The organism is Gilliamella sp. wkB195 (assembly GCF_001690445.1).
Taxonomy (GTDB): Bacteria; Pseudomonadota; Gammaproteobacteria; order Enterobacterales; family Orbaceae; genus Gilliamella; species Gilliamella apicola_E.
Window position 1 is genome coordinate 57672 of the sequence record NZ_LZGP01000034.1, and the last position, 43680, is coordinate 101351.

At 36.8% G+C, this 43680-nt stretch carries 37 protein-coding genes (1 of these 37 cut by a window edge); 10 read left to right on the forward strand and 27 right to left on the reverse strand.

Annotated elements, in window-relative coordinates; all coding sequences use genetic code 11:
• Window positions 1-690: the 5' portion of a manganese/iron ABC transporter ATP-binding protein gene (locus A9G08_RS09075; RefSeq protein ID WP_081299552.1), read on the reverse strand. The gene continues 207 nt to the left of window position 1, outside the view; only the first 690 of its 897 coding nucleotides appear in the window; it begins with the start codon at window positions 688-690; its stop codon lies off the left edge, out of view.
• Entirely contained in the window at window positions 690-1610 is a 921-nt protein-coding gene (locus A9G08_RS09080) for a metal ABC transporter substrate-binding protein (protein WP_065563387.1), read from the reverse strand. Before A9G08_RS09080 ends, A9G08_RS09075 begins: the two co-directional genes overlap by 1 nt.
• Before the next feature lie 330 nt (window positions 1611-1940).
• Here A9G08_RS09080 and A9G08_RS09085 point away from each other — a divergent pair, with 330 nt between their 5' ends.
• Complete coding sequence (locus A9G08_RS09085; protein ID WP_065563388.1) at window positions 1941-2861, forward strand: L-lactate dehydrogenase; 921 nt, start codon at window positions 1941-1943, stop codon at window positions 2859-2861.
• Between the two features lie 249 nt (window positions 2862-3110).
• Here the strand turns inward: A9G08_RS09085 and A9G08_RS09090 are convergent, their stop codons facing one another.
• Both A9G08_RS09090 and A9G08_RS09095 read right to left on the reverse strand, forming a co-directional pair.
• Window positions 3111-3971 carry a hypothetical protein gene (locus tag A9G08_RS09090; RefSeq protein WP_065563389.1) on the reverse strand — a complete coding sequence of 287 codons (861 nt, stop codon included), beginning with the start codon at window positions 3969-3971 and terminating at the stop codon, window positions 3111-3113.
• A gap of 399 nt (window positions 3972-4370) precedes the next feature.
• Window positions 4371-6734, reverse strand: a complete 2364-nt coding sequence (locus tag A9G08_RS09095) for a membrane-bound PQQ-dependent dehydrogenase, glucose/quinate/shikimate family (protein WP_065563390.1) — start codon at window positions 6732-6734, stop codon at window positions 4371-4373.
• Window positions 6735-7796: 1062 nt separating this feature from the next.
• Between A9G08_RS09095 and A9G08_RS09100 the strand changes: the two genes are divergently transcribed.
• Window positions 7797-9098, forward strand: coding sequence for a hypothetical protein (locus tag A9G08_RS09100; protein WP_065563391.1), 1302 nt, complete (start codon window positions 7797-7799; stop codon window positions 9096-9098).
• Window positions 9099-9397: 299 nt separating this feature from the next.
• On the opposite strand, the gene ilvA is transcribed toward A9G08_RS09100, so the two are convergent.
• The 5 genes from ilvA to ilvG all read right to left on the reverse strand — a co-directional run bounded on the left by ilvA (window position 9398) and on the right by ilvG (window position 15878).
• Window positions 9398-10930, reverse strand: a complete 1533-nt coding sequence (gene ilvA, locus A9G08_RS09105) for a threonine ammonia-lyase, biosynthetic (RefSeq protein WP_255305745.1) — start codon at window positions 10928-10930, stop codon at window positions 9398-9400.
• A gap of 1 nt (window position 10931) precedes the next feature.
• Window positions 10932-12782, reverse strand: coding sequence for a dihydroxy-acid dehydratase (ilvD, locus tag A9G08_RS09110; RefSeq protein WP_065563393.1), 1851 nt, complete (start codon window positions 12780-12782; stop codon window positions 10932-10934).
• A gap of 114 nt (window positions 12783-12896) precedes the next feature.
• Entirely contained in the window at window positions 12897-13826 is a 930-nt protein-coding gene (locus A9G08_RS09115) for a branched-chain amino acid transaminase (protein ID WP_065563394.1), read from the reverse strand.
• A gap of 141 nt (window positions 13827-13967) precedes the next feature.
• On the reverse strand, window positions 13968-14198 hold the full coding sequence (ilvM, locus tag A9G08_RS09120) for an acetolactate synthase 2 small subunit (protein WP_065563395.1): 231 nt from the start codon (window positions 14196-14198) through the stop codon (window positions 13968-13970).
• A 3-nt stretch (window positions 14199-14201) separates the two neighbouring features.
• Complete coding sequence (gene ilvG / locus A9G08_RS09125) at window positions 14202-15878, reverse strand: acetolactate synthase 2 catalytic subunit (protein WP_065563396.1); 1677 nt, start codon at window positions 15876-15878, stop codon at window positions 14202-14204.
• 449 nt (window positions 15879-16327) lie between these two features.
• On the opposite strand from ilvG, the gene A9G08_RS09130 reads away from it, so the two are divergent.
• The 3 genes from A9G08_RS09130 to A9G08_RS09140 all read left to right on the forward strand — a co-directional run bounded on the left by A9G08_RS09130 (window position 16328) and on the right by A9G08_RS09140 (window position 18470).
• Entirely contained in the window at window positions 16328-16771 is a 444-nt protein-coding gene (locus tag A9G08_RS09130) for a hypothetical protein (protein ID WP_065563397.1), read from the forward strand.
• A 27-nt stretch (window positions 16772-16798) separates the two neighbouring features.
• Window positions 16799-17305 carry a hypothetical protein gene (locus tag A9G08_RS09135; protein WP_065563398.1) on the forward strand — a complete coding sequence of 169 codons (507 nt, stop codon included), beginning with the start codon at window positions 16799-16801 and terminating at the stop codon, window positions 17303-17305.
• 295 nt (window positions 17306-17600) lie between these two features.
• The gene (locus tag A9G08_RS09140; RefSeq protein ID WP_065563399.1) at window positions 17601-18470 is read left to right on the forward strand and encodes an SDR family oxidoreductase; all 870 of its coding nucleotides are present in this window, start codon (window positions 17601-17603) and stop codon (window positions 18468-18470) included.
• 54 nt (window positions 18471-18524) lie between these two features.
• Here A9G08_RS09140 and A9G08_RS09145 read toward each other — a convergent pair whose 3' ends face one another.
• From A9G08_RS09145 to A9G08_RS09170, 6 genes are all read right to left on the reverse strand, one after another.
• On the reverse strand, window positions 18525-19760 hold the full coding sequence (locus tag A9G08_RS09145; protein WP_065563400.1) for an MFS transporter: 1236 nt from the start codon (window positions 19758-19760) through the stop codon (window positions 18525-18527).
• Window positions 19761-20025: 265 nt separating this feature from the next.
• A complete protein-coding gene (locus A9G08_RS09150) occupies window positions 20026-21138 on the reverse strand; it encodes a ribosomal protein uL16 3-hydroxylase (RefSeq protein ID WP_065563401.1) in 1113 nt (370 codons plus the stop codon).
• Window positions 21131-21913, reverse strand: a complete 783-nt coding sequence (locus tag A9G08_RS09155; protein WP_065563402.1) for a YchF/TatD family DNA exonuclease — start codon at window positions 21911-21913, stop codon at window positions 21131-21133. Before A9G08_RS09155 ends, A9G08_RS09150 begins: the two co-directional genes overlap by 8 nt.
• 12 nt (window positions 21914-21925) lie before the next feature.
• Window positions 21926-23104, reverse strand: a complete 1179-nt coding sequence (gene lapB, locus A9G08_RS09160) for a lipopolysaccharide assembly protein LapB (RefSeq protein ID WP_065563403.1) — start codon at window positions 23102-23104, stop codon at window positions 21926-21928.
• A gap of 6 nt (window positions 23105-23110) precedes the next feature.
• Window positions 23111-23407 (reverse strand): LapA family protein, encoded by a 297-nt coding sequence (locus A9G08_RS09165; RefSeq protein WP_065563404.1) that lies wholly within the window; start codon window positions 23405-23407, stop codon window positions 23111-23113.
• A gap of 74 nt (window positions 23408-23481) precedes the next feature.
• Window positions 23482-24195 (reverse strand): phosphatase PAP2 family protein, encoded by a 714-nt coding sequence (locus A9G08_RS09170; protein ID WP_065563405.1) that lies wholly within the window; start codon window positions 24193-24195, stop codon window positions 23482-23484.
• Window positions 24196-24297: 102 nt separating this feature from the next.
• Between A9G08_RS09170 and ribA the strand changes: the two genes are divergently transcribed.
• Window positions 24298-24897 (forward strand): GTP cyclohydrolase II, encoded by a 600-nt coding sequence (ribA, locus tag A9G08_RS09175; protein ID WP_065563406.1) that lies wholly within the window; start codon window positions 24298-24300, stop codon window positions 24895-24897.
• A gap of 80 nt (window positions 24898-24977) precedes the next feature.
• On the opposite strand, the gene A9G08_RS11910 is transcribed toward ribA, so the two are convergent.
• The 4 genes from A9G08_RS11910 to zipA form a co-directional block, all read right to left on the reverse strand.
• Window positions 24978-25109, reverse strand: coding sequence for a tautomerase family protein (locus A9G08_RS11910; RefSeq protein ID WP_218058461.1), 132 nt, complete (start codon window positions 25107-25109; stop codon window positions 24978-24980).
• A gap of 66 nt (window positions 25110-25175) precedes the next feature.
• The gene (luxS, locus tag A9G08_RS09185; protein ID WP_065563407.1) at window positions 25176-25691 is read right to left on the reverse strand and encodes an S-ribosylhomocysteine lyase; all 516 of its coding nucleotides are present in this window, start codon (window positions 25689-25691) and stop codon (window positions 25176-25178) included.
• 67 nt (window positions 25692-25758) lie between these two features.
• Complete coding sequence (ligA, locus tag A9G08_RS09190; RefSeq protein ID WP_065563408.1) at window positions 25759-27825, reverse strand: NAD-dependent DNA ligase LigA; 2067 nt, start codon at window positions 27823-27825, stop codon at window positions 25759-25761.
• A 168-nt stretch (window positions 27826-27993) separates the two neighbouring features.
• The gene (zipA, locus tag A9G08_RS09195; protein ID WP_218058462.1) at window positions 27994-28902 is read right to left on the reverse strand and encodes a cell division protein ZipA; all 909 of its coding nucleotides are present in this window, start codon (window positions 28900-28902) and stop codon (window positions 27994-27996) included.
• A gap of 378 nt (window positions 28903-29280) precedes the next feature.
• On the opposite strand from zipA, the gene A9G08_RS09200 reads away from it, so the two are divergent.
• Complete coding sequence (locus A9G08_RS09200) at window positions 29281-30471, forward strand: efflux RND transporter periplasmic adaptor subunit (protein WP_065563409.1); 1191 nt, start codon at window positions 29281-29283, stop codon at window positions 30469-30471.
• Window positions 30472-30484: 13 nt separating this feature from the next.
• Entirely contained in the window at window positions 30485-33697 is a 3213-nt protein-coding gene (locus tag A9G08_RS09205; RefSeq protein WP_065563410.1) for an efflux RND transporter permease subunit, read from the forward strand.
• Window positions 33698-33870: 173 nt separating this feature from the next.
• Here A9G08_RS09205 and ruvC read toward each other — a convergent pair whose 3' ends face one another.
• The 7 genes from ruvC to A9G08_RS09240 all read right to left on the reverse strand — a co-directional run bounded on the left by ruvC (window position 33871) and on the right by A9G08_RS09240 (window position 39350).
• On the reverse strand, window positions 33871-34359 hold the full coding sequence (gene ruvC, locus A9G08_RS09210) for a crossover junction endodeoxyribonuclease RuvC (protein WP_065563411.1): 489 nt from the start codon (window positions 34357-34359) through the stop codon (window positions 33871-33873).
• Window positions 34359-35102 (reverse strand): YebC/PmpR family DNA-binding transcriptional regulator, encoded by a 744-nt coding sequence (locus A9G08_RS09215; protein ID WP_065563412.1) that lies wholly within the window; start codon window positions 35100-35102, stop codon window positions 34359-34361. Before A9G08_RS09215 ends, ruvC begins: the two co-directional genes overlap by 1 nt.
• A gap of 369 nt (window positions 35103-35471) precedes the next feature.
• Window positions 35472-35768, reverse strand: a complete 297-nt coding sequence (gene fis / locus A9G08_RS09220) for a DNA-binding transcriptional regulator Fis (protein WP_034883623.1) — start codon at window positions 35766-35768, stop codon at window positions 35472-35474.
• 16 nt (window positions 35769-35784) lie between these two features.
• Window positions 35785-36783, reverse strand: a complete 999-nt coding sequence (gene dusB / locus A9G08_RS09225; RefSeq protein WP_065563413.1) for a tRNA dihydrouridine synthase DusB — start codon at window positions 36781-36783, stop codon at window positions 35785-35787.
• A gap of 36 nt (window positions 36784-36819) precedes the next feature.
• Window positions 36820-37686 (reverse strand): 50S ribosomal protein L11 methyltransferase, encoded by an 867-nt coding sequence (prmA, locus tag A9G08_RS09230; RefSeq protein ID WP_065563414.1) that lies wholly within the window; start codon window positions 37684-37686, stop codon window positions 36820-36822.
• A complete protein-coding gene (gene panF, locus A9G08_RS09235; protein WP_065563415.1) occupies window positions 37661-39112 on the reverse strand; it encodes a sodium/pantothenate symporter in 1452 nt (483 codons plus the stop codon). Before panF ends, prmA begins: the two co-directional genes overlap by 26 nt.
• Before the next feature lie 10 nt (window positions 39113-39122).
• Window positions 39123-39350, reverse strand: a complete 228-nt coding sequence (locus A9G08_RS09240) for a YhdT family protein (RefSeq protein WP_065563416.1) — start codon at window positions 39348-39350, stop codon at window positions 39123-39125.
• A gap of 171 nt (window positions 39351-39521) precedes the next feature.
• On the opposite strand from A9G08_RS09240, the gene ilvC reads away from it, so the two are divergent.
• Window positions 39522-41000, forward strand: coding sequence for a ketol-acid reductoisomerase (ilvC, locus tag A9G08_RS09245; RefSeq protein WP_065563417.1), 1479 nt, complete (start codon window positions 39522-39524; stop codon window positions 40998-41000).
• A 295-nt stretch (window positions 41001-41295) separates the two neighbouring features.
• The gene (locus A9G08_RS09250; protein ID WP_218058463.1) at window positions 41296-41877 is read left to right on the forward strand and encodes a cell division protein ZapC; all 582 of its coding nucleotides are present in this window, start codon (window positions 41296-41298) and stop codon (window positions 41875-41877) included.
• 63 nt (window positions 41878-41940) lie between these two features.
• Here A9G08_RS09250 and A9G08_RS09255 read toward each other — a convergent pair whose 3' ends face one another.
• Window positions 41941-43602 (reverse strand): tetratricopeptide repeat protein, encoded by a 1662-nt coding sequence (locus tag A9G08_RS09255; RefSeq protein ID WP_065563418.1) that lies wholly within the window; start codon window positions 43600-43602, stop codon window positions 41941-41943.
• Window positions 43603-43680 lie beyond the last annotated feature (78 nt).

Sequence of the window (43680 nt, forward strand, 5' to 3'; positions counted from 1 at the left end):
TGGGGTAAATGTTGTTTTAGTTTCACCAAAAGCCAACACGGTTTGATTAATCAACACTACCTGATCACAAAACTCTGGCACACTACCTAAATTGTGGGTAGAAACTAAAATCAAATGGCCTTCATCACGAAGATCTTTAAGCAGATCGATAATGGCATTTTCGGTTTTCACATCAACGCCCGTAAATGGCTCGTCTAATAATAACACCTTACCTTGTTGAGCCAAAGCTCTAGCTAAAAAGACACGTTTTTTTTGACCGCCAGAAAGTTGACCAATCTGGCGATGCTTAAAATCCAACATATTGACTCGTTCTAGTGCCAGATCGACTTGTCTTTTATCTTCCTTACTTGGTATTCGTAAAAAAGACATATGACCATAACGCCCCATCATCACCACATCCGATACCAAAACCGGAAAATCCCAATCGACTTCTTCAGTTTGAGGAACATAGGCAATAATATTTTGCTTTAATGTTTGTTTTACCGAAATATCATTAAACGTCACTTGTCCTTTAGTGGGTTTTATCATCCCCATAATGCTTTTAAATAGTGTCGATTTCCCACTACCATTAACGCCGACAAGTGCACAGATAGTGCCACCATTCAAACGAAAACTCGCATCATGAATTGCTGTATGACCATTATTATAGGTCACGGTAATATCATCAACATTTAAGCAAATTTGAGTCATTATTTTTCGAATCCTTTAGCGATTGTTTCAACCGTCACTTTTAATAAATCGATATAAGTAGGAACAGGGCCATCTTTAGTAGAAAGTGAATCAACATACAACACACCACCATAAGTAGCGCCAGTTTCTTTACTTACCTGCTTAGCAGGTTTATCAGAAATCGTACTCTCACTAAATAAAACAGGTATATTATTAGCACGCACTAAATCAATAAGATGCTTAACTTGTTTAGGTGTACCTTGTTGCTCGGCATTAATCGGCCAGAGATACGCCTCTTTAAGATTATAATCACGTGCTAAATAACTAAAAGCGCCTTCACTGGTCACTAACCAACGCTGTGATTCAGGGATCTTAGCTAAACGCTCACGAAGTGGTGCATCAAGCGCCTTAATTTTTGCCACATATTCTGCGGCATTCTTATTATATATTTCGGCGTTTTTCGGATCATATTTAACCAAAGCCGCACGAATATTTTCGACATAAGTTAAAGCAAGTGTTGGTGACATCCAAGCATGAGGATTTGGATTACCTTTATAGCTACCTTCTTGAATCGGCATTGGCTCAATGCCTTCTGTTACGACAACTGAAGGCACATCTTTAATATCTTCAAAAAAGCGCTCAAACCAAAGTTCTAAGTTTAAACCATTCCACAACACCAAATCGGCAGACAGTGCTTTATTAATATCTTGTGGTGTAGGATCGTATTCATGAATTTCGGCGCCAACTTTAGTGATTGACTCCACAACCGCGGCATCACCAGCCACGTTTTGGGCAATATCTTGTATAACAGTAAATGTGGTAACAACTTTAAATTTTTTCTCATCAGCTGATGATGAATTGGTCAGACCGGTCAAAACCAACAGCGATGCTAAAATCGCATTTAATAATGTCTTACGGCTTTTAAAAAAATTGAATTTCATTGATTAATCCTTATTGTATACTATCTGTTCGAACTCAATCAAGTACAGAAAATAAGCTGTAGATAAACGATCAGAAATGTACGAAATCCTTTTCTAGATCACTCCCTATTACTTTAAAAATGCAAAAATGATACTTTAAATGTTAATGAGAATTATTATCATTAATAAAATAAAAGTCAAATTTTTTATTACTCAATATTAAACAAAAATACAAAAAAAGCGTAGCCAACTACATCTATTAGAACGATAGATAATGTAGTGTTAAACTGGAGATGATATTGCACCCCATCAAAAAAGTAGAATGACAACTTATAAATAACGAGGCTAAATATGAAACTACGTAAAGTAATGATTATTGGTGTAGGAAATGTCGGTTCAACCACCGCTTATACATTAGTCAATCGTGGATTTTGTGAAGAGATCGCACTAGTCGACCTTAATAAAGACTTAGCTTACGGTCACGCACAAGATCTACTTGATGCTGCCGCTTATCGCCAAAACATGATAAAAGTCAGTTTACGTGAATCGACGGACTGTGCTGATATCGATATAGCCATTATTACTGTCACCTCAGGGCTGGCACAAAAAAGCAGGGCAGAAGAGCTGTCAGGCACATCTAAAATCATGGCTAATCTTATTCCCAACATGATGAAAAGCGGATTCAAAGGCATATTCCTAATTGCCACAAACCCGTGTGATGCAATTACTTATCAAGTCTGGAAACTATCTGATTTACCTCGTCATCGCGTCATTGGTACAGGTGTTTGGCTCGATACAGTTCGCCTGCGACGATTACTCGGCGAACAAATGGATATCGGACCACAAAGTATTGATGCTTTTATTGTGGGAGAACATGGTGACTCACAATTTCCAGTATGGTCACACTCTTCAATTTATGGCATAAATCTTAATCAACTTGAAAAAAATAAAATTAATTTTGCGGACATTGGTACTAAAGCTAAAAATAAAGGCTTTGAAATCGTCAAATACAAACACTGCACCGAATACGGCATTGCCAGCACGATTGCTGAAATTTGCCAACACATCTTCACCAACAGCCATCGAGCATTAGCATTAAGTTGTATTTTAGATGGTGAATATGGGTATAAAGATGTCGCTATAGGGGTACCGGCAATTTTAGATCAGCATGGTATTAAAAAAGTGATACAACTTGATTTTAACGATCAGGAAAAACAGCTATTTGATACAAGCATTAATATTGTGAAAGGTTATATTCAACATATTAATTAATCTTATTAAAGTTAAAACTTATGTCATACTTTTATCAGCTAATAGCGATAAGTATTTTATCTGATTCTATTTAAAGCCGATTAATAAATCGGCTTCTTGTACAATTTGATTTTTGATGATTGGGTAAATTAACATCATAAAAATGGCGTATAGTCATTTTGTTGCAATTAATATGCAATCTTTTCTTACCACATTGAACACACTCAAAGAGATAACCAGTCAGTGCGCCATCTTTGGATAATGACGTTCTTACTCCTCAATAAGATGAATTGTTTCCTGCAATTTTTTCAATTCAGCAGTACTTAGAAAATAATTAATAGAATTTTTAATATAATCAGCTATTTGTTTATATGTTTGTAAATTATCGGATATAGGATAACAGTCAATATAATGACTAAATGACACGATATCATCAATATCGGCAAACTGTTGCTTGGTAAGTTTATTCAAATATTGCTTTAAATTTTTAGTTTGACAGTTTACCGGAGAGGCTTGTAACCAAAACTGATTGTCATGAAACTGATAAGTTAAATCAATAGCTTTTTTATATTGATAGATATCGTCTTTTACCTCCGCTACATAGCCGAGTTCATAAACAGCGTCTAGTTTAATATGAAATAGTTGATCTTTAATCGTGGATGAAAAGTAAAATATGTGATCTTCATGTCCAGTTTTTCCCGCTACCATTAATTCATCTAGATATTTTCCACTTTTGTCAAAAGCATTAACTAATTTGATATCTTCGTTGAAACCTTCGCCTATACCATCAAAAGTAAAATCATAGAGTATAAATTTGATATCACCCATTTCAAAGCGACCAATAGCTTTTAGATTTTTTAGCGTAAAATAGTTGTCGGTTTCAACAATAGGCTTATCATAATAGCTATAATCATCATCATCGAAATGAAAAAATTTGCTATCAACATATATTCCATTGACGGTATTATAGCTATCAATAGGCATGGATAAAACAGGTAAACTTTGATAGAAGTCATCGAAGGAATCAAAATGCTTTCTATGATTATATGAGTTATCATTGGCAAACACTACATGAGTGTTAAACAGAGTAAAAAATATCGCTAAACATAAAGTAGAAACTATTTTTTTCATTTTCCTATAAAATCCTTTTTTATTACTAAATATTTACAATTTTTGCAGTCAGTATATTTCATGAAATAAGTTTTTCTTTCTGCAATGTTACATCTTCATAACTATTTAATTATGTAGATAAATTATGGCATTAGTTTTGACCAAAAATCCAGATTTATCTGATTGTTGAGATTAAAGCATTTAGTAATGGGATAATTATTGGAAATTATAGAAATAATGGAAAGTGGTGTTGTGATAGCAGCAATTTCGCCAATGAATTTAAGAAAGGTATCAGGTTTCGTTTAATAGAATAGTTAAATTAAACTGACTAGATTGTATTTTATTTGCCATTATATCGTTAAAACTAAACGATATAATGGCATTTCTAGATTAAGCTTATTTTATCTATTTTGCCAAAAACTATTTTTTATCTGGCAATGCATAAGCAATAACATAATCGCCACGCACAGGAGATTGTCTTGCGCCACTAGCTGAAATCACAATATATTGTTTACCTGTTTTTGGTGAGATATATGTTATTGGAGTACCTTGACTACCCACCGGTAATCTCGCTTTCCAAACTTCTTCACCGGTAACGGAATCAAAGGCTCTTAGGTAAAAATCTTGCGTAGCAGCAAAGAATAATAAACCGGATTTAGTCGCCATTGGTCCACCAATGGTCGGCATACCGATTGGAGCAGGTAAATGCATAGGTATACCTAAAATACCCGTATCCATAACAGTGCCTAAAGGTTTTTGCCAAACCACTTGACGTGATTTAAGATCAATAGCTGTCATTGTACCATACGGTGGTTTTTGGCATGGAACGCCAAGAGGTGAGGTAAATCTTAAACGCATTGCACCAAATGGTGTTCCTTTTTGTGGAACAATACCCATCTCAATCCCGCTTGAATTTTTCGGAATTTGATCTTGAGGAATCATCCAATTTTTCAAGCCAATACGCATATCATTAACAAACATTAAATTGTTTTGAGGATCAACTGCCACGCTACCCCAGTTCATACCACCCAACGATCCTGGATATTGTAACGTTTTAGTCATACCCGGCGGAGTGAACAGACCATGATATTCAGAACCAACAAAGTCAATACGACAAAGAAGCTGATCATATGGTGTTGCTCCCCACATATCGAACTCAGTTAAGGTTTCATTACCAATTGAAGGCATCCCCACTGAAAATGGTTGAGTCGGAGAATAATATTCACCCGGAACATTACCTTGCGGAACTGGTTTTTCTTGGACTTCTGCAACAGGTTTACCCGTTACGCGATCAAGCATAAAAATTTGACCTGATTTTGTGGTTTGCACAATGACTTTTGTCACGCCACCATTTTCATTTGGAATATCATAAAGTAATGGTTGGGAAGGTAAATCATAATCCCATAAATCATGATGAGCCGTTCTAAATGTCCAACGAATTTGTCCTGTTTTACGTTCTAAAGCCACAATAGACGAATTAAAATCATCATCATAATGAGTTCGACCACCACCAAAAAAGTCTGGGGTTGCATTACCGGTTGGAGCATAAACAAGATCGAGCTCTGGATCGTAAGCCGTTGTTGCCCAAACGTTAACGGTACCGCGAGTATAGGTTTCATTTGCAGGTGGTACATCGGTAATATTTGGATTACCCGGATCCCACGCCCAAACCAAATTACCGGTATGAACATCAAAAGCTCGAACTACCCCGCCAGGTTCATTGATTGAAAAGTTATCGGCAACCCGTCCACCAACAACAATAACATCTTTGGCTACTAACGGTGCAGCAGTCGGTTCATAATAGCCAGGCGGAATATCACCCATATTTTTCTTAAGATCCACAACGCCTTTATCACCAAAATCTTCACATAATTTACCGGTATTGGCATCGATTGCCATTAAACGGGCATCAATAGTGTTCATAATGATTCTAGCTGAACAAGTCGCATTACTATTGCTAACATTATCTAAACTATCTTCATAATAAGCTAAGCCTCGACAACGCTCCCAGTTTGGAGTTGATGCTTTAGGATCATAGCGCCATTTTTGTTGACCTGAATCTGCATCTAAAGCAATCACAATATTTGTTGGGGTGCAGAGATAAACATTTTGGCCAATTTGTAATGGCGTATTTTGATCTTCCGGACCTGAACCGCTGTTATAAGGCACATAACCGGTACGATAAGTCCATGCGACTTGAAGATCTTTTACATTCTCTTTGTTAATTTGATCCGCTCCGGAAAAACGCGTCCCTTTAGTGGTATTCGCATATTGTCTCCAATCAAGCAGATTGTCTGTAGGTTTCAATTGATTGTTGGCTAAAGGTACTGCATTTTTAATCACATTATGTTCCTGGAACATAAATCCGAGCGAAACACAAAGCGCAACAAAAATAAAAATACCGACAGCATACCCACCTTTGCCAGCTTTATTATCGCCTGTTTCATGTTTCTTTAATGTTGGATAAGCAAATGCAATAAGCATTGCAAAACCACCAAATACCATTAAACGAGAAAATAACGGCCAGAACTGCAAACCAACTTCATATAATGCCCAAACAATTGTTAAGGCATAAGCTAAAGCATAAAGCCATGCACCTTTAGTGTTTTGCTTAAATAAAAGAAATGAGGAAACGATTTGCACCAACCCCATTAATAAAAAATACCAACTACCACCAACGGCAACAAGTCGCACACCGTTAATGGTCAAAAACAGCCCGCTGATTAATAAAATTGTGGCAACAAGCCATAAATAAAATTTTTTAGCACCATTTATCTTTATCATGAATAATCCTTATACTTAATATTAATCTTACTATTGATTAAATTTCTCAGTTTAATTTGACGATGTTTAATGAGTAATGGTAGAAAATGACGGGGGTAAAAGAAGAACTCCTTAATTATTTATCATCATCCATTAACAAGGCAAAAACTTGTCTGATAAATATGTAATTAATATGCTCTCAATAATTGAGAAAAACAATAGGGAAAAGAAAATTTTTTTAGACTATTTTGCAACTAAAATTTGAGTATTTTAATATCCAAAAATAATAAACTTTATGGTTAAAAATCAAATTATTAGCATAAAGTTAACGTATGCTTTTATCATATAAAGCATATTAGTCTGATTGAATGTTTTGCCAGTTTAAACAAACTGAAAGGATTTCTTGATTTTTTTATAACTCAAAAAAGTTGAGGAGCAGGTTTTTTAGGTTATAAATTCTACTTTAAAAAGTTATTAAATGATCAAAACGACGATTTTAAACACTAAAATAAAATTTTTCAGGATCAACATACCAAATTTTAAAGATTTGTAATTGCAATATATTTAATTAAAACAGTAATTAACCAATTAATAGTCAGATCCTTTTTAGATCATATTTACGAAAGCTAACGTAATTGAGTGAAAAAAAGTGTTGCATCGTGTTTTTCCAATCACTATACTTTTTACACGGTTTTAGTTAAGAAACTAAAATTTAATGTAAAAGTATAAAATTTCAAATAAATCATAAAATTACTTGACAGGATTGTCGCAAATGTTTTATAATTTCCAACAGGCAACAGGCAACAGGCAACTTGGCTAACCTCTAATTTAAATTCGTCTAAGTTCAGCTTCCAACGTTCATTTTACACCGAGATTTATTTTTCCACGCAATTATGTGGAATTCTGCGAATTATCGCGCGATCCGCTTTTCGATCCTCTTATTCTTTTAAATTATCTTGGTGGATTCTTTTAGGTTCGGTTATTTTACATCCTTTTTCTAGCTTCGCATTAACTTCACAGACTACAAAAAATCCGATTCAAGGTAGCGCGCCTTATTTAACCTTTGATGGTGGTCGTACTCGTGTGGTTGATACTGATGCTCTGCTTGGGATTACGTTATCTAATGGTGTTAAATACACGCCTTCAACTAATACTTCCGTTACAACGCCAATCGTGTTGCCTGTTGCGGGTCAAAGTTTTGCTGATATTGATATGTTGGTTCCTGCTTATACTAATTCAGTCGCTTTAAGCTCTCTTATCGGCCCACCTTATAATTATTGGGGAGATGATGATGGCGATACTGACGTTACAGCTACTGGTAGTTTAAGTTTATCTATCGTTGATAAAAATAATCAACCCGTCACGCGTCATACTGTTCCAGATATTTGCAAGGCGCCTTATCAGGTTAAATTAGCTAGCACTGACGGTACATTGAGTACTCGTTATGGCGTTCCAAGGAGTCGTAGTTTCAGCGCAAGTAATGTTACTTATTATATCAATCCACAAGCAGGGGCTGTGGTTTGTTTTGCTAGGCCTAACTTAATATATTTAATTATTGAGAATGAATATCATTATTTTAATCACGTATCTGGTCCTGCTTCTATTTGGAACCCTGCTAAGGGTTTTTTACTTCAATCAATTACGCCGTCATCTTATGGTTTAAATTTTCCAACTACTGGCGCTAACAATTTGTATTTTGACTTAGACATTGCTGGTAGTAATCAGGCTTTATCTTGGGCTCCTGTCTCGCATGATGGCATCACTGCTACTATGACTAGTTCTACAGCGACAGGCGTACGCGTCACTTTAACTGGGCCGGTTTTAACTAAATTCGGACGGAATTCTAGCAATTTTGCTGTTGAGATTCCTGTAATTAAGCCGCCTACTTTGCCACAAACATTCGAGTTAGTCGGTCGCGATAATAGTGGTAAAGCTGTCATTAAATATGGTTTTGTATTAAAGCAGTGGTTTTATCCTTCTAACAAAGCTTATACTTATGATAAAGCATCATCTATCTGTAGTGACCAGCATTTACGTTTAGCTACGGTTAAAGATTTAACTAATGCTTCTTGTAATGGGATAAATTCTCGTAGTGAGTGTAAAGGTGCCGTCGGCGCAATACCTTCATCACCTAATAATTACTTTCAGCGTATAATTGGTGCAGGATTGTTTAGTGAGTGGGGCTCAACGCACTCATATAATAACATCGGTTTTTTTGACCTCAGTTACTACTGGACTAGTGATGGAATAATGCCTCCTTTAAAAGGCCGTAAATCATCAATAACTCCTACTCAGAACCGTAAATTTGCCGTTAGCCCGAGAAATGGTTCGATAACACGTTTTTCCATTAAGAGTTCTAATCCCATGCTCTGTGTCTCGCCTTAGCCTTTTTAATTTCTTGAAAGAGGGAATAGGGGGAGGAACTATAGCGTTAAAAAGTGTAGTTTAGTCATATAGTTAATGATGAAATGCGATTTTGTAGAGATGCTTGAACTACCTGATATGAGGATTAATTTCTAGACGTTTTGAAGAAAAAAGTTGAGGAGCGGGGTTTTTGAGTCATTGATCTGACTAAAATTAATCCAATCTTTTTATCAATAATAAAATAGCATGGTTAATAATTAGTTAATCGTTAATCTATAATGTGTTGAGACAAAATCCGCCCCCTGATTGGGGCGGTTGAATTATTTACCGGTTAAGAATAGTTTAAGTGAAGGATTTTCTGTTTCGTTATTAAAACCGTAATCCAATTCAGTTAAATGTTTGGTAAAGGTGCTATGGCTGGCGTTGTCGATTTCAAAGGCGGCTAGCACGCGACCATAATCGGTGCCGTGGCTACGGTAATGGAACATTGAGATATTCCAATTGGTACCCAAGGTTTGTAAGAATTTGAGTAGTGCGCCTTGTGATTCAGGGAATTCAAAGCTGTAGACTTGTTCATTAATCGGTTGGCACGGTTTGCCACCAATCATGTAACGGACATGCAGTTTTGCCATTTCGTCATCAGTTAGATCAACAACTTGATAACCGGCTGCGGTCAGTTCTTGCATGATTTCGTCTTTTTCGTTGCTTTTGGCAATTTTAACCCCAACAAACACGCAAGCTGATTTGTCGTCATGATAGCGGTAGTTGAATTCGGTCACAGCACGACCACCAAGCAGTTGGCAGAATTTGAGGAAGCTGCCTTTTTGTTCTGGAATCGTGACCGCTAACAGGACTTCGCGTTTTTCGCCTAGCTCGCAACGTTCTGATACGTAGCGTAGGTTGTGGAAGTTCAAGTTGGCACCGGATAGAATATGGGCTAAGTTTTCACCACAGATGTTGTTTTGTTCAACATATTTTTTCATTCCCGCTAACGCCACTGCGCCAGACGGTTCGGCAATGGCGCGCACATCGTCAAATAGATCTTTAACTGCTGCACAAATTTCGTCACTATCGACAGTGATTATGTCGTCGATATATTGCTGGCAAAGTCTAAATGTTTCGTCACCAATGCGTTTTACCGCGACGCCTTCAGCAAATAAGCCCACGCGATCAAGATCAACGGGATGACCGGCAATGAGTGCTGCTTTTAGGCAGGCATCGTCTTCAGGTTCAACCGCAATGACTTTAATTGATGGCATGATTTGTTTGATCAATACGGCAATACCGGCTGCAAGCCCTCCCCCCCCAACGGGGACAAAGATGCGGTCAAGTTTGGCATTTTGCTGCAGTAGTTCCATGGCGATACTGCCTTGCCCTGCTATGACAAGGGGATGGTCGAAAGGGGGAATAAATATACGGTTTTGTTCTTTGGCTAATTCCATTGCTTTGGCTTTGGCTTCATCAAAGTTGGCTCCATAAAGTAGCACTTCTCCACCAAATCCTTTTACCGCTTCGACTTTAATATCTGCTGTGGTTAATGGCATGACAATGAGGGAATTGATGCCTAATTTTGTGGCTGAAAATGCGACACCTTGCGCATGATTGCCGGCTGATGCAGCAATTACGCCACATTTACGTTCTTCCGGCGTTAGGCTGGCAATCATGGCTTGCGCGCCCCGTATTTTGAAACTGTGAACGAGTTGGCGATCTTCTCGCTTAACAAACACTTGGTTTTTTAGGCGTGAGGAGATTTTTTCCATATATTCTAGCGGTGTCACTTGAGCGACATCGTATACCGCACTACATAGCGTGGCTTTTAGATAATCAGCGCCGGTTAGTTTGTTATTATTCACGTTAACCACCTAGTTTACTTTTATCACGCACCGCACCTTTGTCAGCACTGGTTGCTAAGCTTGCATAAGCTTTTAGTGCGTATGAGACATAACGGTTACGGTTATGAGGTGTAAAGGCTTTATCACCGCGAGTGAGTTCAGCTACGCGTCGACGTTCTAATTCATCTTCAGGTACGAGGATGTTTAATTTTCGATTTGGGATGTCGATATCGACGATATCTCCATCTCGAACTAAACCAATCACGCCACCATTGGCGGCTTCTGGCGATATGTGACCAATGGATAAGCCTGATGAACCACCAGAGAATCGACCATCGGTAATTAATGCACAAGCTTTGCCAAGACCCATTGATTTTAGGTAGCTGGTTGGGTAGAGCATCTCTTGCATCCCTGGTCCACCTTTTGGTCCTTCATAGATAATGACGACTACATCACCTTCAACGACTCGACCACCTAAGATTGCATCAACAGCATCTTCTTGGCTTTCATAGACTTTAGCTGGACCACGGAAGACTAAGTTTTCAGCAGCGACACTTGCTGTTTTGACGATTGCGCCATCTTCGGCTACGTTACCGTATAGGGTTGCTAGTCCGCCATCTTGGCTGTAGGCATGAGCTTTGTCGCGGATACAGCCATTTTGGCGATCGTCATCAAGCGAATCCCAGTAACAATCTTGTGAGAAAGCTTTGGTAGTGCGAATACCTGCCGGACCACTGCGATACATTTTTTTGATTTCTTCGTCAGTGGTTTGGGTGATGTCGTATTTTGCAAACGTTTCTTGTAAGTTTAGACCAAGCACGTTGTGGACATTGCGGTTAAGTAATCCGGCTTTGTCTAACTCTGATAATATTGAGACAACCCCACCTGCGCGGTGTACATCTTCCATATGATAAATGGCAGTACTTGGCGCTACTTTACATAGGTGAGGGACTTTGCGAGATAGTCGGTCAATGTCTGACATGGTGAAGTCGATTTCACCTTCTTGTGCAGTGGCAAGTAAGTGCAATACGGTATTGGTTGAACCACCCATGGCAATATCGAGCGACATGGCATTTTCGTAGGCCGCTTTAGTGGCTATTGATCGCGGTAAGTACGAATCATCATCCTGTTCGTAATAACGTTTGGTGATTTCAACAATGCGTTTAGCGGCATTTAAGAAGAGTTTTTCACGCTGTTTGTGTGTCGCAACCAGTGAACCATTACCCGGTAATGATAAACCTAATGCTTCAGTTAAGCAGTTCATTGAGTTAGCAGTAAACATACCTGAGCATGATCCGCAAGTTGGACAAGCCGATTGTTCAATTGCTTCACTATCGGCATCGCTAACATTTGGATTGGCACTTTGGATCATGGCATCAACTAGGTCGAGTTTGATGATTTTATCTGATAGTTTGGTTTTTCCCGCTTCCATTGGTCCGCCTGAAACAAAAACGGTTGGAATGTTTAAGCGCAGTGAAGCCATTAACATGCCGGGGGTGATTTTGTCACAGTTTGATATGCAGATCATGGCATCAGCACAATGGGCGTTAACCATGTATTCTACTGAATCGGCAATCAGTTCTCGTGAGGGTAGTGAGTAAAGCATACCGCCATGCCCCATGGCGATACCGTCATCGACAGCAATTGTGTTAAATTCTTTGGCAATGCCACCACATGCTTCAATTTCTTTTGCTACCAGTTGACCAATATCTTTTAAGTGAACATGACCCGGTACAAATTGTGTGAATGAGTTAACCACCGCGATAATGGGTTTACCAAAGTCTTCATTTTTTACGCCTGTTGCACGCCATAAAGCGCGGGCGCCCGCCATGTTGCGACCTTCAACCGAGGTTGCTGAACGATATCTAGGCATTTGTTGCTCCCAATTTTTTTATGCAAGCGACCGATTTCTTTCGGTACGTATTTCTATGATTAATAAATCGTTAAATAATGACGACACCGCAGTTTTTGCTGCGGTGTATTTATTTTATTTAATTGGATCTAACCAACCGTATTTGTCTTCAGTTTTGCCATTAAATAATCCGAAGAATGTTTGTTGGATTTTCTTCGTGATTGGGCCACAACGACCAATACCAACTTGGATTCGGTCAACACTACGTACTGGTGTGATTTCGGCAGCGGTACCAGTCATAAATACTTCATCAGCTAGATAGAGTGATTCACGTGATAGAGTTTGTTCACGTACTTCAATGCCTAGATCATGTGCAAGCTTGATGATTGCATCACGTGTGATGCCTGGTAGTGCTGATGATGATAGTAATGGGGTAAATAATATGCCATCTTTGACGATAAATAGGTTTTCGCCAGAACCTTCAGAAAGCTGACCGTTTACGTCTAATGCGATGCCTTCTTGGAAGCCATTAGCTCGCGCTTCTGATCCGATAAGAAGTGATGATAAGTAGTTACCACCCGCTTTAGCTGCTGCTGGGATAGTGTTTGGTGCAAAACGGTTCCATGATGATACCATTGCGTCAATACCTTGTTCTAACGCATCTTCACCAAGGTAGGCTCCCCAAGGGAATGCTGCAATCATAACATCAGTTTTGTAACCCGCAGGCGGAATAACGCCCATACCAACATCACCAATAAAGACTAATGGGCGAATGTAGGCACTTTTTAGGTTATTTTTTTTGATGACTTGGCGAGTGGCTTCCATGATCTCTTCAAGAGAATAAGGGACAGGAAAACGATAAATTTTGGCTGAGTTTAGTAAGCGTTGTGCGTGTTCTTTATGGCGAAAAATTGCTGGGCCGTTGTTAGTTTCATAACAACGAACACCTTCAAATACTGAAGTTCCATAGTGTAGGGCGTGTGACATTACGTGTATTTTTGCATCAGCCCATGGAACCATTTCGCCATTTAGCCAAATATAATCAGATTTTGCTGTAGTACCCATTTTTTGTTTTCCTCTTAAATTTACTTTTATTAAGCATGTATTTTGCTTTTATTAATTTGTGCATTATACATAACTTTGTTTAACTGCTATAGTTTATTAATTTAATTTGTCTTTTTTACAAAAGAATCTATTTGTTCTTTACTACGCTACCGTTATCACATCCTCCAATTTGGTAATTTGGTTTTGCAGTGACGATAGCGTTCGTTCGGTTGTTAATGTCAGTGTCAAGGTGAATAATTGATTGTCAATTGATTGCATTTGCATCTGTTCGATATGGCCTCCACGGTGGCGAACAACGCGTAATATGCGTTCAAGTGAACCCAATTTATCATTGGCAGTTATGGTAAATTGATGTGTCGCTTTTTGATTCATCACTTACTCCTTGTTACTTTTATCTAACATGTTTTCGTTTGCCGCGCCCGGTGGTACCAGTGGCCATACGTTTTCTAGCTCATCGATACATACGTGCAGTAGATAAGCACCTTTCGAATTGAATAGGTTATCGAGTGCGCCTTCGATTTCCGATTTTTTGCTGATGGTTTGCCCTGGTATATCAAAGGCTTTGGCTAGCATTAAAAAGTCGGGGTTATCTGATAAGTTGGTTTCGCTATATCTTTCATTAAAAAATAGCTCTTGCCATTGCCTTACCATGCCTAGGCGTTGGTTATCAATAAGAACGATTTTGACGGGTAATTTTTTGCGTTTGATCGTTGTTAATTCTTGTACATTCATCATGAATGAGCCGTCACCCGATACGCAAATTACCATGTCGTTTGGTCTAGACATTTGTGCGCCAACTGCCGCTGGTAATCCAAAGCCCATAGTGCCAAGCCCACTTGAGGTAATAAAGTTTTGTGGGTGGGTAAAGGACATGTGTTGCGCTGTCCACATTTGGTGCTGACCTACGTCGGTGGTGATGACGGTGTTAGCTGGTTTGCGTTCAGAAATGCGTTTGAGCAGTGCTGGCGCATAAATGGCGTCACCCGGATGATCATAACGTGTTGGATGCTGGGCTTTCAGTTGTTTTATTTTGTTATGCCAGTCATCAATTGAGACCGTTTGGTTAAGCATCGGTAATACGTGTTTAATATCACCTTGTAATCCTAAATGGGTTTGGCGTAGTTTGTTGATTTCGGACTGATCAATATCGACATGGATCACTTTTGCATGTTTAGCAAATTCGTTAAGTTTGCCAGTAACGCGGTCGTCAAATCTAACGCCTAAAGCGATCAGTAAGTCACACTCTTGTACAGCTAAGTTAGCCGCTTTGGCGCCGTGCATCCCGATAAGCCCTAAGTAATAAGGGTTGTTCAGGTCAGCAACGCCAAGTCCTTTTAAAGTCGATACGCTTGGGATTTGGGTTAGCGTCATAAATTCGCGTAGTTCATTGATAGCACCAGAAAGCCCAACACCGCCACCAATATAGAGCATCGGTTTTTTGGCTTGGCTGATCATTTGTTTGGCTTGTTTTATCTCATCAGGTGAGATTGGGTAGAGTTGAGCATTATCAGAAGGCGTTTTTATGGATGTTGGCGTTAAATAGGTTTGGTAATCATAGTCGGCAAGCTGGATATCTTTCGGGATGTCAATTAATATTGGTCCCGGCCTGCCCGAATTTGCTAAGTTGAAGGCCTCTTGTAAGGTATTTGGCAACTGGGTGGCATCATCTATTAAATAACTATGTTTGGTGCACGCTAAAGATAATCCTAAAACGTCAACTTCTTGGAAGGCATCAGTGCCTATAAGTGTCGTTGGAACTTGGCCGGTTAGTGCAATAATTGGTACAGAATCAATTAATGCATCCGCAAGGCCGGTAATTATATTGGTTGCACCGGGGCCTGATGTGGCAATGCAAACGCCAATTTTGCCGGTGGCACGGGCATAACCAATGGCTGCCATGGCTGCGCCTTGTTCGTGACGGCAAAGTACGTGTTCAATTCCACCATCATAAAGCGCATCGTATAGAGGCATAATTTGACCACCAGGATATCCAAAAACGGTAGTAATGCCTTTTTCTTTTAAGGTTTTTACAATCCACTGTGTTCCTAACATTCATTCCTCACTTTTTGCTTAGCCATTTGTTCAAAAAAAAACCCCCGCTTTTTTGTGGCGGGGGTTTTGAAATATGATGACCATATATTTAACTCAAAAGACGCCCCCGCGTTGGAATAATGACCACGCTAATGTTAATGAGGACGACGATGAGTGAAAAGTTCATTTGTAATTATTTCGTTAATTCTTTAAAAATATTTATCCAAAATACTCGTTTTAAAAAAAAGTGCAACAATTTTTTTGTTGTTTTTTTTAAAAGCATCATCAATTCATTTATATGTTCGTTAAAAAAAGTTGAGGAGCGGGGTTTTTGATGATTTTAATAGGATTGTTTTGGCTTTTTAATGAAGGTTGGTGTATAACTATTGTTCATCTTTCCCAAATTGCTTTGAGCATTTTTTAACTCTTTATTCATAATTATTATTTATTCCGTTATGTGAGATATCATTATGAAAATATTTAAATTGCTAGCGTTTTTTGTGATGAGTTTTTTGCTGTTAAGTTGTGATAATGCTAAAAAAAATACCCCAGTTGAAAATGATTCCCTTGCAGCAATACAAAATTCGATGATTGAGCCTATGAAAAAAGCCTTACCCATTGAGGTTGATGAGTTAACGACTTTGGTTGGCGTTGAGAAGGATAAGGATCGTAATATCATCAATTATCAATATGATGTTAAAAATACGCCAGAGCATACGATGTTGTTACCCAGTACGCTCGATACGATTCGCCAAGCACTTTTTAGTGCTTATTGTGAAAACACGGAGGATATGCAACAATTGAAAACGGCGTTCCCGGATGGAGCATACTATCATTATTTTATTGATAATAAAGAGATTGTTGTGGTTGAATTAACGCCAGCCGATTGTCAGACAAAAGGTAGTCGGCAATAGCTTCTATTGATTATGGATGAGTGAAGAATGATAACAATTATTTTTTTATTGCTGCAATTAAGTTTTGAGTATTCACAGTATAGCGATAAAGGGATTGATAAGCTTGTGGACACTATTGGTACTGAAAAAACCCAGAGATTAGTACAACTCATCGATGAATATCCTGATAAAAAGCACCTAGATTTCGATAATAAGACTGATGAGTCAGATTATTATAGAGAGGCTGCCATCAGCGTAGTTAAAAAAATCTTACCCATCACTTTAGATGAATACACAACTTTATCCGATGTTAACGCTGAAGGTAATGTTGTCGTTTATAAATATGAAATTAATGGGATCACTCCAGACGAATTTCTTTTACCCGATATTAGGGAATTGGTTAAAAAGGCTATTGTTGAATCTTATTGTTCCGATTCACCTCAAATACGTAAATTGAAGAAATATTTTAATGAGGGGGCTAAATATACGTATTACATTGATGGTAAAAGGATTCTTATTGTTGATGTTACGACTGATTGTTCTTTCAAAAAATAGCTATCATTAATTCTGCATTACTAGCTTAATGTATATTTATTTGTTACACTGTGTTTGGTGTTTAATTTTTCACCCATCATGGTTTTAGCATTTGTTGTTTTTGTCCTCGCTAAACCATCCAAGTATGTTATTTTTCTCGTTATCAATGATTTTATTTTTCACAGTATAGTTAATTGAATTAATTAAGTATTTTAACGATATAAAATATACTCGACAATAGGATTTTGTGATTATTAATTGATTCTATTATGTTAAATTTGAATTTAAATGCATGTTTAACTTAGGAGAATATTGTATGAGTAACCATAAATACTATCATGAGAAATTTCCTAAACAAAAACAAAATCCACCTGGTTTGCAATATGAGATGAAACCAGTTCCTGATTGTGGTGAGGAAAGTTATCAAGGTCATCAACGTTTAGAAGGTCTAAAAATGTTGGTGACCGGTGGTGATTCAGGTATTGGCCGCGCAGCAGCTATTGCGTATGCAAGAGAAGGTGCTGATGTTGCAATTAATTATTTACCAGCAGAACAAAAAGATGCCGAAGATGTGGCTAAAATCATTGAGTCTGCGGGTCGAAAGGCTGTGCTTATCCCTGGTGATTTAAGCGATGAGTCATTTTGTAAAAAATTAGTTGAAGAAGCGCATAAAAAATTAGGTGGACTTGATAATTTAACCTTGGTAGCTGGTAAGCAAACTGCGGTAGAAGATATTATGCATTTGTCTACTGAGCAAATCAAAAAAACGTTTGAAATTAATGTGTTTTCACTATTTTGGGTAACTAAAGCGGCATTAGGTTATTTAAAATCTGGCTCGACGATTATTACCACTTCTTCTGTGCAAGCTTATCAACCAAGTGGCAATTTGTTGGATTATGCTTCAACCAAGACAGCGATTATTGCATTTACTCGTGGCTTATCTGCTCAATTAGGTAGTAAAGGTATTCGAGTAAATAGTGTAGCGCCAGGTCCGGTTTGGACGCCATTACAAATTTGTGGTGGTCAGCCAAGCGAGGCGATTCCTGAGTTTGGTAAACAGACTCCATTACAACGTGCAGGACAACCTGTTGAGCTTGCGGGTGTTTATGTGCATTTGGCATCGGAAGAGTCAAGCTATACCACTGGTGAAGTTTATGGTGTTACTGGCGGTATGCATATCAATTAATTTGAGGTAAACATGATTTAGAAAGGGCTTTTTAAGCCCTTTTTTTATATATCGCTATTCTAATGCTTTGCCTTTGGTTTCTGGTATTAAGAATATAAAGGCGGCAGCGGATAATAGGTAAGCGCCTGATAGTAGTGCTAATGCATAACTGATTGAGTAGATGGTTGCTAAGTAAGCAATCAGTACTTGCGATACGCCAGCAATCCCACGACCGACGTTAAAAATAATGTTTTCAGCACTTGAGCGCGCATCAGTCGTGTAGTGTTCAGCTAGTAATGCACCATATCCACCCATCATGCCGTTCACAAAAAAGCCAATCACTGAGCCAAATAGAATTAAAATGGCAACCTCTTTTTGTTGGAAGTAGAACCAGATTGATACGGCGGAAATCAATAAAAATACGATGTATGAAGGTCGGCGTCCAAATTTGTCACATAACCAACCAAAAATTAAGATCCCTAATGACATGCCGATAGTTGTTGAGATAGTCCAAAACATGGTGTTTTTGAAAGGTAAGTGATATTCAGAAGCGATCATGTTTGGCATCCAAACCATTATGCCATAAAAGCCAAAATTTTGTACTGCACAGGCAATGGTTAATCCGATAGTTGTTGCGGTGATTCTCGGGTTTTTAAATAGTTTGCCTATGGCAATTTTGTTTTTATTTTGGTCTTTTAGATTTTGCCAGATTTCAGGCTCTTTAAGTCCTTTACGCGTCCAAGCAACAAATAGCGCTGGTAATACTCCCATCGCAAATGCCCAGCGCCATCCGTGTGCTTCACCAATAAAATTGACAGTTAGTGTTGCAAGGATGATACCGGCTTGGAAGCCTAGTGCGACAATTGAGGTTGCCCTTGAGCGCTTGTGCTTTGGCCAGCTTTCCGAAACTAGCGTCATGCCGATACCAAATTCACCACCTAGACCCAGTCCACTTAGAAAACGAAAAATGAGGAAGCATTCATAATTAGGTGAGATAGCACAAAGACCGGTGAATAATGAGAAGATTAGGATTGTCCATGAAAATACTCTGACTCGTCCATATTTATCAGCAAGAATTCCAAAAAAGATTCCGCCTAATACGGCCCCTAATAATGTGCCTGACGTCAAGGTGCCAAGGTCAGCATTAGTTAGGTTGAAGGTGACGGCAATTAGGCTAAAACAGACACCTAAAATCATCATATCTAAGCCATCTAATGCATAACCTACTGTTGATGCAAATAGGGTTCGTTTTTGATAGGGGGTAGTTTGTTCACTTTCAGCGTGCTCGGCCTGGTTTACGTTAGTGTTCATGTTTACCTCAAGTTATTTATAATGGATAAGCATTTATTATTAAATGAAGGCGGGAATTCAAAACGGGGGCAAGTATATACTTAAAAATGATAAAAATCCAAATGAAAAGCCGAAATTCGTGGGTTTTATTCTGTTTATTTCTATTTTGGCGAAATTATTCGACTAATTCTGATAAATATCTAATTTTTGAGACAAATTAGCCGATAATTTCACCATTTTGTGGTTTTTTCGATGACTTTTTTAGTCAATAGTTTTTGAGCGAAATTTATTCTTCGTCAAAATACCAGTAACCAAGATTAACAAATTTCAACATGACATTTAGGGTTTGTTCATCTTGTAATTGTTCGTAGTAAAGTACATCGGTTTCACATAATAGGTCGATGGTTTCCATGGGTAGTGGTATTTTTTTACCGTTGATATAAGCCGTATCCTCTATTTTTACAATACGTATACTTGGTACACGATAGAGTTCAGCGCCAGATTTTAGGATTTCTTCAAATTCATCTAGCTCATATGAGGGATCAACTGGGATGATGTTGAGATCATGCATAGGAATAGTGATGTGTTTACCAAACCAGTCATTGAATAAGTCTGGGTTTTTGATAAGGTCGATCATTTGTCCTTGTAGTTTTTCTAATTCATATGGTTGGATTCGATAAGGATCATTTGGTAATTTTAAGTCTGGGTCTTGATAGAAGATGCCATTGGGTAAGTTATCAATCACATAATCAGCAAAACCACTGAGTAGTTCTTGTGATGTTTGAGTTCTAAATCCTACGGAGTAGCTGAGCGATTCTCCAATTGATACCCCATTATGTGGAAAGCCAATTGGAATATATAAAATATCACCCGCAGTGATTTCTTCATCAATAATTGGCTCATAATCTTCTACATGCAGTAGCGCTTTGTGAGCACTGAACTGTTTGTAATTAGGATTACGATCACCAACCTGCCAACGACGGCAACCTTTGCCTTGGATAATAAAGACATCATAATTATCAATATGAGGTCCAACGCCTGCACCTTGTGTGGCATAGGAGATCATTAGGTCTTCAAATTGCCATTGAGGAATACATTTGAATGGTTCAACTAATGTGGCTGCTTGTTCATGCCAATGGTCAACTGCTTGTACAAGGAGGCTCCAATGGTCTTGACCTAGGTGACTATAATCGATAAATGGACCGTAGGCGGCGTCCCATATGCCATTTTTGTTGGTAACGATTCGGCTTTCAATTTCTTCTTCCATGGCAAGGCCAGCTAGTTCTTCTGGGGTGATTGGATCGATAAAGTTGCTAAAAGCATCACGCAAGATGACCGGCTTTTTTTGCCAATAATTGGTTAAAAAATCATCCCAATCGATAGTTAATTTGTTACTCATTGAATGCCCCTTGTAGATTAAATAATTGACAAAAGTTAGTGGTTGTTTGTTTTGCAATTTTTTCTAGAGATACGCCTTTTAATGCCGCCAAGTAATTAGCCACTTCCCGAACATAAGCGGGTTGGTTTTCTTTCCCGCGATAAGGAACGGGGGCTAAATAAGGCGAATCAGTTTCAATCAATATGCGATCTAATGGAACATATCTTGCTACTTCTCGTAACAGTTCGGCATTTTTAAAGGTAATGATGCCAGAAAATGAGATATAAAAGCCAATATCTAATAAGGCTTTGGCCGTATCAATATCTTCAGTAAAGCAATGTAGTACACCGGAATAAGCTTGCTCTTCTTTTAGGAGTTTTAGGGTGTCTTGCTTGGCATTCCGAGTGTGAACAATGATCGGTTTTTTTAGTTGCTTGCCTAATTTTATATGTTCAATAAAGTTGGCTTGTTGCAATTCAATATTATCTTGTTGGTAGTAATAATCCAAACCTGTTTCACCTAAAGCGATAACATTGTCTTCTTGAGCAAGGCGAGCAAAACGTTCGGCATCGTAGGGCTCATCATCCAAATTGAGTGGGTGAATTCCACATGAAAATGAGCACTGTTTTTGGTATGGCATGAGCATTGTTTTCATCGATTCATAGCCTGAAAGTGTGGTTGCCACGCTTAGGCAATGTTTCACCTCGTTGTTTTGTGCTTCTTGCAATACGCTATCAATCGATTTGTTTGTATAGTCCAAACTGTCTAGATGACAGTGCGAATCAATTAGAAACATATTTTACTCTTTTTAATTATCTGAATGATGTTCGAAATCTCGAACTGGTTTTATGGTTGACCATGAGCGACAGCTCGGACATAGCCAATAGAGGGTGTTAACCGTAAATCCACATTTTTGGCAACGGTAATTGGGAACTGATTTTATTTGTTCACCAACCATGTTTCGAAGTAGTAATAAGCTCTCTTTAGCTTTTCCTTGTTCAGCATCGGCAACATGGTAATCCATTAAGCGATAGAATCCTTTTAGATTTGGGTGTTTTAATAATTCACGATAAAGGTAATATTGCGCTGCATCGAGTCCATTGTCTTTTTCAACAATGTCGGCTAGCATCAATTCGGCAACATTGCCAGTATCTTGTTTGACACAAATTTCGAGGAATTGTTTAAATAACTGAGGTTGATTAAGTTTTGCGTAACATGCTTTTAATAATGGTAACGCTTCACCGATTAATGCTTTATCTTGATTTAATATTTGTTGGAAAGACTCGATTGCTTGTTCAGCTTTATCTTGCGCCATAAATACTCGACCAAGCATTAATGATGTTCGTGCACAATTAGCGTCCGCAGCCGCTGATTTTTTTAGTAAAGTGTAAGCTTGATCCAAATCATTATTAGCAATAGCGATGGCAGCAAGCTCACAATAAAATTGGGCTATTTCGATTTTGTATTTTACATTACCAAGTTTGACCAGTCTGGTGGCAGCGTTAATTGCGTTATTCCATTCGCTAGTTGATTGATATATGATTAGCAGTTGTTGTAAGGCATGTTGTTGAAAGTCTTCTTCGTCGATTAGCTGTAAAAACATCTCTTCTGCGCGATCGTAAAAACCTGCCACCATGTAATCTCGACCAAGCTGTTGAATAGCTAATAGTCTTTGTTCAAAGGTTAATGAGGCGCTTTCCATTAATGCTTGGTGAATACGTATTGCGCGGTCTACTTCGCCTCGTGAACGGAATAAGTTACCTAAGGTAAGATGGGCTTCAAGTGTGCCTTCATCTTCTTTTAACATGTCAAGGAAGAGGTCAACAGCCTTATCTTTTTGGTTTGACAAAAGAAAGTTTAGACCATCTACATATTCTCGAGATAGTCGGTTAGATTCATTTAAATATTTTTGTTTGGCATTTCTATCGCCCATGTACCAGCCGTATCCAGCTGCTATGGGGAGTAATAGAAATAACAATTCAAACATAATTACCTATTTTTCTAATTTGGTTAAATTTTGATGCGTATTTTCATCATATTTTTTCTGTAATTTATTTAGTTTACGTTTTGTTGATGAGTGTTGGAATTTTGATTTTAGGAAGTAAATTCCAGTTAATATCCAACCAACTAAAAAGCCCGAACCAAATAAAATAGCAAGTAATACCGATAACCTAACTTCTGTTTTAGCAATTAAATAGTTGAAGGTGACTAATTGGTTATTAGCTGAACCTATTGTTATCGATATGGCGAAAATAAGAATTATCAATAAAATTGATATCACTAATTTCATAATTTTAACCTTTTTATTTTATTAAAAATCTCTAAATAACTAAAATTTTTTTGTAAAATTTGTTGTTTATAAAATCATCTGACTACTATATTCCATTTTCTAGCATAAAAACAGCTTATTAATGCAATTAACCAAGCAAGAACAACGCCTAATATAAGGTCATAAGCCGAATGCATACCCAATAATAGCCGACTTGTTTCAATCAGTGTTGACCAGACTACGATGGCGGTCACAATTATAAAATGTCGTCTAAAACTAAGTAATGTTATTGCTAAAAAAGCCCATGTTGCTGCAAATAATGTATGTCCAGATGGAAAAGCATAGCCTGTTTCTTGTTGCCAATGTTTTGACAACCAAGATGGTATTGTAGTTGTATTAGTCAGTAGCTGTTCTATGTTGGCTTTTCGTTCAGCTCTTGTTTGGGAATAAAATTGTTTGTCGCTAAAATGATACTCTTTAGCTAACCATAGAACATATGGTCTTGATTCAGCTGTTTGTTGTTTGATTAAACTTTTAATGATTTGTCCACCTAACATTGCGCTGACTAAAATTAACAATATTACTAAGATATTTTTTTTATTGGCCAATAGTAGACAGAACAGTAGAAAAAATAGTCCTGATGTGATTATTGCCCAAGGATAACTTGCTGTTTCGGTTATCCAAAAAAAATATTCAGATGAATTATTAAGTGCTGACGGTTGCCAATGCCAATTTACGACTATTACAGATAACGGTATAATTAGAAATAAGACTAATGCCGCTATTGTTTTTTTTATTACTAACCCCATTTAAAAACTCAATTAAGCATAAAATTTGATTTATTTTAACATGGAAGAACGATTTGTTTTTAAAAAATCTTATCTATGTGTTTACTAAATTTGGAGATAATAATGCAATTAAAACATGTTGCACAAGCCAAACTGCCAACACCATGGGGATGTTTTACCATTGTTGGTTTTGAAGAGATTGCAACAGGTAAGGATCATGTGGCATTAGTGTTTGGTGATATCAATGATGAAACGTCAATTTTGACGCGCGTTCATTCAGAGTGTTTAACCGGTGATGCGTTATTTAGTTTGCGTTGTGATTGTGGTTTTCAGTTAGAAGCCGCGTTAAAACAAATCGCTAAAGAAGGTAAAGGGATTTTAATTTATCATCGCCAAGAAGGGCGTAATATTGGGTTATTAAATAAGATCAGAGCCTATGCCCTTCAAGATCAAGGTTTAGACACGGTTGAAGCAAATGAGCAATTAGGGTTTGCGGCAGATGAGCGTGATTTTACTTTATGTGCCGATATGTTGACGCTGTTAGGGGTGTCAAAAATTCGTCTGTTAACGAATAACCCTGAAAAGATTAAAGTGCTTGAACAAGCAGGAATTCAGGTTACCGAGCGCGTTCCTTTAGAAGTAGGGGAGAACCCTAATAATGAGCATTATTTAGCAACCAAAGCCAATAAGTTAGGGCATTTGTTGCATTTGCATCATGGTTAGTTTTTGGAATTGAACGTTTTAAATTTAGACCTCAATATTGAATATTGAGGTTAATTTTTATGGGGCGATTAATCGTTTAATCAATCTTTGTCGCAACGAAGCACTCCTCCGTTGGCAATTTGGCCTTTAGACACTTCGTGCATGATAATTTGTACTGCTTCAGGTTTGCATTTGAGTGTTTCGACAATTGCATCTGTTATTCGTTTAGCCATTTCACGTTTTTGTTAGATGGTGCGTCCTTCTAAGAAGTCAATAACGACATTTGGCATAAATATCTCCTAATGATTAATTGTGGCAAGTTGTGCATCAGTTAATGCGATGTCTTGATTATGGCAAATACCAATACCGGATTGTATGATTTTTTCAGCAATCGCTTTTGCTTCCTCTAATGAGTGCATTGTATAAGTTCCACATTGATATTCGTTTAATTCTGGAATTTCTGATTGTGATTTTACATTTAGCACATCATGCATAGATTTTAACCAAGCATCAACTACCAACGATTCGTTAGGTTTACCAATTAAGCTCATATAAAAACCAGTACGGCATCCCATTGGGGATATATCTATAATTTCGACATTATCACTGTTTAAATGGTCGCGCATAAAGCCAGCAAATAGGTGTTCTAATGTATGAATCCCTTTTTCAGGTAATAGTGCTTTATTAGGAATGGTAAAGCGAAGATCAAATACAGTTATGTCATCACCTTTAGGGGTTGCCATGGTTTTAGCTATTCGCACAAAAGGTGCTTTCATTTTAGTATGATCGACTTTAAAACTGTCTAATAAAGGCATAATGTTCTCCTTAGTTTATAATCAAGCTATTTTGATTAATTAGCTCGATTTATTCCACCTTTTTTATTCATTGATTTAATAAATCTAACATTTCTTGTTCATCAATGACTTTTATTCCTAGCTCTTCTGCTTTGGTTAGCTTTGAACCGGCTGATTCACCCGCAATCACTAAGTCAGTTTTTTTAGAAACGCTTCCAGTAACTTTAGCACCGAGTTTTTTTAGTTTGTCTTTTGCTTCGTCACGGGTTAATTGTGATAATGTTCCGGTTAATACAATGGTTTTGCCCGAGAATGGTGAGTCAATTGTTAATGGTTGTACTTCGACATCAGGCCAATGTATACCGATTTCCGGACTGGTTAGTTGGTCAATGACATCACGATTATGGGGTTCTTGAAAAAAGTCGATAATACTTTCAGCGATTACTTCACCAACATCACTTATAGTTTGTAGTTGCTCTAATGATGCATTTTCAATTGCTGGTAAGTTACCTAATTGGTTAACTAAATTTTCAGCTGTGACTTCACCAACATTTGGTATGCCGAGGGCGAATATAAATCGATTTAAAGTGGTGTCTTTAGATTGATTTAATGCGTTAATTAGGTTGTTGGCTAATTTTTGTCCGACTTTGTCTAATGAACAAAGAATTGGTAAGGTTAGCTTGTAAAGGTCAGCCGGTGTTTTGACATAATCTTTGTCTACTAATTGTTCGATTATTCTATCACCGAGTCCATCAACGTTCATTGCCCGGCGAGATACGAAGTGTTTTAGGGCTTCTTTGCGCTGTGCTGGGCAAATCAATCCACCTGCACAACGAGAGATTGCTTCACCTTCATCGCGAACAATAAGGGAGCCACAAATAGGGCAGTGGGTTGGGAAGATGATTTCTTTGGTGTCAGCTGGTCGCCGATCTTGGATGACTGAAACAATTTGTGGAATCACATCACCTGCACGGCGTACAGTGACATAATCACCTTCTCGAATACCTAAACGTTCAATTTCATCACTGTTGTGGAGTGTTGCATTACTGACGATAACCCCTGCTACCGATACCGGCTCTAGTCTTGCTACTGGTGTTATGGCACCGGTACGACCAACTTGGAAGTCGACTTTTTTAAGCTGTGTTACTTCTTCTTGCGCTGGAAATTTGAATGCTGTGGCCCAACGAGGTGCACGCGCAACAAAACCAAGCTCTTGTTGTTGTGCAATACTGTTGACTTTGATAACTACACCGTCAATATCAAAATCAAGTGACATTCTTTCCACACCAATTTCATGAAAGTAGGCAAGTGCTTCTTGGACACCTTGGCGAATCTGGACTTTGTCGCTAACAGGTAAACCCCAAGCTTTAAATTGCATTAGACGGTCATAATGGTTATCAGGTAGAGTTGCGCCCTCATTAATGCCAACACCATAACAGAAAAAAGAGAGCGGTCTTTTGGCGGTGATTTTTGGATCTAATTGCCTTAATGAACCTGCGGCGGCATTCCGAGGATTTGCGAATGTTCTTTCCTTGCGTTTTTCCGCATCTGCATTTAATTTGGCAAAACCTTTGTGTGTCATAAAGACTTCGCCACGTACCTCTAATCGAGTAGGTATGTTTTCACCTTTTAATACCAGTGGAATAGTTCTTATGGTTTTTACATTTGAAGTTATATCTTCACCAGTAGTGCCATCGCCACGTGTTGCTGCTCGAACGAATCGTCCATTTTCGTATAATAAACTTACCGCTAACCCGTCAAGTTTTAACTCACAGCAGTATTCAACTGATTGGCTACTAGTAAGATGTAAGCGATCTTTTACCCTTTTATTAAAGGCATTAAAACTTAATTCATCAAATACATTATCAAGTGATAGCATCGGTAATTCATGTTTTACCGAGGCAAATTGTGACAGAGGTGTGCCTCCTACACGTTGTGTTGGTGAGTCGGATGTGATGAGTTCAGGGTGATTGTGTTCTAAATTTTGGAGTTGTTTTATTAATTTATCATATTCTACGTCGGGAATTTCTGGTGCATCAAGCACATAATAACAATATTCATGATGTCTTATCAGATTGCGTAAAGCAGTTATCTCTTCTGTTACCTCTTGAAGAGATTCAGAAAGATTTACTGAATTTTCAGTTATATTTGGCATGATTTTAAACTCTTAAATTAAAACTACAGTTTTAGAATTAGCAATAAAATAGTACGTAACTAAATTTAGTACAATAGGTATTGATAAATATAGTTTGTAAACCCACATAAACTAGCTATTTCACTAATTTTCATTAGTGAAATAGTTTTAAAAAAAGAGTTCTTGTGATTAAATTTCGTTACAAGCTTTTTTAATGCGTTCTTTATAACTATCAATCTTTTGTGGTGTCATCATGTGATGTTCATCATCAAGTACTACACCATTGACATCGTCAGCTATACGTTGCGCGGTTTGTAACATAAGTTTGAAGTTTTGTTGATTGTTACCATGAGTTGGCGCAACCATAAATATTGATACACCCGGTGTGGTAAATTCGTGCATGGTTTCAGGATCTAAATAACCTGGGCTAATCATGTTAGCTAAACTAAATAAAATTGGGCCATTGCCGGCAGGGTCAACATGGCGATGGAAAATTTGCATATCACCAAATTGGAATCCTGATTGCATTATGCTAGCTAACAGTACATCACCTTGTAATGATTTGCCATTTATACCGGTTACGTTTAAGACAATAATTTCAGTTTGGTTGTCTTCACCGACATCTAGTTTTTGATTGCTTTGTTCTTCTGATACTGGTTGAGCCGTTTTTTGAACTTCTTTAACCTTTGGTGTTACTGGCTCTTCAGCAAAAATTTCTTGTTGAAAGTTGATTGTAGGCTCGTTATCAGCCTTATCGTCAATTTCTTCGTCATTATTATTTGAAAATAGATCTTCTTGAAGAGGTAAATGCTCTTCCTCTTCTTCTTTCTCGGTTTCTTTAACGTTCTCTTCTTCAACTACTACTGACTCAACTGGCTTATTACTTTCATCCTGTTTATTTTTAGGTGTGAGTAATATTACATCGTCTTCTTCGCCGTAGATGTCTTCAAATTGTTGAGTATTTGGTGTGAATTTATCTTTTTTGCCTGATTTAAATAAAGAAGAACGTTCTTTTTTATTGATCCAGAGCCCATGAATCAATAATGCAATAATGACTAAGGACGCAATAACAATTAGAACAGTACGTAAATTATCCATAATACCCATCTCAGAATTAAATTAAATATAGATTTAAATTATTCAATAATATAATTGAAAAAAAAGGATTAAAAAATACCACAATTAAATTTTTTTACTTTTTATTCGTAAGCTAAATCCATACTTACTTATTACAGCACTAAAAATCAATTCGCATATATTACTTTATTTCTCCGAATAATCATAATATCAATCCCAATTTTTTTAATATTATTGCTTTGATATGGTTAAATTTAGTAAATTTTTAGAACTCTGTGCTATTAAGGTGTTAAGATACTTACAATCAATGCATATTTTTTGTAAAATCACCGATCACTTTTGAATGATTTCATTGTTTTTATTAAAAAATAATTATTAAGTTACCGAGGTCTTTTTTATATGAGATTTAATAAGCTATTACTTACGCTGGCATTATCTGGTCTATTGTTATTGACTGGTTGTGACAATAATCAATCCCAATCAGCTAATGGTCAATTACCTAAGGTAACTGTTTTTAAAGTCCAACCTTTAGATTATACCCTTAAAATTAGTTTACCGGGACGAGTTGTTGCATCGCAAATAGCTGAAATTCGACCACAAGTTAGCGGAATTGTGTTAAATCGTGAATTTGAAGAAAGTTCGAATGTTAAAGCTGGGCAATCACTTTATCAAATCGATCCCGCTATTTATCAAGCTAATTATGATAGTGCTGTGGCAAGTGTAGAAAGTGCGAAAGCTAATGCTAATATCGCGCAACTTACTTTAAAGCGTTATGCAGGACTATTAAATACTAAATCCATCAGCCAACAAGAATATGATAAAGCTGCTGCTGATGCTAAACAAGCTGAAGCAAGTGTTTTAGTGGCTCAAGCAGCAGAACACGCTGCGAAAGTTAATTTAGATTATACTAAAGTTTACTCACCAATTGATGGTTACATTGGTAAATCAAGTGTGACAGAAGGTGCGTTGGTATCTGCTGGGCAAGCTGCTCCACTTGCTTTAGTTCAACAACTTGATCCAATTTATGTTGATATGACTGAAGCGGCTACTCGCTATAATAAATATCTTCAAGATGAAAACATTGTTTATGAACCCGCTAAAGGCGATAACGTTGATCTGTTTTTTAATGATGGTTCTAAATACGCATTATCAGGTAGCATTAAATTTTCAGATATGACAGTTAATGAGACTACAGGTACTGTTACACTGCGTTCACAATTTTCAAATAGTGAAGGTAAAATTTTACCAGGTATGTTTGTCAAACCACAAATGACATTAGGTACAATTAAAAATGCAGTGTTAGTGCCTCAACAAGGTATTACTAGTAACCAAAAAGGCCAATATACGGCTAAGATTTTAAAACCAGATGGTGCAGTTGAGTATCGCCAAGATATTAAAATTTATACTGGTGTAGGTGGCTATTGGGTGGTAACTAGTGGAATTAATATCGGTGAAGAAGTAATTACAACAGGCCTGCTTAATTTAACTGGGGTTGAAACAGGAGCAGCTATGAATGCGGTTGCAGTTGGTAAGCCGGCTGAACTCACTCAAGAGCAGTTAGATAGTCTCATCAAAAACAGCGTGAAATAAGGTAGATTTAATTATGGCTAAGTTTTTTATTGATAGACCTGTTTTTGCATGGGTAATTGCTATCATGATGATGCTGGGCGGTGCTTTGTGTATTAAGTTACTTGCTGTTGAACAGTATCCTGATATTGCACCACCTGCTGTTACGGTTTCTGCTGTTTATCCAGGTGCTGATGCACAAACAATTGAAAATACAGTGACGCAGTTAATTGAGCAAAACTTAACTGGTTTGGATAATTTGATTTATATGAAATCAACCAGTAGTGCTCAAGGTGTGGTACAAACTACGTTAACTTTTGCACCAGGTACTAGCCCTGATTTTGCTCAGGTACAGGTATTAAATAAGGTAGAAAGTATTAAATCTCGTCTACCAGAAAGTGTTCAAAAAAATGGGGTTTCGGTTGCTAAAAATAACACCAACTTCTTAAAAGTTATCGGCTTTTACTCAACCAATCCTCAAAAAACACAAGCAGATATAGCTGACTTTATTTATTCAACTGTACAAGATCAGATTCGTCGTGTACAAGGGGTAGGTGATACGCAATTATTTGGTTCTGAATATGCAATGCGTATTTGGTTAGATCCAAATAAACTTAATTATTTTAATCTGTCGATTGAAGAAATTATTGGTGCTATCCAAGCGCAAAATGCACAGGTTACTGCAGGGCAATTAGGTGCTTTACCAGCCACTGAAGGGCAAGAACTTAATGCTACCATTACTGCTCAATCACGTTTAAAAACACCGGAGCAATTTCAAAATATTTTACTTCGTGTTAATACAGATGGTTCAAATGTTTTATTAAAAGATGTAGCTAAAGTTGAAATTGGTGCAGCTGATTATAATTTCCTTTCTCGTTATGATGGTAAACCATCAGCTGGTTTAGGTATTTATTTAGCAACAGGTGCTAACCAACTTGATACATCTGAGAAAGTTGACAAAAAAATTGAAGAGTTATCTCATATTTTTCCTGAGGATATTAAATTTGCGTATCCTTATGATACAACACCATTTGTTAAATTATCGATCAACAATGTAGTACATACCTTAATCGAAGCAATCATTTTGGTTGTTATCGTTATGTATGTGTTTTTACAAAATCTGCGTTCTACACTTATTCCAACCATCACCGTACCGGTAGTATTGTTAGGTACGTTTGCGGTTCTCTATATCTGTGGATTTACCATTAATACGTTATCTATGTTTGCCATGGTACTTGCCATTGGTCTTCTGGTCGATGATGCCATTGTGGTTATTGAGAACGTTGAACGTATTATGCATGATGAAGGGCTTTCGCCTTATGATGCAACCGTTAAATCGATGGAACAAATTACTTCTGCTTTAGTTGGTATTGCCGTGGTACTTTCAGCGGTATTCGTACCAATGGCATTTTATGGTGGTGCAGCAGGGGGGATTTATCGTCAATTTTCAATCACTATTGTAACGTCAATGTCATTATCAGTGGTGATGGCAATTGTGTTAACACCAGCACTTTGTGCTCAAATTTTAAAAGCGCCGTCAAAAAGCAAAATTAAGAAAGCTACGATTGGTGAAAAATTAGAAAGTGTGCCGCCATTTAGCTGGCTTTCAATTGGAACTAAATGGTTCTTCAGTAAGTTTAATAATATATATAACAAAAGTTTACATGCCTATGAAAAAGGTGTAATTAAATTTATTCGATATCCTCTCGTTTCATTTATTTGCTATGCGTTAATTGTTGTTGCTTTAATATTTGGCTTTAATCGCTTACCAACTGGCTTCTTACCGAATGAAGATCAGGGTGTATTAATTGTCATGGTTGAATTACCACCAGGTTCTACATTAGAACAAACCATGGGCGTTTTGAATAAAACCTCTAAATTCTATATGGAGAAAAAGGCTGACTCAGTGAAGGAAATCTTTACCGTTGCTGGTTTTAGTATGGTTGGTCGTGGTCAAAATATGGGGCTTGGCTTTATTCGATTAAAAGATTGGGATGAGCGTACTCGCCCAGACCAAAAAGTTGATGCCTTAGTTGGTAGTGGTTGGGGATTTGCTTCAACAATAACTGAAGGTCGTGTCATTATTACCAATGTACCAGCAGTACCGTCACTTGGTATGGCTAATGGTTTCTCATATATGTTAAAAGATACCTCTGGCTTAGGACATGATGCATTGATGGGCGCATTTTTCCAACTATTGAGACAAGCTTCTCAAAATCCTAACTTACAACAAGTTCGTCCTGGTAGTATGTTAGATGTTCCACAGTATAAAATTAATGTGGATTTCGAAACGGCTCAAGCGCTTGGTGTTGCGGTAAGTAGTGTTAATACCGTGCTTTCAACTGCATTAGGTTCAGCTTATATTGATGACTTTGTTTATAACAACCGTGTTAAAAAGGTTTATTTACAATCTGATGCGGCTTATCGAATGCTTCCTGATGATTTTAGTTTCTGGCATGTAAAAAATCAAAAAGGTGAAATGGTACCTTACGATGCTTTTGCAACCACAACGAAAAGTTATGGCTCACCATCACTTGTTCGTTATGATGGTGTAGCGGCAATGGGTATTAGTGGTTCGGCAGCCCCTGGGTTGAGTTCTGGTCAGGCTATGGCGACTATGGAAGAATTATCTAAAAACTTACCTAAGGGCTTCTCATTTGACTGGACAGATATTTCTTATCAAGAACGTCAAACAGGTTCTCAAACTACAACACTTTATTATATTTCAATCATTGTGGTGTTCTTGTCGTTAGCAGCTCTATATGAAAGCTGGACAGTGCCTATTTCGATCCTATTTGTGATCCCATTAGGTATTATCGGTACCGTATATGCGACGATGTTTAGAGGTCTTGATAACGATATTTACTTTATTGTTGGACTTTTAACTACGATGGGCTTATCGGCTAAGAATGCTATTTTGATTGTGGAATTTGCTAAAGATGCACTTGAAAAAGAAGGTAAATCATTAATCGATGCAACGTTAGAAGCTTGTCGTCTACGTTTACGTCCAATCTTAATGACTTCGTTTGCTTTCATTCTTGGTGTGTATCCATTAGCAACAAGTAGTGGTGCTGGTTCTGTAAGCCAGAATGCGGTAGGTACAGGGGTAATCGGCGGTATGTTGACAGCAACATTCTTGGCGATATTCTATGTTCCGCTATTCTTCTTATTTGTAACTAAATTATTTACTAAACATAAGAATAAAGTCGTATTGCCAACTAACTTTACAGGCAACACTGAAAATAAATAACCAATAGGTTAGATTTAAAAAGCACCAATAGTCTTGGTGCTTTTTTTATGTGCTTTTTGGATTAATCTTTTAAACGATAATTAAGTTTGTATTCAGTTAAATTTTGCGTTGAGGAGCGGGGTTTTTGAGTGATATAAAACAGATATTGAGGTGATTTTTTTAAAGATTGGACTTTATCGATGTGATTTAACTAAGTGTTGGGTCATATGCGCATGGGTAATCGCAATTGCGAGCGCATCAGCGGCATCTGCTTGAGGGCTTGCAGGTAGTTTAAGTAATAACTTAACCATGTGCTGTACTTGCTTTTTATCCGCTGCTCCTGTTCCAACTACGCTTTGCTTAACTAATCGCGCGGCATATTCAAAAACGGGTAAATCATTATTAACCGCTGCAACAATGGCAGAACCTCGTGCTTGACCTAATTTTAGTGCGGAATCGGCATTATGAGCCATAAACACTTGTTCAATAGCAAACATGTCTGGTTGAAATTGGAGGATGATTTCGCTTACTCCGGCGTAGACACGTTTTAAACGCGTTGGTAAGTCATCAACTGCAGTACGGATACAACCACTGCCAAGATAGGTTAGTTGTCGTCCCGTTTGGCGAATTACACCGTAACCCGTCAAACGAGAACCTGGGTCAATCCCCAGAATGATAGTCATTAGAGCGCTGCTGCAACTTCGTCTGACACTTCTCCGTTATGATAAACTTCTTGAACATCATCACAATCTTCAAGCATGTCAATAAGACGTAGTAGTTTTGGTGCAGACTCTATATCCAAATCAACTTTAGTGGCTGGAATCATTGAAACTTCAGCTGATTCAGCGACTAAGCCTGCTGCATCTAGTGCATCTTTAACTTCACCGAATGATTCAGGTGTCGTAAATACATCAATAGCACCATCGTCATATGTCACAACATCATCAGCACCAGCTTCAAGCGCAGCATCCATGACTTGATCTTCGTCAGTTCCAGTTGGATATGAGATAACGCCTTTTTTGGTGAATAAGTAAGATACAGAACCATCAGTACCTAGGTTTCCACCCGTTTTAGTAAAAGCATGACGAACTTCTGATACCGTGCGGTTACGATTATCACTTAAGCATTCTACCATTACTGCCGTACCTGCTGGTCCATAACCTTCATAGATGATAGTTTCCATATTAGTATCATCTTCACCACCAACACCACGAGCAATTGCTCTGTTCATGGTATCTCGAGTCATGTTGTTAGATAATGCTTTGTCCATAGCAGCTCGTAGACGAGGGTTAGACGCTGGATCGCCACCACCAAGTTTTGCTGCTGTTACAAGTTCGCGAATAATTTTGGTAAAGATTTTACCGCGCTTAGCATCTTGAGCTGCTTTGCGATGTTTGGTATTGGCCCATTTACTATGACCTGCCATAAAATTCTCCAGATTAAATAATTTAAAAATCGAGCTATTTTAACAAACTTTTAGCTAAAGTTCATTATCAATCTCTTTATTCCTTTTCTGCTGTTAATAATAAAGTTTTTATTAGAGTCATTTCAATAAAAGTTGAGTATGTGGATATACAACATTGGTCTTATTTATTGCTGAAAGTTTGAAAAAAATAGTACTTATAGGTATATAACGTTAAATTGTATTAATAATTAAAAAATCGCTCTATAAGCTTTGTGCAACACTTGTTTAGTGCTCTTAGGCTTGAATAAATTTTTAGTTAGTAAAAAATAAAAAAAGCGCCCTATCAAGCAGCGCTTTTAATCTATTAAATAATATGGTTTAAAATTTTTACTAACTCATTCCATATTGTTTTAATTTTTTGCGTAGAGTACCACGGTTGATACCAAGCATATTTGCTGCTCGAGTTTGATTGCCACGAGTATATTGCATAACCATATCAAGGAATGGGTGTTCAACTTCAGCTAACACTAATTCGTATAGATCAGTAGGATCTTCACCATTTAATTGTGATAAATAGTTTTTTAAAGCTTGTTTTACCGAATCTCGTAAAGGCTTTTGTGTTATTTGGTCTTGAGAGTTTACAGTTGTAAATTTAAGTGCTGCAGCTGTAACGCGTTGTTCTGACATAGTATTTTTAACTCTTTTATTTGTTTCTAATTTGACTAAAAAATGCTTTTAGTGTTTTTACTTGCTCACTTGTATTGCTAAGTACACTAAATAAGCGCCTGAATTGATCACTATCAGCATAACTCTTGGTATACCAATTTACATGCTTTCTGGCAATCCTTAATCCTTTGTATTCTCCATAAAATTGATAAAGATCTTCAAGGTGTGTTAACACAATTTGTTCGACTTCATCAATTGTTTTATTTTTTTTTAACTGTCCGTGTGCTAAATAGAATGCAATTTCTTCAAATATCCAAGGTCGCCCCTGTGCCGCTCGGCCGATCATTATACCATCAGCTTGCGTATATTTGAAAACATCTTTTGCTTGTTCTGGTGTACAAATATCACCATTTGCAATTACCGGAATCGTTACCTTTTCTTTCACTGCTTTTATGGAGTCATATTCGACTTCTCCATTGAATAAGCATGCACGACTTCGCCCATGAATAGTAATAGCCTTTATGCCACAATCCTGCGCAATTTGTGCGATTTCAATGCAATTTCTATTATTTTTATCCCATCCAGTCCGAGTTTTTAGTGTTACTGGCACATCAACTGAGCCAACAACTTTTTGCAAAATATTTTTTATTAAATCTGGATGCTGCATTAATGCAGAACCAGCTAATTTTTTATTTACTTTTTTAGCAGGGCATCCCATATTAATATCAATTAATTGAGCACCATGTTTGACATTAAATTCAGCAGCTCTAGCCATTTCATCTGGATCTGAGCCAACAATTTGGACTGCACGTATACCAACATCATCAGTTGAAATCATTCTTAATGCTGATTTGTCAGTATGCCATACATCTGAATTAGCTAAAAACATTTCAGAAATAGTCATTCCTGCACCGAAGCGATGACATAAATTTCTAAATGGTTTATCGCTTATTCCTGCCATAGGGGCCGCAATTAAATTGTTTTTTAATGTGACCTTGCCAATGCTAAGCAAATTAAGGTCGGCTATATTACGCATTTTTCCTCTAAGTTAAAAGGGGGTAATGTCACATTTTTACTTTTTTTTACCAGTAATTCGGCACCACTCTTCTTGCTCAATAATAGGATCAAGTTCAAAATGAGTCTGATATGCTTCATATACACTTTGAGATTGAGTGGCTAAAATACCTGATAATCCTAGTTTTCCATTAGTTTTTACAAGGTTATTGATCTGTGGTTCAAGTTCTTTTAAAGGACCTGCTAATATGTTTGCGACAACAACATCTGCTTGTAAATTATTAGGAAGATCTTTTGCTAAATATAGTTCAATTTTTTCACTAACATTATTTCGCTCAGCATTGTCACGACTTGCTTGGATCGCTTGAGGATCAATATCTACTCCAATGACTCGCTTAGCGCCTAATTTTAATGCAGCAATGGCTAAAATGCCTGATCCGCAACCATAGTCAATCACAATCTTGTTGTTTAGATCTAGACTATCTAACCAAGTTAAGCATAATGCTGTTGTCGGGTGGGTCCCCGTTCCAAATGCTAGACCTGGATCTAACATTACGTTGACTGCATTAGGATCAGGAATGTCTCGCCAACTAGGGCATATCCATAATCTTTTACCAAACTGCATTGGATGAAAGTTATCCATCCACTCTCTTTCCCAATCTTTATCTTCTAGCTGTTCTATTTTATAAGAATATTGGTTGAGATTTAGTATCGCTTTTAATTCATCAATATCTATTTGAGCATCATAAAGTCCAACTACGTCGGTGTTTCCCCAAAGTTTCGTTTCACCAGGTAAAGGTTCGAAAACAGGGTTATCATAAGTGTCTTGAAAAGTGACTGATGCAGCACCTGATTCTTCTAGTTGCTCGCTGATTTGTTCAGCTAATTCATTAGTAGTGTTAATTCTGAGTTGAATCCAAGGCATAGTTTTTTCCTGTTTGGCCAAATAGGTTGGCAATAATAAATACAACTAATCCGATCAGTAACGATGGTATGATTGGATGGAAAGCATAAATCTTAATGTTATAAACAGCGAGAAGAGTATAGCTTATTGCACCAGCTAACATTGAGCAAAGTGCCCCTGTTGCATTCGCTTTTTTCCAGTATAATCCGAGTACTAATGGCCATAAAAATACTGCTTCAAGTCCACCAAATGCGAGTAAATTAAGCCAGATGATCATTTCGGGTGGTTTCCATGCGGCTAATATCAATAATCCACCAAAGAAATAGGTAATGGTAACTGATAATCGAGTTAGCATTTTATCACTAAATTTGGTATTTGGTCTTATCGTTAGGAATAGATCTTTAATAATAACCGATGATACTTGTAGTAGTTGGGCATTAATTGTGGACATTATAGCTGAAAGTGGCGCAGCCAAAAAGATTCCTGCAGCCAAAGGAGGCATAACTTTTATAATTAATGTGGGTACAATTTGATCCGGAATCGTTAAATCACTCACTATCGCACGACCGAGTGCTCCAGATAAATGCATAGTTAACATGATGATTGTTACAACTATAGTACCAATAATAATACCTTGGTGTACCGCTTTACTATCTTTATAGGCCATGCAACGAACAGCAGTATGGGGTAAACCAACAACACCAAAGCAGACTAAAACCCAAAAAGAAGCCATAAAAGGGAAGTCCATAAAATTATTTGGTCCTTGTGGTGTTAATAAAGCCGGATCGATTGTATATAAACGGTCAATAATATTTGTAATCCCACCACCAGCGTAAATAATGGCGACTAAAAGTAAAATGGCACCGATTATCATAACTAAGCCTTGGAAAGCATCATTTAAAATGCTGGCTCTAAAACCACCAAAAGCCGTATATATTACTGTGCCGAATCCAAAAATAATTAATCCATTGTCATAAGGAATACCGACAGATGATTCTAATAAACGGGCTCCTCCTACAAATTGTACTGTCATCGCACCAACAAAAGCAGTAATTAAAGCGATACTTGCAAACCATACAATCATTTTACTTTTATAATGAGAATAGAGCATATCACTAAGCGTTATTGCATTGTATTTACGGGCTAAAATAGCAAACTTTTTACCTAAAATGCCCAGTGATAGTAATACAGTAGGGACTTGGATCATAGATAAAAGCACCCAGCCAAGTCCATATTTATAAGCAGCCCCTGGCCCACCAATGAATGAACTGGCACTAATATAAGTTGCAGCCAAGGTCATCGCCAGTAAAAAACCGCCCATGGTGCGATTACCAATAAAATAGTCAGTAAATTGGTTTACTTTCTTTCTTTTTATATAAGCGTAAATTGATAACGCAAATACAAATATAAGGTAAATAATAAGAGGAAGAATAATATCTAATTGCACGCTTAATGGCCTATTCTAATGGAATATTTTTGAATTGTTTTTTTACCACAATATAACATAACAAGATAAAACCGAATGGTACCATTATACATGACAGCTCAAACCATAATGGTAAACCTATGAAACCTTTTTGATCTTTTAAACTATAAGCACTAATTACCCATGCAGCGAAATAGATAAGAGTAAGTAACAATGAAAGCTTTGCTTCTTTATTAGCCTGCTTGTAACGAGTATCCATATTAAATAAATGGTTAATTAATTTGGGGGGACTTAGAGTAAAAGAAAGTGTTTAACTTGGCAAGCTTATTGCAATTTATGCAATATAGTGTTCTAAATATATCAATTTTCGCAATTATGATTTTACGCTATAGTGCTCTGATTAAAAATAATTCAACTCATGGAGAGAATAATGTCTAACTATTTTAATACATTAAATTTACGCGAAAAATTAGAACAACTAGGTCAGTGCCGTTTTATGGCTCGTGATGAATTTGCATCAGAAGCTAATTTTTTAAAAGGCAAAAAGATTGTGATCGTTGGTTGTGGTGCTCAAGGTCTTAACCAAGGGCTAAATATGCGCGATTCTGGTTTAGATATTTCTTACGCTTTACGTAAAGAAGCTATTGCAGAAAAAAGAGCATCATGGAAAAAAGCAACAGAAAATGGCTTTAAAGTAGGAACTTATGAGGAATTAATTCCTACCGCTGATTTAGTTATCAACTTAACTCCAGATAAGCAACATTCAGCTGTAGTTCAAGCGGTTCAACCATTGATGAAAAAAGGTGCTGCATTAGGTTATTCACACGGTTTTAACATCGTTGAAGTTGGCGAAAAAATTCGCCCAGATATCACCGTTGTGATGGTTGCACCAAAATGTCCTGGAACAGAAGTTCGTGAAGAGTATAAACGTGGATTTGGTGTGCCAACGCTGATTGCTGTCCATCCTGAAAATGATCCTAAAGGCGAAGGTTTAGCAATTGCTAAAGCGTGGGCTGCTGCAACAGGTGGTCATAGAGCGGGTGTTTTACAGTCTTCTTTTGTTGCTGAAGTTAAATCTGATCTTATGGGTGAACAAACGATCTTATGTGGTATGTTGCAAACTGGATCATTACTTTGCTTTGATAAACTTGTCGCAGATGGCGTTGATCCTGCATATGCTTGTAAATTATTACAATTTGGTTGGGAAACGATCACTGAAGCATTAAAACAAGGTGGTATTACGTTAATGATGGATCGTTTATCTAATCCTGCTAAATTACGTGCGAATGCATTAGCTAAAGAATTAAAAGTGATCATGACTGATCTTTACCGTAAACATATGGATGATATTATTTCCGGCGAATTCTCATCAACGATGATGAAAGATTGGGCTAACGATGATGTTAACTTATTAAAATGGCGTAAAGAAACGGGTGAAACTGCATTCGAAAAAGCTGCCGAATATCAAGGTAAGATTGACGAACAAGCTTACTTTGATCAAGGTGTTGTTATGGTAGCAATGGTTAAAGCAGGGGTTGAACTTGCATTTGAAACTATGCTTGAATCTGGTATTTTACCTGAATCAGCTTATTATGAATCACTACATGAGTTACCACTTATTGCAAATACAATAGCTCGTAAACGTTTGTATGAAATGAATGTGGTTATTTCTGATACCGCTGAATATGGTAACTATTTATTTGCTAATGCAGCTGTTCCATTATTAAAAGAGAAATTCATGCCAATGTTACAAGTAGGTGACTTAGGTAAAACTATACCTGAAGGCAGTGTTGACAATGCACAATTACGTGATGTTAATGAAGCTATTCGTCACCATCCAATTGAGATCGTTGGGCGTAAACTTCGTAGCTATATGACAGATATGAAAAGGATCAATGTAGCAAGTTAATTGATCTTAATCAGTTATGAAAAAGGTGCTAATAAGCACCTTTTTTTATGTCTAAAGTATCTTAACATCAAGCTTTAACTGCATTTAATATTTTGTAAAATTACGATTTGATCACAAAGGATCAAGGATCAAAAAAAGGATCTAACTTAGATCATTCGGATCCTTCTAAAATTTTCATAAAACTTTTAAAAATTAAATAATTAAAAATTTTTTATTTTAACTTTTTATTTATTTTTTATATTAGTTATGGTATATTTTGTTCAAATTTAGTTCAATTTGTAAGGATAAAATATCAATGAAAATGGCTTTTCGACCAACTGATAGCTGGCGTTGGTATTTTGATAAAGAATACGACAGCTTAATGCTTGAAATTTCATCAGAAATGTTATTTCGTTGTAATTATGCAAGCAAAATATTAATACCAGATGTATTTGATGAGTTTTCGTTTTCTGTTGATGACGCGACGGCTTATTATCTATTTTATGATAGTTGCCAATCTTTAGCTTTAAGTGACTCTCAAAAAATTGAATTATCAATCAATGCAATCGTAGCTTCAAATTTTTTAAAACCACAAATGCCTAAGAGTTGGTATTTTTCTCAGCAACCTATGCTGTATAATCCAAAAGTTGCTGATATTGTGGAGGTAAACTTGCAAGAATCAGGTCAACGAGTATGTTTATTGGTTGTTGAAGCTGGTGAAAACGCATCGCTTTGTATTATTGCACAACCTACGTTCATCGCTATGAACAAAACTTTCTATTTTTCAGAAGCGATTAAAGTGATGAATGATAGATTAGCTTTAGCTCAGTCGTTCATAAAAACAGAAAACGCCACAGCTTTGGATAATGAGCAGTTAGAATTAAAAGCGATTTCTTAATTAACATAGTTTAAAATGGGTAGTCTACTACCTATTTACCCTTTAAAACTTATCTTTTATTGTTTAATACATCATAAAAGGATTTTTATCCGACGTTAGCTGTAAATCTATTTCACCTCCATTAATACCTTGATCAGCTGCTTTTTGTAAATAATCCCTTCCTGCTTCCCATAAGTCAAAATGTCGAGTAAACATCCAACCGACTCTGGATTGAGCATACATATCATTATTTTCTAAATCACGTTGTAATTGTCGATTTTTTCTTAATTCATCTAAGGTTGAACAAGTCGCCGATAGATATTCTTCTTCTATATCAAAGCAATATCTATTGTACCAATAAATTGCTTGATGAAAATCCTGGGGCAAAAGATAACCGACCATATACATATTGGATAATGTCTTTTGAGAATCAGGGAATCCAGCCTTTGCAGATTCATTCAACCAATAAATTTTTTTATCCTTATCCCTATGCTTATAATAAAGTTTCTCCATGATTTTCGGATCTTTAACGTAGTTCACATATTTAGTATAATTTTCCACGATTTTTTGATCTTGCTCATCATCAGTAAGTCTAGTCTTATAATATAAGTCAGCTATGTGAAGAAATAATTTATGATCATTATCCGCAGCATAAGTGTAAAAATAAATGGCGGTCAAATATTTATGACGCTTTTCAAACCATTCAGCGATTTTCGTGGCGGTTTTAGGATCAGGTTTATCTTTATCGAACTTTTCCAATAACGGATAGAGTTCTTTATGGTATGAATATTTGAGATTGTTCTTATACATTTCACATGCTGGAGAAGAAGACAATGCGCAAGCCTTTTTAAAATACATTAAAGCTTTGTTCATTTTAACTTCATTTAAATAGTAGCCACTCAAATAAAGTAAGGAAGGAATATCCCCTCGAAATGCGTTATCTTGCATACCATCCAAGATACTTTTATCAACCTCAGTGTTTCTCTTTTTATAAATTTCTTCATCAAACAGATATTCATAATTCAATAAAGTATCAATTCGATCTTCAATTTTAGCAAGAGCAATAAAGTAGGGTAAAGATGGTTCACCAATATCTCTAGCTTCAGAAAATTTCCAAAGTGCTCTACCATAAGCTCTATCAATAGATTTACCAGTAAGATATGCTTGACCAATTAAAAAAGATACATAACCATTTACTTTTTGATTATTTTCTTTTTCCATATATTCAATAAAATCATGAAAATAATAGTAATTAGGATTTTTTCTACTATCTTCTAAAGTCATTACTAATTTAATGGTGTTGAAATCACCATTCATTATTGCAATTCGAATTAATGATAATCCTTTATCTATTAATTTAGGTTTTATGAAAACGTTTATTATGTCAATTTCTAGGTTTTTACATCTATAAGACAAGTAATTATTACGATCATCCTCTTCACCATACACACCATAATAGATATCATTAGTCAAAATAAATTGGTTTTTCCAAGTTGATACTAAATCATGAATGTTATGAATTTTATTGCAACTTTTGTTGTGAAGTGTATTAGCCAATTCAATATAACTCATCCCTAGCTGAGTAAGATAAGTTAGATTTGTTGTATTGCCTTCTTCTAATTCTTTAAGGACTTTCTCTTCTTTTTTTTCCTTTATATCGTCAAAAACCATTTTATAATGATCTAAAGAAAATACAGATGTAGAAAGGGAACCGAGAAGTATAAATAAAAATAATTTTTTTAACATCCAATGTAGCCTAATATTTATTTCATTATTTTAATAAATTAAATTCTTTGTCTTATAATAAAAATTATTATTTTTCTA

Coding starts and splice junctions, on each gene's coding strand:
- A9G08_RS09080 (WP_065563387.1), bottom strand. CDS start 1,610: ATGAAATTCAATTTTTTTAAAAGCCGTAAGACATTATTAAATGCGATT.
- A9G08_RS09085 (WP_065563388.1), top strand. CDS start 1,941: ATGAAACTACGTAAAGTAATGATTATTGGTGTAGGAAATGTCGGTTCA.
- A9G08_RS09090 (WP_065563389.1), bottom strand. CDS start 3,971: ATGAAAAAAATAGTTTCTACTTTATGTTTAGCGATATTTTTTACTCTG.
- A9G08_RS09095 (WP_065563390.1), bottom strand. CDS start 6,734: ATGATAAAGATAAATGGTGCTAAAAAATTTTATTTATGGCTTGTTGCC.
- ilvD (WP_065563393.1), bottom strand. CDS start 12,782: ATGCCTAGATATCGTTCAGCAACCTCGGTTGAAGGTCGCAACATGGCG.
- A9G08_RS09115 (WP_065563394.1), bottom strand. CDS start 13,826: ATGGGTACTACAGCAAAATCTGATTATATTTGGCTAAATGGCGAAATG.
- ilvM (WP_065563395.1), bottom strand. CDS start 14,198: ATGAATCAAAAAGCGACACATCAATTTACCATAACTGCCAATGATAAA.
- ilvG (WP_065563396.1), bottom strand. CDS start 15,878: ATGTTAGGAACACAGTGGATTGTAAAAACCTTAAAAGAAAAAGGCATT.
- A9G08_RS09130 (WP_065563397.1), top strand. CDS start 16,328: ATGAAAATATTTAAATTGCTAGCGTTTTTTGTGATGAGTTTTTTGCTG.
- A9G08_RS09135 (WP_065563398.1), top strand. CDS start 16,799: ATGATAACAATTATTTTTTTATTGCTGCAATTAAGTTTTGAGTATTCA.
- A9G08_RS09140 (WP_065563399.1), top strand. CDS start 17,601: ATGAGTAACCATAAATACTATCATGAGAAATTTCCTAAACAAAAACAA.
- A9G08_RS09145 (WP_065563400.1), bottom strand. CDS start 19,760: ATGAACACTAACGTAAACCAGGCCGAGCACGCTGAAAGTGAACAAACT.
- A9G08_RS09150 (WP_065563401.1), bottom strand. CDS start 21,138: ATGAGTAACAAATTAACTATCGATTGGGATGATTTTTTAACCAATTAT.
- A9G08_RS09155 (WP_065563402.1), bottom strand. CDS start 21,913: ATGTTTCTAATTGATTCGCACTGTCATCTAGACAGTTTGGACTATACA.
- lapB (WP_065563403.1), bottom strand. CDS start 23,104: ATGTTTGAATTGTTATTTCTATTACTCCCCATAGCAGCTGGATACGGC.
- A9G08_RS09165 (WP_065563404.1), bottom strand. CDS start 23,407: ATGAAATTAGTGATATCAATTTTATTGATAATTCTTATTTTCGCCATA.
- A9G08_RS09170 (WP_065563405.1), bottom strand. CDS start 24,195: ATGGGGTTAGTAATAAAAAAAACAATAGCGGCATTAGTCTTATTTCTA.
- ribA (WP_065563406.1), top strand. CDS start 24,298: ATGCAATTAAAACATGTTGCACAAGCCAAACTGCCAACACCATGGGGA.
- A9G08_RS11910 (WP_218058461.1), bottom strand. CDS start 25,109: ATGGCTAAACGAATAACAGATGCAATTGTCGAAACACTCAAATGCAAA.
- luxS (WP_065563407.1), bottom strand. CDS start 25,691: ATGCCTTTATTAGACAGTTTTAAAGTCGATCATACTAAAATGAAAGCA.
- ligA (WP_065563408.1), bottom strand. CDS start 27,825: ATGCCAAATATAACTGAAAATTCAGTAAATCTTTCTGAATCTCTTCAA.
- zipA (WP_218058462.1), bottom strand. CDS start 28,902: ATGGATAATTTACGTACTGTTCTAATTGTTATTGCGTCCTTAGTCATT.
- A9G08_RS09200 (WP_065563409.1), top strand. CDS start 29,281: ATGAGATTTAATAAGCTATTACTTACGCTGGCATTATCTGGTCTATTG.
- A9G08_RS09205 (WP_065563410.1), top strand. CDS start 30,485: ATGGCTAAGTTTTTTATTGATAGACCTGTTTTTGCATGGGTAATTGCT.
- ruvC (WP_065563411.1), bottom strand. CDS start 34,359: ATGACTATCATTCTGGGGATTGACCCAGGTTCTCGTTTGACGGGTTAC.
- A9G08_RS09215 (WP_065563412.1), bottom strand. CDS start 35,102: ATGGCAGGTCATAGTAAATGGGCCAATACCAAACATCGCAAAGCAGCT.
- fis (WP_034883623.1), bottom strand. CDS start 35,768: ATGTCAGAACAACGCGTTACAGCTGCAGCACTTAAATTTACAACTGTA.
- dusB (WP_065563413.1), bottom strand. CDS start 36,783: ATGCGTAATATAGCCGACCTTAATTTGCTTAGCATTGGCAAGGTCACA.
- prmA (WP_065563414.1), bottom strand. CDS start 37,686: ATGCCTTGGATTCAACTCAGAATTAACACTACTAATGAATTAGCTGAA.
- A9G08_RS09240 (WP_065563416.1), bottom strand. CDS start 39,350: ATGGATACTCGTTACAAGCAGGCTAATAAAGAAGCAAAGCTTTCATTG.
- ilvC (WP_065563417.1), top strand. CDS start 39,522: ATGTCTAACTATTTTAATACATTAAATTTACGCGAAAAATTAGAACAA.
- A9G08_RS09250 (WP_218058463.1), top strand. CDS start 41,296: ATGAAAATGGCTTTTCGACCAACTGATAGCTGGCGTTGGTATTTTGAT.
- A9G08_RS09255 (WP_065563418.1), bottom strand. CDS start 43,602: ATGTTAAAAAAATTATTTTTATTTATACTTCTCGGTTCCCTTTCTACA.